The organism is Pedobacter roseus, from assembly GCF_014395225.1.
Lineage (GTDB): Bacteria > Bacteroidota > Bacteroidia > Sphingobacteriales > Sphingobacteriaceae > Pedobacter > Pedobacter roseus.
In genome coordinates this window covers 4,671,393-4,729,063 of the sequence record NZ_CP060723.1, presented here as the reverse complement: position 1 = coordinate 4,729,063, position 57,671 = coordinate 4,671,393, and the positions used below count along the sequence as shown (strand labels likewise).

General features: G+C 37.8%; 53 protein-coding genes and 1 pseudogene (2 of these 54 cut by a window edge). 39 read left to right on the top strand and 15 right to left on the bottom strand.

The features are described 5' to 3' along the window. Positions 1 to 202 carry the 5' portion of a transglycosylase domain-containing protein gene (locus tag H9L23_RS19365; RefSeq protein WP_187591881.1) on the bottom strand. 2,018 nt of this gene lie to the left of the window's left edge, so the window shows 202 of its 2,220 coding nt (coding positions 1–202); it begins with the start codon at positions 200 to 202; its stop codon lies off the left edge, out of view. Positions 203 to 307: 105 nt separating this feature from the next. Continuing rightward, entirely contained in the window at positions 308 to 3,073 is a 2,766-nt protein-coding gene (porW, locus tag H9L23_RS19360) for a type IX secretion system periplasmic lipoprotein PorW/SprE (RefSeq protein ID WP_187591880.1), read from the bottom strand. Positions 3,074 to 3,184: 111 nt separating this feature from the next. Here porW and H9L23_RS19355 point away from each other — a divergent pair, with 111 nt between their 5' ends. The 10 genes from H9L23_RS19355 (at position 3,185) to H9L23_RS19315 (ending at position 10,700) form a co-directional block, all read left to right on the top strand. Further along, on the top strand, positions 3,185 to 3,406 hold the full coding sequence (locus tag H9L23_RS19355) for an AtpZ/AtpI family protein (RefSeq protein WP_187591879.1): 222 nt from the start codon (positions 3,185 to 3,187) through the stop codon (positions 3,404 to 3,406). A gap of 210 nt (positions 3,407 to 3,616) precedes the next feature. Continuing rightward, positions 3,617 to 4,006: a hypothetical protein gene (locus H9L23_RS19350; protein ID WP_025144009.1), complete on the top strand. Its 390-nt coding sequence runs from the start codon at positions 3,617 to 3,619 to the stop codon at positions 4,004 to 4,006. A gap of 14 nt (positions 4,007 to 4,020) precedes the next feature. Beyond that, positions 4,021 to 4,308 (top strand): FoF1 ATP synthase subunit a, encoded by a 288-nt coding sequence (locus tag H9L23_RS26970; protein ID WP_317175262.1) that lies wholly within the window; start codon positions 4,021 to 4,023, stop codon positions 4,306 to 4,308. Further along, positions 4,293 to 5,189: a F0F1 ATP synthase subunit A gene (gene atpB, locus H9L23_RS19345; RefSeq protein WP_317175261.1), complete on the top strand. Its 897-nt coding sequence runs from the start codon at positions 4,293 to 4,295 to the stop codon at positions 5,187 to 5,189. Before H9L23_RS26970 ends, atpB begins: the two co-directional genes overlap by 16 nt. Before the next feature lie 42 nt (positions 5,190 to 5,231). Continuing rightward, positions 5,232 to 5,444 (top strand): ATP synthase F0 subunit C, encoded by a 213-nt coding sequence (gene atpE / locus H9L23_RS19340; protein WP_025144011.1) that lies wholly within the window; start codon positions 5,232 to 5,234, stop codon positions 5,442 to 5,444. An 88-nt stretch (positions 5,445 to 5,532) separates the two neighbouring features. Further along, positions 5,533 to 6,027, top strand: coding sequence for a F0F1 ATP synthase subunit B (locus H9L23_RS19335; RefSeq protein ID WP_025144012.1), 495 nt, complete (start codon positions 5,533 to 5,535; stop codon positions 6,025 to 6,027). Between the two features lie 118 nt (positions 6,028 to 6,145). Then, entirely contained in the window at positions 6,146 to 6,685 is a 540-nt protein-coding gene (gene atpH, locus H9L23_RS19330; protein ID WP_187591878.1) for an ATP synthase F1 subunit delta, read from the top strand. 143 nt (positions 6,686 to 6,828) lie between these two features. Continuing rightward, positions 6,829 to 8,403 (top strand): F0F1 ATP synthase subunit alpha, encoded by a 1,575-nt coding sequence (gene atpA, locus H9L23_RS19325; protein WP_025144014.1) that lies wholly within the window; start codon positions 6,829 to 6,831, stop codon positions 8,401 to 8,403. A 78-nt stretch (positions 8,404 to 8,481) separates the two neighbouring features. After that, positions 8,482 to 9,378, top strand: a complete 897-nt coding sequence (gene atpG, locus H9L23_RS19320; protein ID WP_167297189.1) for an ATP synthase F1 subunit gamma — start codon at positions 8,482 to 8,484, stop codon at positions 9,376 to 9,378. Positions 9,379 to 9,572: 194 nt separating this feature from the next. Continuing rightward, on the top strand, positions 9,573 to 10,700 hold the full coding sequence (locus H9L23_RS19315) for an ATP-binding protein (RefSeq protein WP_187591877.1): 1,128 nt from the start codon (positions 9,573 to 9,575) through the stop codon (positions 10,698 to 10,700). Positions 10,701 to 10,760: 60 nt separating this feature from the next. Here H9L23_RS19315 and H9L23_RS19310 read toward each other — a convergent pair whose 3' ends face one another. Beyond that, positions 10,761 to 11,393, bottom strand: coding sequence for a PKD domain-containing protein (locus H9L23_RS19310; RefSeq protein WP_187591876.1), 633 nt, complete (start codon positions 11,391 to 11,393; stop codon positions 10,761 to 10,763). Positions 11,394 to 11,597: 204 nt separating this feature from the next. Between H9L23_RS19310 and H9L23_RS19305 the strand changes: the two genes are divergently transcribed. From H9L23_RS19305 to H9L23_RS19290, 4 genes are all read left to right on the top strand, one after another. Continuing rightward, positions 11,598 to 12,359, top strand: coding sequence for a 5'-nucleotidase, lipoprotein e(P4) family (locus H9L23_RS19305; protein ID WP_187591875.1), 762 nt, complete (start codon positions 11,598 to 11,600; stop codon positions 12,357 to 12,359). A 57-nt stretch (positions 12,360 to 12,416) separates the two neighbouring features. Continuing rightward, positions 12,417 to 12,635: a hypothetical protein gene (locus H9L23_RS19300; RefSeq protein WP_025144017.1), complete on the top strand. Its 219-nt coding sequence runs from the start codon at positions 12,417 to 12,419 to the stop codon at positions 12,633 to 12,635. 653 nt (positions 12,636 to 13,288) lie between these two features. Continuing rightward, the gene (locus H9L23_RS19295) at positions 13,289 to 14,182 is read left to right on the top strand and encodes a DUF4349 domain-containing protein (protein ID WP_187591874.1); all 894 of its coding nucleotides are present in this window, start codon (positions 13,289 to 13,291) and stop codon (positions 14,180 to 14,182) included. A 60-nt stretch (positions 14,183 to 14,242) separates the two neighbouring features. Further along, positions 14,243 to 14,758, top strand: coding sequence for a hypothetical protein (locus H9L23_RS19290; RefSeq protein ID WP_187591873.1), 516 nt, complete (start codon positions 14,243 to 14,245; stop codon positions 14,756 to 14,758). A gap of 21 nt (positions 14,759 to 14,779) precedes the next feature. Here H9L23_RS19290 and ruvC read toward each other — a convergent pair whose 3' ends face one another. After that, complete coding sequence (ruvC, locus tag H9L23_RS19285; protein WP_187591872.1) at positions 14,780 to 15,367, bottom strand: crossover junction endodeoxyribonuclease RuvC; 588 nt, start codon at positions 15,365 to 15,367, stop codon at positions 14,780 to 14,782. A 40-nt stretch (positions 15,368 to 15,407) separates the two neighbouring features. Between ruvC and H9L23_RS19280 the strand changes: the two are divergent. From H9L23_RS19280 to H9L23_RS19270, 3 genes and pseudogenes are all read left to right on the top strand, one after another. Continuing rightward, positions 15,408 to 16,384 (top strand): annotated as a pseudogene (locus H9L23_RS19280) (lysylphosphatidylglycerol synthase domain-containing protein). Next, positions 16,362 to 17,498: a glycosyltransferase family 2 protein gene (locus tag H9L23_RS19275; RefSeq protein WP_187591871.1), complete on the top strand. Its 1,137-nt coding sequence runs from the start codon at positions 16,362 to 16,364 to the stop codon at positions 17,496 to 17,498. Before H9L23_RS19280 ends, H9L23_RS19275 begins: the two are co-directional and overlap by 23 nt. Then, on the top strand, positions 17,498 to 18,640 hold the full coding sequence (locus tag H9L23_RS19270; protein WP_187591870.1) for an ABC transporter permease: 1,143 nt from the start codon (positions 17,498 to 17,500) through the stop codon (positions 18,638 to 18,640). Before H9L23_RS19275 ends, H9L23_RS19270 begins: the two co-directional genes overlap by 1 nt. A 63-nt stretch (positions 18,641 to 18,703) precedes the next feature. Here H9L23_RS19270 and H9L23_RS19265 read toward each other — a convergent pair whose 3' ends face one another. The 7 genes from H9L23_RS19265 to pgi form a co-directional block, all read right to left on the bottom strand. Then, entirely contained in the window at positions 18,704 to 19,156 is a 453-nt protein-coding gene (locus H9L23_RS19265; RefSeq protein ID WP_187591869.1) for a QcrA and Rieske domain-containing protein, read from the bottom strand. Between the two features lie 36 nt (positions 19,157 to 19,192). Further along, on the bottom strand, positions 19,193 to 20,140 hold the full coding sequence (locus tag H9L23_RS19260) for a DUF5777 family beta-barrel protein (RefSeq protein WP_187591868.1): 948 nt from the start codon (positions 20,138 to 20,140) through the stop codon (positions 19,193 to 19,195). A gap of 6 nt (positions 20,141 to 20,146) precedes the next feature. Further along, positions 20,147 to 20,689, bottom strand: a complete 543-nt coding sequence (locus tag H9L23_RS19255; protein WP_187591867.1) for a YceI family protein — start codon at positions 20,687 to 20,689, stop codon at positions 20,147 to 20,149. Between the two features lie 52 nt (positions 20,690 to 20,741). Next, the gene (locus H9L23_RS19250) at positions 20,742 to 21,095 is read right to left on the bottom strand and encodes a cytochrome c family protein (RefSeq protein ID WP_187591866.1); all 354 of its coding nucleotides are present in this window, start codon (positions 21,093 to 21,095) and stop codon (positions 20,742 to 20,744) included. 377 nt (positions 21,096 to 21,472) lie between these two features. Beyond that, positions 21,473 to 23,551: an insulinase family protein gene (locus H9L23_RS19245; RefSeq protein WP_187591865.1), complete on the bottom strand. Its 2,079-nt coding sequence runs from the start codon at positions 23,549 to 23,551 to the stop codon at positions 21,473 to 21,475. Between the two features lie 32 nt (positions 23,552 to 23,583). After that, positions 23,584 to 24,897: a M16 family metallopeptidase gene (locus H9L23_RS19240; protein ID WP_187591864.1), complete on the bottom strand. Its 1,314-nt coding sequence runs from the start codon at positions 24,895 to 24,897 to the stop codon at positions 23,584 to 23,586. Between the two features lie 180 nt (positions 24,898 to 25,077). Further along, entirely contained in the window at positions 25,078 to 26,724 is a 1,647-nt protein-coding gene (gene pgi / locus H9L23_RS19235) for a glucose-6-phosphate isomerase (RefSeq protein ID WP_187591863.1), read from the bottom strand. A gap of 213 nt (positions 26,725 to 26,937) precedes the next feature. Between pgi and H9L23_RS19230 the strand changes: the two genes are divergently transcribed. The 9 genes from H9L23_RS19230 (at position 26,938) to H9L23_RS19190 (ending at position 35,395) form a co-directional block, all read left to right on the top strand. Further along, entirely contained in the window at positions 26,938 to 27,447 is a 510-nt protein-coding gene (locus H9L23_RS19230) for a hypothetical protein (protein WP_187591862.1), read from the top strand. A gap of 65 nt (positions 27,448 to 27,512) precedes the next feature. Then, positions 27,513 to 28,694: an NHL repeat-containing protein gene (locus tag H9L23_RS19225; RefSeq protein ID WP_187591861.1), complete on the top strand. Its 1,182-nt coding sequence runs from the start codon at positions 27,513 to 27,515 to the stop codon at positions 28,692 to 28,694. A 102-nt stretch (positions 28,695 to 28,796) separates the two neighbouring features. Beyond that, complete coding sequence (locus H9L23_RS19220) at positions 28,797 to 30,101, top strand: amidohydrolase (protein ID WP_187591860.1); 1,305 nt, start codon at positions 28,797 to 28,799, stop codon at positions 30,099 to 30,101. 132 nt (positions 30,102 to 30,233) lie between these two features. Further along, positions 30,234 to 31,308, top strand: a protein-coding gene (prfB, locus tag H9L23_RS19215; protein WP_115684151.1) for a peptide chain release factor 2 whose coding sequence is annotated in 2 segments (ribosomal slippage) — positions 30,234 to 30,293 and positions 30,295 to 31,308 — 1,074 coding nt in all. Because the reading frame shifts where the segments join, the coding sequence is not laid out codon by codon here. A 338-nt stretch (positions 31,309 to 31,646) separates the two neighbouring features. Next, positions 31,647 to 31,865 carry a hypothetical protein gene (locus H9L23_RS19210; RefSeq protein ID WP_187591859.1) on the top strand — a complete coding sequence of 73 codons (219 nt, stop codon included), beginning with the start codon at positions 31,647 to 31,649 and terminating at the stop codon, positions 31,863 to 31,865. 29 nt (positions 31,866 to 31,894) lie between these two features. Next, positions 31,895 to 32,776: an alpha/beta hydrolase gene (locus H9L23_RS19205; RefSeq protein WP_246474743.1), complete on the top strand. Its 882-nt coding sequence runs from the start codon at positions 31,895 to 31,897 to the stop codon at positions 32,774 to 32,776. A gap of 40 nt (positions 32,777 to 32,816) precedes the next feature. Next, the gene (locus H9L23_RS19200; RefSeq protein ID WP_187591857.1) at positions 32,817 to 33,653 is read left to right on the top strand and encodes a DUF4595 domain-containing protein; all 837 of its coding nucleotides are present in this window, start codon (positions 32,817 to 32,819) and stop codon (positions 33,651 to 33,653) included. A gap of 366 nt (positions 33,654 to 34,019) precedes the next feature. Continuing rightward, entirely contained in the window at positions 34,020 to 34,844 is an 825-nt protein-coding gene (locus tag H9L23_RS19195; RefSeq protein ID WP_187591856.1) for a LamG domain-containing protein, read from the top strand. Positions 34,845 to 34,912: 68 nt separating this feature from the next. Further along, the gene (locus H9L23_RS19190) at positions 34,913 to 35,395 is read left to right on the top strand and encodes a CAP domain-containing protein (protein WP_187591855.1); all 483 of its coding nucleotides are present in this window, start codon (positions 34,913 to 34,915) and stop codon (positions 35,393 to 35,395) included. On the opposite strand, the gene H9L23_RS19185 is transcribed toward H9L23_RS19190, so the two are convergent. Next, positions 35,390 to 36,511 (bottom strand): glycoside hydrolase family 18 protein, encoded by a 1,122-nt coding sequence (locus H9L23_RS19185; RefSeq protein WP_187591854.1) that lies wholly within the window; start codon positions 36,509 to 36,511, stop codon positions 35,390 to 35,392. The two genes, H9L23_RS19190 and H9L23_RS19185, sit on opposite strands and share 6 nt — an antisense overlap. A gap of 14 nt (positions 36,512 to 36,525) precedes the next feature. Then, positions 36,526 to 37,389: a transglutaminase-like domain-containing protein gene (locus H9L23_RS19180; protein ID WP_187591853.1), complete on the bottom strand. Its 864-nt coding sequence runs from the start codon at positions 37,387 to 37,389 to the stop codon at positions 36,526 to 36,528. A 44-nt stretch (positions 37,390 to 37,433) separates the two neighbouring features. Between H9L23_RS19180 and H9L23_RS19175 the strand changes: the two genes are divergently transcribed. After that, positions 37,434 to 38,216, top strand: coding sequence for an O-methyltransferase (locus H9L23_RS19175; protein WP_187591852.1), 783 nt, complete (start codon positions 37,434 to 37,436; stop codon positions 38,214 to 38,216). Between the two features lie 4 nt (positions 38,217 to 38,220). Then, positions 38,221 to 38,892 carry a DUF1345 domain-containing protein gene (locus H9L23_RS19170; RefSeq protein WP_187591851.1) on the top strand — a complete coding sequence of 224 codons (672 nt, stop codon included), beginning with the start codon at positions 38,221 to 38,223 and terminating at the stop codon, positions 38,890 to 38,892. 371 nt (positions 38,893 to 39,263) lie between these two features. Here H9L23_RS19170 and H9L23_RS19165 read toward each other — a convergent pair whose 3' ends face one another. After that, complete coding sequence (locus tag H9L23_RS19165) at positions 39,264 to 40,271, bottom strand: IS110 family RNA-guided transposase (protein WP_187591850.1); 1,008 nt, start codon at positions 40,269 to 40,271, stop codon at positions 39,264 to 39,266. Between the two features lie 441 nt (positions 40,272 to 40,712). On the opposite strand from H9L23_RS19165, the gene H9L23_RS19160 reads away from it, so the two are divergent. The 6 genes from H9L23_RS19160 (at position 40,713) to H9L23_RS19135 (ending at position 48,146) form a co-directional block, all read left to right on the top strand. Beyond that, a complete protein-coding gene (locus tag H9L23_RS19160) occupies positions 40,713 to 41,081 on the top strand; it encodes a BlaI/MecI/CopY family transcriptional regulator (RefSeq protein WP_029985772.1) in 369 nt (122 codons plus the stop codon). Next, entirely contained in the window at positions 41,078 to 42,637 is a 1,560-nt protein-coding gene (locus H9L23_RS19155) for an N-acetylmuramoyl-L-alanine amidase (RefSeq protein ID WP_187591849.1), read from the top strand. Before H9L23_RS19160 ends, H9L23_RS19155 begins: the two co-directional genes overlap by 4 nt. A 10-nt stretch (positions 42,638 to 42,647) precedes the next feature. Further along, positions 42,648 to 44,795: a M56 family metallopeptidase gene (locus tag H9L23_RS19150; RefSeq protein WP_187591848.1), complete on the top strand. Its 2,148-nt coding sequence runs from the start codon at positions 42,648 to 42,650 to the stop codon at positions 44,793 to 44,795. After that, positions 44,776 to 47,160 carry an outer membrane beta-barrel family protein gene (locus H9L23_RS19145; RefSeq protein WP_187591847.1) on the top strand — a complete coding sequence of 795 codons (2,385 nt, stop codon included), beginning with the start codon at positions 44,776 to 44,778 and terminating at the stop codon, positions 47,158 to 47,160. Before H9L23_RS19150 ends, H9L23_RS19145 begins: the two co-directional genes overlap by 20 nt. 218 nt (positions 47,161 to 47,378) lie before the next feature. Further along, on the top strand, positions 47,379 to 47,798 hold the full coding sequence (locus H9L23_RS19140; RefSeq protein WP_187591846.1) for a hypothetical protein: 420 nt from the start codon (positions 47,379 to 47,381) through the stop codon (positions 47,796 to 47,798). 24 nt (positions 47,799 to 47,822) lie between these two features. Then, entirely contained in the window at positions 47,823 to 48,146 is a 324-nt protein-coding gene (locus tag H9L23_RS19135; protein WP_187591845.1) for a YbbC/YhhH family protein, read from the top strand. A gap of 416 nt (positions 48,147 to 48,562) precedes the next feature. Here the strand turns inward: H9L23_RS19135 and H9L23_RS19130 are convergent, their stop codons facing one another. Further along, positions 48,563 to 49,693, bottom strand: a complete 1,131-nt coding sequence (locus tag H9L23_RS19130) for a BamA/TamA family outer membrane protein (protein WP_187591844.1) — start codon at positions 49,691 to 49,693, stop codon at positions 48,563 to 48,565. 844 nt (positions 49,694 to 50,537) lie between these two features. On the opposite strand from H9L23_RS19130, the gene H9L23_RS19125 reads away from it, so the two are divergent. The 5 genes from H9L23_RS19125 to H9L23_RS19105 form a co-directional block, all read left to right on the top strand. Then, a complete protein-coding gene (locus H9L23_RS19125; RefSeq protein ID WP_025144047.1) occupies positions 50,538 to 51,518 on the top strand; it encodes a deoxyhypusine synthase family protein in 981 nt (326 codons plus the stop codon). Between the two features lie 255 nt (positions 51,519 to 51,773). Next, on the top strand, positions 51,774 to 53,072 hold the full coding sequence (locus tag H9L23_RS19120; RefSeq protein ID WP_187591843.1) for a c-type cytochrome: 1,299 nt from the start codon (positions 51,774 to 51,776) through the stop codon (positions 53,070 to 53,072). Between the two features lie 48 nt (positions 53,073 to 53,120). Further along, positions 53,121 to 56,159 (top strand): TAT-variant-translocated molybdopterin oxidoreductase, encoded by a 3,039-nt coding sequence (locus H9L23_RS19115; RefSeq protein ID WP_187591842.1) that lies wholly within the window; start codon positions 53,121 to 53,123, stop codon positions 56,157 to 56,159. Positions 56,160 to 56,185: 26 nt separating this feature from the next. After that, positions 56,186 to 57,658, top strand: coding sequence for an NrfD/PsrC family molybdoenzyme membrane anchor subunit (nrfD, locus tag H9L23_RS19110; protein WP_187591841.1), 1,473 nt, complete (start codon positions 56,186 to 56,188; stop codon positions 57,656 to 57,658). A gap of 2 nt (positions 57,659 to 57,660) precedes the next feature. Next, a protein-coding gene (locus tag H9L23_RS19105) for a DUF3341 domain-containing protein (protein ID WP_187591840.1) crosses the window boundary here: on the top strand, positions 57,661 to 57,671 show its start. It continues 526 nt past the right edge of the window; only the first 11 of its 537 coding nucleotides appear in the window; it begins with the start codon at positions 57,661 to 57,663; the stop codon falls past the right edge of the window.

Sequence of the window (57,671 nt, the reverse complement as noted above, 5' to 3'; positions counted from 1 at the left end):
ACGGGCGACCATCCTCAGCAATAATTTCTGATGCCTGATTACTTTTTGGGTGTTCAATATCCCTGAAAGAAGGTAGCGCTCCAAAAAGGCCCAAACCGATCATCGAAATGAAAATGGCGAACAGGGCAATTCCCCCGATCAATAATTTCCAGATGATTAAACTATATCTTTTTGTTTCTTGTGCAGAAAGGGACTTATTCATTTTGTGTTGTTATTTTCCAAAATCACCAGAATGACGATTTTGGATGCAAATTTATTAATTTTTATAGAATCAATTTTTAGACTAAGGTCTTAATAGCTTCTATATTTATTTGTAATTGTCTTTTAAAAACTCCAGATATTCGTTAATACGCGATCTATCCGTTAGCTTTTCGAAGTTTTCTTTACTGATGATAAAACCTTTATACAAGTTAGCTGGCACCTTCATGATGTTCTTTAACTGGCCTGTAATGCTTGCTTCGTAAATTTTTGCATCTTCAAGATCGATAAAGCTGGTGATGTAAATCAGTTGATCGTTATCCAGTTCTACCAATTTATGTACCAAATCATTGTCAGGATAATTTCCCCTGTTAAACTGGCCTATGCCGAAACGCGATGAACTCAAGGTTAAAGTGGCATCGGCCACATCTATAACATAATAATATTCTTCTGATTTTGCCGCACTGAAAATACTTACAGGTTTTGTTGGATCAACTGGTTTAACCTCAACAGGTTTTGCTATCGGAGTAGGTTCAACCTTTTTTGCTACAGCATTTTCAACTACCAAAGGCTTCGTTGGAACAGCAACCGGTGTAGCCTGACTTACAAAGCGAGGCTCGTTAGCATCAAAATCAATAAGGGCGACCGGCCTTTGTTTAAATTCATCCAGATTAGCCTCAATGTATTTTAAATGATCACGTACTAATGGCGTAATAATTTTATCGTTTGGATAATTGGTTGTAATCAGGTTAAATTCGGTCAATAAAGCATCGACTTTTGCCGTACGGCCAACTGCTATTGCTTTTAAATAAGCATACTGCGGCGCCAGATCGTTATTTGGGAAAGCTGAATTATTATCATCAGCCTGCTTTACCACACCTGGATAATCTTTTTTGGCATAAGCATCAAAAGCCACATTGTAATTGTTGATGGCAATGTTTTCCATCTGTGTCTGCTTAGCCGAATAGGTTGGATCTAAAATATTCTTTGCAAAATTAGATTCCGGGAATTTTGTAAGCACCAATTGTTTGTACTGATCAGATTTTGCTTCATCTACCCCTTTATAGTTGAGGTAAAGACTATAATAAATGGCTACGAGGTGATTATTTTCTGGATATCTTTTAATCAGTTTCAGATATATTTTATTGGCCTCCGGCTTATCATTGAGTTCCTGTTGGTAAAAACTAGCGATTTCAAAATAGGCATCTATAATTTTTTGATCGGATGCAACCAATAGTACAGGTGTGGTAGGCAAGGCATCTAAAAACTGTTTTTCTAAAGAAGTCTGGTCGGTTGAAGTCTGGTTGGTTTGTCCATTGGCAGGCGTAATGTTATCCGTAGCTACCTTCCCTCCGGCTAAAACCTGGCTGGTTTCCTGTGCAGACGAACGTACACTTTGTCGCCAGTTATCTTCCAGCTGCCTGTTGCCCCAACGTTTTTTAAAGTCACCAAAGCCGTTGCTTATCGCTGCATTATTATTGAAATAAAATGTGCTTCCGGCGGTATTGGAAGGATTTAAACTCTTATTCGGAAAATCCGGATCGTTTAGAAACTGATTGTTAATTACAGCACCAGTATTTACCACCTCCACTTTTGGTGTTAAGTAAGCCTTTACCTTTGCCTCACGTTGGTCTGCAGGAAGTTTTGCAATGGCCTGTGCGGTATCTTCTTTGCTAATAATGGTATACCTATCTGTCAAATATTGAAGGTTATCAGCCTTTTTAACAATATTGTCGTAATCAGGAAAGTTTTTAGGTAAAATCATTACCGTACTATCGTAATACAGCTTTGCTTTGATGTAATTATTAAACTCTTTAAAGTTTAAATCTGCAATTCTTAGATAAGATAATGCTTTTTGCGTTTGGTTACGTGTACTTGTTGCTACCGATTTATGGTAATTTTCTTCAGCTTTAACAAAATTTCCTTCTTCGGAGAAAAGCTCTCCAACCTGATAATAAATCTGATCGATATAATCGAAGTTTTTATCGTCTTTTAACAAAGCCAGCAACTGGTCTTCTTTATTCAATTTTACCCCGCTAAGCAATGCTTTTAATTTAATCCGGTTTAAATTGGCATGGAAATACATTTCGAATGGGGCGTTGCTTTTTTCAACTTTAGTGAAATTGGCATAGGCATCCTGAATATTTTTTTCTTTTTCCTGTAACTGGGCCAATATAAAACGCCAGCGAATACGCAACTGTTTTTCTGCAGGCAACGCAATGGCCGATTCTAAAAATAAAATGGCTTCTTTATTGCGTTTCTGGTAAATACGCATCTGTGCTGCTGTGGCCAGGGGTTCGGCCAGGTCCTTTTTTAACTGATCTGAAGCGCGCAGCATGGTATCGATAATTTTATCGGCTAGCACCATATTATTCAGTTGCATCTGGCTGCGTGCTTTCCAGTTCATCGCCATAATGAACGTTTTCAGGGCACTATTATAGGTTTTTGCCGTATAATCGAAATATTCTGACGCGATAAAATAATTTCCTTTTAAATAGTTTGCCTTGCCCAAAAGCATGTAGGCATCATCAATATAGTTGCTGAAACTTTTATCGTTGATAATGGTTTGACCTTTGGTAATCACATCATCAAGCTGTTTGTTTGCAACGCCTGGTGTGAGTACCAGATTTACCTGTGGCTCGGGATCGAGGTAAACAGGCAGGGTTTTTTCGTAATTATCTGCATAACTTTGCAATAAGTTCTCATTGTACTCAGTGAGTAAAACATTTGAGTTATAGATATAGTTATACCTGGCCGTTAAGTTTTGAAACCTACGGTCTACTGCGGTATCTTTATTTGCAACACAGCCATAAATAAGGAGCGCGCTAAAAAGGAGGATGAAGGGATTTAAGTTTTTGTTTGCGTTTTTTTTCAATGATGTTAAATCTCTTTAAGTTGATATACAGTAAACAATATATATAGAAAAATATTTTATTTGGCAACAAATTTTAAATATCCCAAAGTTAATTTAATTATTGCATAAAAAATGGAAAATCCAAAAGAAGAAGATACAAAGAAAAAGGTAAATGCAGCCGCTAAATATTCTGCCATTGGTTTCCAAATGATCGCTACAATAGGCCTGCTTACTTTTATAGGTTACAAAATTGATGAGCACAGAAACAGCAAAAACAATTTGATCACGGCGGCTTTTGCCTTGGCAGGAGTGGGGATTGCGTTATATCAGGCCATTAGACAGGCAACTAAATAATTGCTAAATGGCTGTATTGTTAGATTGTTGAACGAGATGAGCCCAACAATGAAGCAATTTAACAATCCAGTAATAGAACAATTTACCTCAGTTAACCGATTAACCAGTTTAAACACTTCACCAATCTAACAATAATTCTTTTCTCACTACTTACTTGATACTAAAAACCTTATCTTTGCGAAAGTTTTTATCTGCTAAGAAATTATTCCATTGACTCTAGCCAAATTTACCAGTATCTATTTCATCTTTGTAGGCTTATTAATAGGCGTTGTTGCCGTTTTACCTTTATTATTTCCCGATAAACCGCTTTTTGTAAACAATTTTTGGTTGATGTTTGGCTTTTTGGCCGGTATCACTTACATCGCTTACATGTTGGTTGATATTGGTGTAAAACGCGATCCTGAAGTGGGTATTATGGCTATTATGGGATCAATTGCGGTGAAGATGATTTTTTGTATGGCTTTTGTGTTGATTTACAGTATAAAAGCGAAGGGAATTGGGCTTGTATTTCTGCTTAATTTTTTTTCTTTATATTTATTGTTTACGGTCTTTGAAGTTTCCTGTTTGTTACGTAACTTGCGCCACCAAAATTTAAAGTAAAAAACTGCCAATAAATGGATTGTAACCGAGTTTTTGTGTCTAAAGTTAAAAGGCTAACTATTGTTTTTACGCTTTTAATCGCGTTTTTATCTATCAAAATTGATACTTTCGCTCAAGTTGATAGCGCTGTTGTACCTGTTGATAGTGCTGTTCTAGAATCTGCTCACGCGGTTTCTGGCGAGCACGGAGCTGATGCTAAACATGGTGAAGAAAAATTCGAACCTACCAAAGTAATTATGGAGCACATTGCCGATTCGCATGTGTGGCACCTTTGGGGCATACATCATTGCCTCTTCCGGTAATTTTATATACGGCTAATGGTTTAGAGGTATTCTCTTCAGCTCATTTTCATCATGGAGAAGAAGATTATCAAGGTAAATACAATAAATACCGTTTGGTAACAGGTTTAAAACAAAGCATGTCGAAAGATATGTTTAATAAAAATATTAAAGTTGTTGGCGCAGACGGTCAGATTGATGAAAATGCATCTGATACAGTAATCGATTTATCTATTACTAAAAATATAGCAGCAATGTTTGTAGCTATATTTGTAATTGTAGTGGTGTTTGCTTCAGTGGCAAGAGCTTATAAAAAACGTGTAGGTAAAGCCCCAAAAGGTTTACAGTCATTCTTTGAGCCGATCATCATTTTCGTGAGAGATGATATCGCTAAACCAAACATCGGTCATAAATACGCTAAGTTTATGCCTTATTTGTTGACGACGTTTTTCTTTATCCTATTTAATAACTTATTAGGTTTAGTGCCAATTTTTCCAGGTGGTGCCAATGTAACCGGTAATATCGCCTTAACATTTGTAATGGCTTTAGGTACCATGATCATTGTTAACATTAACGGTAACAAATACTATTGGAAACACATCTTTTTACCTGATGTTCCATTTTGGTTATGGCCTTTAATGGTTGTAGTTGAGGTAATCGGTATCATCTCTAAGCCATTCGCTTTAATGGTGCGTTTGTTTGCAAACATTACAGCTGGTCACATTATCGTATTAAGTTTAATTTCCTTAATCTTTATTTTCGAAACATTGGCTATTGCTCCGGTTTCAGTTGCGTTCGTATTGTTTATGGATGTATTAGAATTACTGGTGGCGTTTTTACAGGCCTTTATTTTTACATTACTTACTGCCTTGTTTATTGGTATGGCAGTAGAAGAGCATCATTAACAGAAAACTATTTTTTACAAATTAATATAAATTAAATTAGTTATGGTAGGTTCAATCGCGGCAATTGGTGCCGGTTTAGCAGTAATCGGTGCAGGTATCGGTATCGGTCAAGTAGGTGGTAAAGCAATGGAAGGTATTGCTCGTCAACCAGAAGCTGCATCAAAAATTCAGACTGCAATGATTATCGCTGCTGCCCTTATTGAGGGTGCTGCTTTATTCGGTGTGGTAGTTGCATTATTAGGCTTAAACGGTTAATAATCACTGAAGAAATTAGGTTGGGTATTTAACGATTGGTTATTTACCCAGCCCTATTAAAAAGATTGTTTTTAAAAATTAGATAAAAATGGAATTAGTAACCCCAAGCATAGGATTGGTTTTTTGGACGTCGTTAGCATTCATCTGCTTATTGATCTTACTTAGAAAATTTGCATGGAAACCTATTTTAGGTGCAATTCACGAACGTGAGCAAAGCATTGATGAGGCCCTTAACAAAGCTGAATTAGCAAAGCAGGAAATGGCACGTTTAACCAGCCAAAATCAGGATTTGATGCAACAGGCGCGTGCTGAACGTGATGAGATTTTAAAGGAAGCTAAAACCTTGAAAGATGGTATCTTAAACGAAGCTAAAAAACAAGCTCAGGTTGAAGGTGCTAAATTGATCGAGAAAGCTAAAATCGAGATCGAAAACCAAAAGAAAGCAGCTTTAGCAGAAGTAAAAGACCAGGTTTCTTCATTATCATTGGAGATTGCAGAACGTGTTTTACGTACTCAGTTAGATGATAAAACCAAACAGGAAGCTTTAGTTGCTAACTTGTTAAAAGACGTTGAATTAAACTAGTTTGAGAAAATAGATAGGAGACATTAGATTTGAGACACTAGATATGAGATAGGAGATTAACTCTTAATACTCAATCTCACATCTCACATCTCACATCTTCCATCTCACACCTAAATATATGTCAGAAATTAAAGTTGCAAGCAGATACGCCAAATCATTAATAGACCTAGCCGTTGAAAACAACGACTTAGAAACTTCTTATAATGATATGGTTTTGTTTGAAAAAGTGGTTGATGAAACCCCTGAACTAGAAGCAATATTAAAAAACCCGATTGTACCTTTAGATAAAAAGACTGGTATTTTAAACGGTATTTTTGCTGATAAGGTAAGTAAACTAACCATCTCGTTTTTCAAGATTGTAGTTAGTAAAGGTCGTTCTTCGATTTTATTTGCCACAGCAAAACAATTTGTACAACAATATAACCTAATTAAAGGTATTGTTACTGCTGATGTAACTACTGCAAGTGCTTTAAGCCCTGCGGCTAAAGAGCAGATTGTAGCAATTGTGAAAAGAGAACTAAACGCCAACCAGGTTATTGTTAACGAGAAAATTAACGAGAAACTGATCGGTGGTTTTATATTAAAAGTTGGCGATAAACAATTTGATGCAAGTATTGCCAGCGGTTTAAGTAAACTTAAAAAAGAATTTGCGCAGTAAGCGCCAGGCGATAAGCGTATAGCGGTAAAACGCCAAACGCAAACCGCTGAACAAAAAAGTATTGCGATAAGCGTATGGCACGGAAAACGCCAAGCGCCATGCGCTAAGCACTAAACATTTATAAAAAGATATAAAGTAAAATTATGGTAGAGGTAAGACCAGACGAAGTATCGGCAATTATCAGACAGCAATTGGCGGGCTTCAAATCAGAAACCGAACTGGAAGAAGTTGGTACCGTGTTGCAAGTGGGCGACGGTATTGCCCGTGTTTACGGTTTAACTAAAGTTCAATCGGGAGAGTTAGTTGAATTTGCAAACGGCCTGCAAGGTATAGTATTAAACCTTGAAGAAGATAACGTTGGTGTGGTACTTTTGGGTGCTTCAGACGAGATCAAAGAAGGTGATACCATTAAACGTACCAAAAAAATTGCCTCTATTAAAGTTGGTGAAGGTATGCTTGGCCGCGTAGTTAACACTCTAGGTGAGCCTTTAGATGGTAAAGGTCCGATCTTGGGTGAAACTTACGAGATGCCTTTAGAGCGTAAAGCACCAGGTGTAATTTACCGTCAGCCGGTAAACGAGCCTTTACAAACAGGTATTAAAGCAATTGATGCAATGATTCCAATCGGTCGTGGTCAACGTGAGTTGGTTATTGGCGACCGTCAGATTGGTAAAACTGCCGTTTGTATCGATACCATTATCAATCAAAAAGAATTTTATGAAGCAGGCCAGCCTGTGTTCTGTATTTATGTAGCTATCGGTCAGAAAAACTCTACCGTTGCTAACATTGTACGTACACTAGAGGAAAATGGTGCTTTACCATATACAGTTGTTGTTGCTGCTTCGGCTGCAGATCCTGCTCCAATGCAGTTTTATGCTCCTTTTGCAGGTGCTGCAATTGGTGAATTTTTCCGTGATACAGGTAGACCAGCTTTAATTGTTTATGATGATTTATCTAAACAAGCAGTTGCATACCGTGAGGTATCTCTATTACTTCGTCGTCCACCGGGCCGTGAAGCTTATCCAGGTGACGTTTTCTACTTACACAGTCGTTTGTTAGAAAGAGCTGCAAAAATTAACGCTAACGATGATATTGCTAAAGCAATGAATGATTTACCTGAGTCGATTAAACATATCGTTAAAGGTGGTGGATCATTAACTGCACTTCCAATTATCGAAACACAAGCAGGTGACGTATCAGCGTATATCCCAACCAACGTAATTTCAATTACTGATGGTCAGATCTTCTTAGAGTCGAACTTGTTCAACTCAGGTATCCGTCCGGCAATTAACGTAGGTATTTCGGTATCACGTGTGGGTGGTAACGCGCAGATTAAATCGATGAAAAAAGTAGCGGGTACTTTAAAGTTAGATCAGGCTCAATACCGCGAGTTAGAGGCTTTCTCTAAATTCGGTTCTGACTTGGATGCTGCAACTAAATCGGTATTAGATAAAGGCGCACGTAACGTAGAAATGTTGAAACAAGCACAGTTCTCTCCATTTACTGTTGAGAAACAAGTTGCAATTGTTTACGCTGGTACTAAAAACTTAATGCGTAGCGTTCCGGTTAATAAAGTAAAAGAATTTGAAACTGAATTCTTAACCCAATTGGAATTACGTCATCCAGAAACTTTGGCGGCATTAAAAGCTGGTAAATTTGATGATACCATTACTGGTGTATTAGATACTGTAGCAAAAGAGATTTCAAGTAAATACTAGATAAAAGTATTATAGTATCAGGTATCAAGACTGAATCTCGTCTTGATACCTGATACTATAAGTACTAGATACTAAAATATGGCTAATTTAAAAGAAGTAAGAAACCGGATTGCGTCGGTACAATCAACACAGCAGATTACCAAAGCTATGAAAATGGTTTCGGCAGCAAAGTTGAAACGTGCTACCAATGCAATTATCGCTTTACGTCCTTATGCAACTAAACTGAAAGAGATTTTAGGTAATCTATCAGCAAGTTTAGAGGGATCGTCATCGCCTTTTATCCAAGAGCGTGAGCCCAATAAGGTTTTAATTGTTACTGTATCATCAAACCGTGGTTTGGCTGGTGCTTTTAACATGAACGTAATTAAAGCGGCCAACAATTTAATTGCTGAGAAATATAGCGAACAGTTGAAAAACGGTAACGTAAGCATTATTTCTATTGGTAAGAAAACTCAGGATTTTTATGAAAAACGTAAATACAATGTTATTGGCAACAATAACGAAGTATATTCTGCCTTAACTTTCGAAAATGTAACCAAAATTACAGATGCGATTATGGCAGGTTTTATTAAAGGTGAGTTTGATAAAGTAGAAGTGGTTTATAACCGCTTTAGGAACGCAGCAGTGCAGTTTATTACTACTGAGCAGTTGTTGCCCCTGCCTAAAGCAGAAGAAACACCAGCGGATTTAAAAACCGATAAGAAAACAACAAACGTTGATTATATTTTAGAGCCTTCTCAAGAAGAAATTGTAGAACAATTAATTCCTAAATCAATTAAAATCCAATTGTACAAAGCAGTGTTAGATTCTCATGCTTCTGAGCACGGTGCACGTATGACTTCAATGGATAAAGCAACTGAAAATGCTGGTGAGTTATTGAAAGCTTTAAAACTTTCATACAACCAGGCACGTCAGGCAGCAATTACAACTGAGTTAACTGAGATTGTAAGTGGTGCAGCAGCATTGAACGGATAAGCTAAGTCTAAAGTATTTAGTTAAAAGTCAAAATTATTCTAAGCCCGTTTCTTAATTGAAATGGGTTTTTTTATTGCTGTTCTTTTTATTAATCCAAAATTATTATGTTTTTTATGGATTGTAATCCAAAATTATTATGTTTTTTATGGATTGTAATCCAGAATTATTATACTTTTGTGTAATTAATATTTATTATGGTTGTTCGGAAACAGTTGGATTATGCTTTTGAAAGGCTTTTTAAAGGAAAAGCTTTTATCATCTTCGGCCCAAGACAAACCGGTAAAACCACGTTTGTAGAACAGTTGTTGGCAAAAGTTAATAAAAAGACCTTATACCTCAATGGAGATGATGCAGATGTACGGGAAACTTTGGCAAAGCCTAATGCCGCACAAATTACACAAATGCTCTCTGGCTACGAAGTTCTGTTTATTGATGAGGCCCAACGCATAAATGATGTAGGATTACTGATTAAAATTATTGTAGATCGATTTAAAAACGTTCAGGTGATTGCGACAGGTTCGTCAGCTTTTGAGCTTTCAGGAAAAATAAATGAACCATTAACCGGCCGGAAGTACGAAATGATGCTTTTGCCTTTCTCTTATGCCGAATTGGTGAACAATACTGACTTTATTACCGAAGAAAGATCATTGGAACAACGTTTAATTTATGGTTCTTATCCCGAAATCATTAATGATCCTCAAAATGCAGAAGAACATTTAAAATTACTTGCAGATAGTTATCTGTACAAGGATCTGTTCACTTTAGAAGATGTTAAAAAGCCATTATTATTCGAAAAAATTGTGAAGGCTTTGGCGCTACAGATTGGTAGCGAAGTTAACTTTTCTGAATTGGCACAATTGGTAAAAGCAGATCAGAAAACGGTTGATAAATACATCAGCCTGCTCGAAAAATCTTTTGTAGTGTTTAGCTTACCTGCTTTTTCGGGCAACGTTCGCAATGAGATCAAAAAAAACAAAAAGATTTATTTCTATGATACAGGTATTGTAAATGCCATTACCCGGAATTTTAATTCCCTCGCCAATCGTAATGATGTGGGCGCACTTTTCGAAAATTATATGATTGCAGAGCGGATGAAATATTTACATCAGCACCAGATAGAGGCAGATTGCTTTTTTTGGCGTACTACACAACAGCAGGAAATAGATTATATTGAAAAAACTAAGCAACGGTTTTTGGCCGTGGAGTTTAAATGGAACGAAAGAGGCAAAAATAAAATCCCCACAACTTTTACGCAGGCTTATCCAGATGCAGAAACATTAATTTTATCAAAAGGAGAGAGAGGAAGCTTTTTGAATACCTGATTTTAAGTATAAAAAAAGCCCGTTTCTGTTAAGGAACGGGCTTCATGTTTTTGTTGATTTTTATAAATTTCTCAATGTCGAACTAATCCCAAGTTCGCCATGTGCGCCAAGTTGAATTTTAGTATCATTATCTACTTTGAGGATGTTGTGCATAGAATCTTTTTGCCAAAACATTTCATCAAAACGAAAAGCTTTTCCTTTCGCAATGCCACTAATGTTCGTAAGCTGCAATAAATTTCCTGTAGCTTGTAATTTAACATAAATGGTATCAGAGAGTGCGTTTGGCTTTAATACTGATCTAACTGTATTAACTGGTAAGTTTACATAAGAATTTAGATCCAGATCAAAGGTGCTGTTATTTTTAATCTGGTAACTGATATCTCCGGGAAGTATTCTTACTTTGACCTTGCTAGTTTTGTTGTAAACGGTTAATGTTACTTCAAAAATACCAGAGGTTTTGTACTGATGTTCAGTTTTACTTCCTTTTGTTTCAATAGTTCCATCACCATAATTCCAGACATAATTACTGCCAGCACTGGCATCTTGTGCATTAAGCTCAATTGATTGGGTTAAATACAATGATTTTTTATTTATACTAAAATCAGTTGTAGTAATTTCCGGATTAGGTTGTTTTTTGCAGGCTGCAAGAAAAAATAGGGCAATAGCTACCCCTAGTAAGCTTTTAGATTTCATATTAAATTGGTTTTATTTGTGTGTGCCCAAAAGTAACTATTTTTTATAACTAAAGTCTTAATTTGTAGAAATTAATCCTGATTATCGATACTAATCTGTAAGTATTGTATTACGAAAATATGTTTTGTTCCATTTTTTCTATTGAAATTTTTATTGTCTGCTTAATTATGAGCTTTTAATATCTTTGCAGTGTAATATCAAATTATGAAAAAATACATCCTCATTTTATTGCTTGCCCCATTTTTTGTTAAGGCCCAAAACCCTGCAAGAGATTATACCAATGCCGTGCTTTGGCAGCAAACTTCTGGCGAATATAGGGCCTTATGTTTCCAGGCTTATAACTTTGCCCGCTTATCGCTAAAAGAGGCATTATGGGCCGATACAAGCAAAAAAACAAACTGCGTAATTGTTGATATTGATGAAACTGTTTTGGATAATTCTGCTTTCCAGGGACATGAAATTAAAAAAGGCCAAAGTTATGTGCCAGCTGATTGGACAGAATGGACCAGTTTGGCTCAGGCCGATACTGTTCCTGGCGCTCTTGCATTTTTAAAATTTGCCGCCTCAAAAAACATTGAAACTTTTTATGTAAGCAATCGCGATGAAAAAGATTATGCAGCTACATTAAAAAACCTGCAGCATTTTGGGTTCCCTTACGCAGATGATGCACATCTGATTGTTTCAAAAGGAACATCCAATAAGGAGCCGCGTAGACAAAAAATAACTGAAACACACAATATTTTAATGCTTTTCGGTGATAATTTGAGCGATTTCAGTAACATTTTCTACCGTGAACAGAAAAACACCTTTGAGCAGGTAAATACAAATCAGGCCTTATTTGGTACAAAGTTTATTGTATTGCCAAACCCCATGTACGGCGACTGGGAAAAGCCTTTGTATCAGGGTGAAAAGCTGAGTGATAAAGACAAAGCGAAACAAAGATTAGAACGATTAAAAAGTTACTAAGTTTTATAATTATTCAGCAATAAGTATTACTTTTGCAGCATCATAAACATAAATATTATGGAGAACAACGAATTAAAGCACAATACAGAAAGTATGAAAGCGGCTAACCAGCCAGGAATTTATAAATTAATAATTTTTGGTGTAGTGGTTTGCATGGTGGGTACTTATTTGCGTTTCGCTCACGATTCTTGGCAAATGTCTTTAGTTTCATGGATTATCTTATTTATCGGTGCGATTATCGCTATTAAAGGTGTTTTCAAAATATTAGACGCATAAGCAAATTTGCTATCAAGATATAAAGCCGGTTATGTTTATTCATAACCGGCTTTTTTTGTTAATAAGCATAAACCTGATAGGTTTAAATAGAATTAGTGCAACTGCAAGGTTCAAAATAGGAAGAAAGGCCCAAGTAATCTAAACCTGACAGGAGCGGGCACCGAACGCAGAGAGGTAAAGCGGATGGCAGGACTATCAGAACCGATACACAAAGGAACCTGCTTTTCAAAAAAAAACAGCTGCGAATCTCAACTTACGTGTACTCAGGTGACTTAGGTGGTCAATAATTTTTAGAAATGAGCAGTTCTGTTTTAATGGTGGAGAGCAGTCCTGCTATCGCTTCAAGTTCTCGCTCGTGCCTCGCTGTGGGCTTTTCGTTTTATCAGGTTTATTTAACAAAGCCAGTAGTTCTTGGGAGTGAAAAATAACGCGTCCAAACCTCGCAGGTATTTAAAAAACCTGCGAGGTTTATAATAATTTAGAGACCCCTCAAAAACCCCTTCTCATTACTCCAAACTCAACATCGGGTTACCTAAATATAATTTTTGTATTAAGGGTAAAATACAGCGTTATAAACTAACCAGAACGCTACACTTCTAATGGCCATTTGAAGCAAATATTTAAAATGATTATTTATTTAGAACCACACAATCATGAAAAGGAATATTATTGCTATAGCCATCGTTTTAACAATTTTTGGCTGCCAGAACGGAAACAAAAAATATGCAAGTGCCGATTCTGTTGAGTCGAATGAGTTAAGTAAGGAAATATCAGATAGCACACTCACAGAAAAAATCATCAAAACTGCCGATATGCGGTTTAGGGTAAAAGATGTTCAGCAAACAAAAGAGCAGCTTAGCAAAACCATTAAAGCAGAAGGGGGAACTGTTGCAGAGTTCTCCATCGAAAGCACCATCCAGGAAACTGATAAAGTCAAACAATCAACCGATTCGTTAAAAGAAATTACTTCGTACCGCACCCAGGGCTATCTGATAGCGAAAGTACCATCAGATAAACTGGATGAATTTACCAATACCATCGCAAAAATGGCAGTTTTTGTCGATAATCAATCGATGAAGATGGACGATCAAAGCATCTCTTATTTAGCCAATAAATTAAAAGCGCAAAACCGCATTGATGCCATTGAAAAAATCAATAAAGTAGCTACGAAAAAAAGCGCTAATGTAGAATCATCACTTTACATTAAAGATGATTATGTGGATAAACGAATCGAGAACATGCAGATCGATAACCGCGTAAAATTTAGCACCATTACCCTTAATTTTTATCAGGACAATACCGTTAAAACCATGGTAGTTGCTAATGATAACCTGTACGATTACCGTCCGGCATTTATTAACAGATTATGGTTGGGTATTGTAAACGGCTGGACGATTTTTAAAGAAATCATTATTGCTGTTTCTAACATCTGGATGTTAATATTGGTGGGTGTTGTGGTGTTTTTTGTAATAAAACATTTTATCAGGAAAGATAAAATTGCGAGGGAATTAGCAACTAAAAGTCTGATTGAAAATAATCAGGTATAAATTTCTGCTTCATGGTTCGTGTCCGCACGAACCATTTTAAATCAAATAGATTATTACTCAATGCAACCTTATTCAATTATTAATGACTCATCAACTATTGCGTTGGGTAAGTCTCCTCATAAAAAAGATATTAAAATATGCTTTTATATTCTTGTAATCTTCATTTTGATTATATCCTCGTGCGTTTACGACCCTGGCCGACCTGAGATTGAAATATGTAATAAAACAGATCGAAATCTTATTGTAGAGTTATATTTTGATAAGGACAATTATAAAGAGTGGTGGTCGGAGCATGATTTTAAAGTTTTTCTAACAGATAGTTATGCTCGTGCAGGTAGTAAGCAACGCAAAGAATTAATTTCTACCGATACTGTAAACCTTGTACAACGTTATTCGCTTTTGCCCTATTCGTTTCTTAGTATCGATGATGGTTGGGGTGATAAAGATGAAACCGTTCTTTTTAATAAGATAAAAGTAATTAAAGGTCAGGACACAATATTTTACAGCAACATTGACGAAATTAAAAAGTCATCTGTTAGGATAAGTAGGAACCTCAGTAGACTGGAGATAAATTGATAATATATTAGTTAACCTCAATTATTTCTTCGCTTTAACCGCTATACCTTTAACCTTGGTTTTATTATCACTTACAAAAGATTCCCAACCTGAATAGGTTTTAGATTTGCCTCCGGTCGTAATTTTTTGAAAAGAATGACAAACTGCAACGGCCAAACCATCGGTAGCATCTAAAAATTCGGGAGTTTCTTTAAAATTTAACAAACGTTGCAACATGGCAGCCACTTGCTCTTTAGTAGCATTACCGCTGCCTGTAATCGATTGTTTGATCTTTCGCGGTGAATATTCGGTTACTGATATGTTTCTTGATAGCGCGGCTGCAATGGCGATACCCTGGGCACGGCCAAGTTTTAACAATACCTGAATGTTTTTTCCATAAAATGGTGCTTCGATTGCCAAAACATCGGGTTTATATTGATCGATGAGTACGACCGTTTTTTCAAATATCCGCTGAAGCTTAAGAAAAGGATCATCCAAATGGGTCATTTTTACCACCCCTAAACTGATCAGTTCCGTTTTATTTCCCTTCTCTAAAATTACGCCATAACCCATCACCGCAGTGCCGGGATCGATGCCCATAATTACCCGTTCCTTTTTTTCGTTCAACATTACAGCAATATTAAGCATATTTGCAAAAAAAAAGATAAACTTGACAGGCAAGCACAAAAAAATATTATCACTTTTCATTAAAGCTGCAATTGTAGTATTTGCCTTTTGGTTTATTTACCATAAACTCGTTGCCAACAGAAACCTCCGCGATTTTAGTACCCTGTTAAAAGATATCCCCAGGCAGAAATTATTACTGTAATTGGCATCGTCGTACTCTTGATGTTGGTGAACTGGTTTTTAGAGGCTGGCAAATGGAAATATTTGATGAGCCAGATCGAGCCCATCAGCTTTTACCGTGCCATCGAATCGGTTTTTTGTGGCTTAACGCTCGCTATTTTTACACCCAACAGGCTTGGAGAGTATGGAGGCAGGGTATTTTTCCTTTCGCCTAAAAGAAGGATAGTTGGCATAGTAGCCATGAGTGTCGGTAGTATTGGGCAATTGGTGCTAACCAACGTTTTTGGAGCCATTGCAGCCTGTTTTTTTGTGTATCGCTTTATCCCGATCGACCGGGTACTGTTTATAGCTTTAGTATTTTTCGCAGTAATTTTTTGTCTGTTTTTTCTGATTTTCTACTTCAACATCCGGTGGCTGAACGGGATTTTGTTATCCTTTAAATTCACCCGGAAGTATAAAAAGTTTTATGGCATTTTAGCCAGATACAGAAAAAGGGAACTTTTTAAAATCATTACTTATTGTTTCGCACGGTACCTGGTTTTCAGTTCACAATATTTTATTCTGTTTGTATGGCTGGTACCCGGTTTGCATTATGCAGATATTGTGATGATGACCTGTTTGCTCTTTTTGGTGCAATCGGCATTGCCTTCATTGGATCTTTTCGATGTAGGGATCAGGAGCGTTACCGCTGTTGAATTATTCAAACATGTAACCGACCAACATGTGGCTGTTATTGCATGTACTGCCAGTATTTGGCTTATAAATATCATAATTCCTGCTATCTTAGGCACTTATTTCGTTTTTAAACTCAATTTTTTTGGAAATTCTAAATCTAATTAGTCTATTATCTGCTGCTTTAACCTTAATCTATGGCGTTCTGGTCCTCAATTTTATCAGAGGATGGCATAGATTGGTTTATTTTACTTCACAAAAATCAGATCCACACACCAGAGTTTCTATTATTGTTGCTGCACGGGATGAAGAGGCCAATATCAATAAAACGATTGACGATCTGATTGCTCAACAATACCCTGAAGCTTTAACGGAGATCATTATTATTGATGATCATTCTACCGACCGTACGGCTGAGATTGTGCTCAGTTATGCAGACCGGAATGTTAAACTGATCAAGCTGAATGAAGATCGGGCATTAAATTCTTATAAGAAAAAGGCTATACAAACCGCTATTGGAACCTGTACTGGCGACCTGATCATCACCACTGATGCCGATTGCAGGATGGGACCTGACTGGTTAGCTACTATTGTAAATTTGTATGAAGAGAAAAACTATAAAATGATTTCTTCTCCGGTAGCTTATTTTCAGGAAAAAAGTTTTTTTGAACGTTTGCAATCTTTAGAGTTTCTGTACCTGATCGGTTTGGGTGCTTCTACCATTGGGAATAAACAACCATCAACCTGTAACGGTGCAAACCTGGCTTATGAAAAGGCCACTTTTTATGAAGTTGGCGGTTTTCAGGGTATTGATGATCTGGCATCGGGCGATGATGAGTTATTATTGCATAAAATTGCGGCAAAATACCCTGATAAAATAGGATTTTTAAAGAATAGGGAGGCCATTGTATATACCCATGCGAAAGAGACCCTGAGTTCATTTATTCAGCAGCGCAAGCGTTGGGCCTCGAAGAGTACCCGTTATAAAAATAAGGCCATTATTGTTTTGGGTGTACTCATCTGGATTTTCAATCTCAGCATATTGTCAAACTTTATTACCGGACTGTTTATCCCAGGCTTTTTAACTGTTATGTTTTATCAATTGTTGGTTAAAATGCTTTTAGAAACCTTATTTTTATGGGATGTAACCGGCTTTGCCAAAAGACGTAGTTTACTTATTTTAATCCCTGTTTTAAATGTGCTGCATATCATCTATATCGTTTACATCGGCATTGCCGGAAACAGTGGAAAATACAATTGGAAAGGCAGAATGGTTAGATAATGGATAATAGCCCATCGAAAAAAGTATGGTTAAAGTTTAAGCGGAATAAACTCGCATTCGGCGGGCTGATTTTTATCCTGGTGTTAATGTTGATGGGTGTTTTGGGGTATTTAATTATGCCCGATCATTCGCCCAATGCTAATGTTCAAACACTTCAGTTAAACAAAAAGAAACCTGGCAGCACCTTTACATTTTTGATTATCAGCCGGAATCCAAAAGTAGAAAAAGTTAATTTTTTCGAAAGAATGTTAAATGGGCAAACACCAACTTTTAAAAGTATACCGATTAGTTCTTACAAGATAAAAGATAAAGATGTTTTTGTACAGGAATATATTGGCGAGGATGAAAAAGCCAAAGAAACCAGGTATGAACTGAAAGATTTATGTCCAAGTTGTGTTTTACCATCAAAAATAGGGACACCACAAGCGCTCTTCGAAAAATATAACATCTATAAACGTACCTATATTTTGGGAACCGATATTTACGGGCGTGATTTATTAAGCCGTTTAATTTTGGGTATCCGCGTATCACTGTCGGTAGGTTTAATGGCTGTACTCATTTCTCTTTTTATTGGAGTGAGTTTAGGCGCCATTGCGGGTTATTTTGGCGGCAGGGTAGATGCCGCCATCAGCTGGTTTATGAACGTGGTTTGGTCGTTGCCATCACTTTTACTGGTTATTGCCATCTCATTTGCATTAGGGAAAGGTTTCTGGCAAATATTTATCGCAGTTGGCCTATCAACCTGGGTAGATGTAGCCAGATTGGTACGCGGACAGGTGATGGCATTAAAAGAGGTAGAATTTGTTGAGGCAGCAAGGGCCTTAGGTTTTAGCACCAGCCGAACCATTATTAAACATATACTTCCAAATATTGCCGGGCCTATTTTAGTGGTTGCTTCTTCTAATTTTGCCTCAGCCATATTACTGGAAACAGGACTAAGCTTTTTGGGTTTTGGCGCTCAACCTCCAATGCCAAGCTGGGGCAGCATGATCAAGGAACATTATGGGTATATCATTATGGATGCCGCTTACCTCGCTATATTGCCCGGATTGGCCATTATGCTTACCGTTTACGCTTTTAATGTGCTTGCCATTGGCTTACGTGATGCCTTTGATGTAAAGGGCCAGAATGTAACGGTCTAAAAATTTTTCTATAAAAAAAAGCAGTACCCGTTACGATACTGCTTTAACCCTTAAAAACAAAAATTAAGCCGTTGCGGTCAACGTATTTCCTGAAACGGTAAGTGGATAAACCTTTAGTGCACTTGTAGTACCACCATCATTTGGTTGTGCCAAAATACTTCCCGAAGTGGTATATCTCGAGCTATGTAAAGCACATTGAATGTAATTACTTGCCTGGATAAAACTCAAAGCACCACCCTGATGAGGGCAGATGGCCTGCGTAGCCGCAAATGAAGTGACTGTATTGCCCGCCGCGGTTCGTATAAATAAAATCCCGTTTACCACAGCAGATGAACCAATGGCCAGTAGCTGCGTGCTTAAATCTACACTTGCTGTGGTACCGGAAGGAGCACCACCTCCAGTTGGATTACCGGGTTCTGGTGAATCACTTTTTTTACCACAGGCCGAAAAACAGGCTCCTGTACATACCAGGGCTACGCCCAGGCCCAAAGATTTGATAAATTCATTACGTTCCATAATTGTTTTGTTGGTTTATTACTGGTTGATTTTGAACTACTTTGCTTTTTTCTTATCGAAAGAAAACCTCCTGGCAATACTAAATCCCCAACGGTATTGTCCTTTAAGCCATGAAGTATTGGTATCGGTAATAAACTGCGATTCCTGTATTGCGGTTGCGTTGGTAAAGTTCAGGTGAAAAATATGACCGCCTGTTTCAAATTCCAGTCCGGCACCAAGCGTTTTGTAATATTGCGTTCCCAATGTGCTTTCCAGATAAGCTTCTTTATTTTTATCCCTGAAAGGAATGGTATAATCGGCCACAAAAGCCATGCGTTTGGTAATTTTGATACGACCACCAACCGATATGGCAAGCATATCGTTCTGATCGCCAAAAACAGTAAAATTTCGGTGTACATAAGATGGCATCAGTAATACCGAAAAGTTTGAATTGAATTTGCGGGCAATAACAGCCTGCACCACATAAGTTAAACGGTCTTGAAAATCGCTGTAGGCATTTGCTGCAGTTGGATCGGTTGAGGCTTTTACGGCAGAAACGGTTGTACTTCCGAATAAAGTTACAGCTACTGGTATTTTATCATCGGAAGTCTGTTCCAGCAAGCGGTATTTTAAATTCCCTTCATAAAGCTGCGTAACTACTCCGGCTCCTTTTGCCCTGGCCAAACCTACCGAAAGTTTATCACTGATACCATATTCGAACCCGATGCGGATATCTGTCGATTGGTCCAATCCGAAAAAGTTTTTAATCCCGCCGCTATTTCCGGCAATATCGCCAAAACGGTGATCTACTCTGAAATCGAATTCATTTTTATAAATGGTTTCATTGGTTTGGATATTGATCAGTTTAGTTGCCTTAAAAGTAGCCTGAACATTCTTTTTTTCGATAGGCATTTCTAAAGCTTTTTCAAGCGAGTCCTGAGCAAAAGCTAAAGAAGGCAGGCAGATGACAGCTAAGTATAAAAGAGATTTTAGATGATATTTCATAAGAATTTATTTTTTAGGTTGATAAATAGCTGTCATTTTTACCTGTACGGTTTCCGCGATCTGTTTAAAAACGATGGTTGGAATTTTGATATCATGATCTGCCAGTTTTACATTAAAAGTCGAACTTGCTTTCGCGTCATCACCGGTAATAACCAGCGATCCTTTTGCAGTATATTCTTTGGTTACTCCGTGGATCTGAAGATTTCCTTTTACCGTGATGGGGTAGGTGCCTGGTTTGGAAAAATCAATCTGTTCTACAATTTTCCCTTTAAAATCAGAGGTGGGGAATTTATCACTTTCGATATAATTTTCATTAAAGTGCTCCTGCATCAGCTTTTTCTTAAACTGAAAAGAAGTATTATTGATTTTGAAAATAATATCATTGGTTTTGGTATTAATGGCCGAAGCACCTGTTTTGCTCTGCGCATCGATATCTTCTATCGGTGTGGTAGAAAAAAATGAAGAATTAACGCTTTTGCTTACCCATATCTGTGCCTTTATGCCCGTGCATAAAAAGAGGGCTGTTAATGTGAAAAATAATTTTTGCATCTGTAATGTATTTAAGTTCTTAATAAAACCGTGCGTTAATTTTTTTTGGAGATTATTCTGGCATGCCCTTATCAAACCAAGCTTGCAAGAGTTCTCTTTCGCTAACGGTTAGGGTACCTCCTTTGGGCATTGTTTTGGTAACCAGTACGCTATTGGCTACACGGGCATCACTTTTAATGGAAGCAATGCCATTAAATAACCAGATTGTTTTAAGTGCCCCATTTGGCCCATGGCAGTTGGCACATTTGGTTTGAAACAGCGCACCAGCGAAATTAGCGTAGGTTACATTTGCGGTGGTTACAGCAGTTGGTCCGGCAGGTTTTATTTCTTCGGCCTGTTTTTTAGAGCAGGCAAAGGATAATGTGACAAATACAGCCAGTAAAATAATTGAAACTTGGTTTTTCATAAATAATGTTAATAGATTGGGGTAGACATTTAATTGATTTTTAAGTTTTATGTGGGATTTTGGAGGAAATAGTTGAATTTTGTGTTGAATGGGTCTTTTTTTTAGCGGATATATAGAACATGATCAGAAAAGCGGTAAATAAAATTACGATAACACGGTTTTTGGCTGTCATGTCTGGTTTTTTTAAAGATTTATGATTGTTTATTTAGAAAGCATCGTAATTGTTTTGTTTTATTGATTGTTAAGCTGAATTTTTATAAAAATTTTAGTCAATACGTAAGCTTTTTTAAATGGGTTGCCTCAGAAAGAAAAAAAATAAAAAAAGCCGTCCCGATTTTTACATCGGAACGGCTTTCTTATTAAATTATCTTTAAATTCTAATTAAAATCTTCAGCTTTTAGCGGTGGATTAACTTTAATGTCTTTAATTACGATCGAAAACTCCTGCGAGCCCTGAGGGGTGGAAACAGATTGTGTTAAAGTAAAAGGAAACAATACATCACCAACTTTTTTGTAATTCGAATATTCTGTTGATTGGCTCATTTCAACAGTACCTTTTGTACTGGTACTTTCCTCTTTTAAAAGTAGGCCTGATTTTGTATCATAATATTCGGTTTTCTTTTTACCAGAAGGAGAAGTTATATTCAGCTTAAATGCATCTGCTGTTCCTACTTTAGCTGTTCCTGCCGATTCAATTTTAGTTCCATCAGTGGCGTAGTATAATTGAGTGCCATAACCTTTATCATCTTTCTTTTCAGCCAGGTCATCGCCGGTTAATTCGGCTTTTTGGCCCATCTGTATCGAGTAACCAGTTTTACCATTATAAACCTGTTTTACTAAAGTTTGGCCCATCGCAATCATTTCCATGCTGCTTAAATTTGGGGCCATGTTTTTAATGTTAACAGCCAGTTTTTGTCCCTGTACTTCCATCTCGCCGGTTTGCTGTAAAGAAGTTATTTTTTTAATAGCTTCTTCTCCACCAATAGCTTTAATGTAGTTACTGATAATCTGTGCTGGGCTTGCTGTAGCTGCCGAAGTTGCTTCTGCTGCTTTAACCGGATTGGCATAATTATCAAAAATCTGTGTTTTAAATCCAGCTTTGGTTAAACCACCTGCAAATGCATCACTTTTACCTACAATAACAACTCGGGTATTATCATGGTTGTAATACTTTTTAGCTACCCTTAAAATATCATCGGTTGTTACTGCATTTACCTTTTGCAAATAGGTGCGATAAAAATCTTTTGGCAAATTGTTGATTAAGATATTGCTGGCAAAACCTGCAGTACGTGCCGGGTTTTCTAAGCCTAATGCAAACGATCCATTGAAAAGGTTTTTGGCATTCTGTAGTTCATCAGCAGTAACTTTTGTTGTGCGGATGTTGTTAATCTCTCTTAAAAATTCTACCACTGCACTGTCAACTTTCTCATTTCTAACGGCAGCATTAGCCGAAAATTTAGACTGGAAACGGCCGGAACCTGTGCTGGAATAGGCGCCATAAGTAAATCCATGTTTCTCACGAAGATTATCAAACAATCTCGATTCAGAACCGCCACCTAAAATCTGGTTCGCTAATAAAACCGGGAAATAATCAGGGCTGCTCATTGGCAGGTCGATTAGATTTATCACTGTAATTTCTGATTGAACGGCATTGCTTACATTGATAACATCAACCTCTGTTTTAGCTGGATTGGCAACTTTAGCCAATACTGGTAGAGTTAATGCGGTTCCTTTCCAATCGCCAAACGCCTTCTCTGCCAAAGCTTTTGCTGCTTCTGGTTTTATATCGCCTACAAAGGTTAAATAGCCTCTTGATGGGGTTATGTATTTTTGATAAGCGGCTTTAACATCGGCCAAAGTAATGGCATTGAGTGAAGCTTCGGTTTCAAATTCTCCCATCGGATGGTTTTTGCCATAGGCCAAAGCATTTACCACACGTGCAGAAATGGCTTTAGCGCTTTTTTCGCTTGATTTTAAACCTGTAATGGTCTGTGATTTTAGCTTCTCAAAAGATTCTGCCGGGAAAGCGGGCTTACGGATACTTTCGGCCATTAAAGCAAATGCTTGTGGAAAGTAACGGGTTAAAGCTGATACCGAACCACCGCTTGCGCCTGCATTTACATCGGCCCCCAACTGATCTACAGCTTCATCAAACTGCGCTTTTGTTTTAGTGACGGTTCCTTCGTTAAGCATACCGCCCATTAAACCTATCACACCTGCTTTGGCACCTTCGGTAATCGGACCTGCATCAATGCTGTAACTGGCAGATATTTTTGGCAATTTGTGGTTTTCTACCACCAAAACGGTGATGCCATTGGCTAATTTATAAATAACTGGATCGCCGATGGTAATTACGGGTGCCGGCCCTGGTTTTGGTTTATGGCTTCGATCTATGGTTTGTGCTGAAATACCTTGAGCAAATAAGGAAATTACAGCTATAATGAATAATTTTTTCATGTTTTTAATAATTAAAATGAAAGGCGGTTAGCTTATTTCTTAGGTAAGTAATACAATACAACTCTTTGGTTTTTGTTCAGGTATTTTTTGGCAACATCTCTGATCTCCTCACGGGTGATGGATCTGATTACCTCTAATTCCTTATTAATATCGTTTGTATCCTTATCATGGAAAGTATAACCATCAGCCAGGTTTTCTGCAACGCCAAGCATTTTGCTATTTGCACTCACATAGTTGTTTTCGAACTTGTTCTGCAGTTTCTTATAATCGCTTTCGCTAATGAGATCAGTTTGAAGACGTAAAACTTCTTCATCAATATCTTTTAACAGATCGTTAAGCGGGGTGTTTTTATTAGGTAGGGCAAGTGTGATGTAGGCGCCATAGTCTTCTAACGAATAATTAAAAGCGGCAACTTGTAATGCGGTTTTTTTCTGGTCAACCATTTTAGTGCTCAACCTTGAGCTTCCACCTTCTGATAGAATAGAACTGATCATACCTAAAACCTTGCTTTCTCTGCTTTTCATGCCAGGCACGCGATATGCAGCGAAGATGGCTGGGATTTGAATATTGGCATCATAAGCCGTATCAATAATTTCTTTTGTAATTTCAGGTAATTTGAAATCCTTACGTACAATGGGCGCGCCTTTAGGCACTTCAGCAAAGTATGATTTTACTAAAGCTTTAGTCTTTTCTATATCTACATCGCCGGCAATGGTTAATACCGCATTATTAGGTACATAATATTTTTTAAAGAAAGCAATAAACTCACTCAATTTTGCGGCATCTAAATGTTCCATAGAGCCAATTGGTTGCCAGCGGTAAGGATGCCCATCAAATAAATGTGAAAATATTTTTTCAGTAAATTTGCCATAAGGTGAATTATCAATACGTAAACGTTTCTCTTCCTTTACTACTTCGTTCTGTGTTTTGACGCCTACTTCATTAATTACCGGATGTAACATTCTTTCACTTTCCAGCCATAAACCCAGTTCTAATTGGTTAGATGGAAAAACTTCATAGTAAAAAGTACGGTCTTGAGAGGTATTGGCATTGTTCTGGCCGCCATTACTGCTCACTAATTTCATAAATTCACCTTTTTTGATATTATCCGAACCTTCGAATAATAAGTGTTCGAAAAAGTGGGCAAAGCCTGTGCGTTGGGTTTCTTCATCTTTTGAACCAACATGATACATCACTGAAACGGCAACAACGGGAGCAGTTTTGTCTTGATGTAAAATAACATGCAGGCCATTGTCGAGGTCAAATTCGGTAAACTGTACTTTTTGTGCAGATGCACTTAAGCACAGGCCCGAAATAGCCAAAGCAAAAAGAATTCTTTTTTTCATAAATTTTTTGTTTTTAATGATGCGAAATGATCAAAGGCAGAAGCGAGCGATTATTTCTTAAATAAGTTAATTCGGATTTCTCCATTAAGTATGGATCGAAAATAAGGAAGCCCTAAAATATGGATTAAAGCAAAAAAAGCGAGTATTAAACCCGCTTTTTTTTAGAATATTTTAAAATTTTTATCTCCAGGCCTTATACTGGTTAATTAAGCCATTTGTGGAACTATCATGACTTGATACATTTTCACTTCCCGCTAACTCCGGAAGGATCTTTTTGGCCAATTGCTTGCCTAATTCTACGCCCCATTGGTCGAAACTGAAAATATTCCAGATTACACCCTGAACAAATATTTTGTGTTCATAAATGGCCACCAAACTGCCCAAAGTATAAGGGGTTACTTTTTTTAATAAAATAGAGTTTGTTGGACGGTTACCTTCGAAAACTTTAAATGGTGCGATTTTTTCAATTTCAGCATCCGATTTGCCTTCTTTCTTTAATTCGGCTTTAACTTCTTCCTCAGTTTTACCGTTCATTAAAGCTTCTGTTTGTGCAAAAAAGTTGGATAATAAAATTGGATGGTGATCGCCCAATGGATTCAAACTCTGTGCAGGTGCAATAAAATCAGCAGGAATAATCCTGGTACCCTGGTGGATTAATTGATAAAAAGCGTGTTGACCGTTTGTGCCAGGTTCACCCCAGATAATCGGTCCGGTTTCATAATCAACCTCATTACCGTTTCTATCTACATGTTTACCATTACTTTCCATATCACCTTGTTGGAAATAGGCAGCAAAACGGTGCATGTACTGGTCGTAAGGTAAAATAACCTGTGTTTCTGCATTATAAAAATTGATGTACCAAACGCCCAATAAACCTAAAATTACTGGTAGATTGTTTTCAAATTCAGCAGTTTTAAAGTGGTTATCTGTAGCATGGGCACCGGCCAGTAATTGTTTAAAGTTGTCGAAACCTATGCTTAACGAAATGGATAAACCGATTGCGCTCCATAACGAATAACGGCCACCAACCCAGTCCCAAAACTCGAACATATTTTCGGTATCAATACCAAAGGCCGAAACGTCTTTTGCATTGGTAGATAATGCCGCAAAGTGTTTTGCAATATCGTTTTCTTTACCTCCTTTTTCTAAAAACCAGGTACGTGCAGAGTGTGCATTGGTCATGGTTTCCTGCGTGGTAAAAGTTTTCGATGCCACTAAGAATAAGGTGGTTTCTGCATTTAGATCTGCTAATGTTTCTGCAATGTGTGTGCCATCAATATTAGAAACAAAATGGATATTTAAGTGGTTTTTATAATGCTTTAATGCCTCGGTCACCATAACTGGTCCTAAATCAGAACCACCGATACCAATATTTACAATATCGGTAATGGCTTTGCCGGTATAACCTTTCCATTCGCCGCTGATAATACTGTTGCTAAATTTTTCCATTTTAGCCAATACCGCATTAACTTCGGGCATTACATCTTTACCATCAACTAAAATCGGGGTATTGCTTAAATTACGCAGCGCAATATGGAGTACCGAACGATCTTCCGTTTCGTTGATTTTATCACCGTTGTACATCGATTTTATGGCTTCGTCCAATTTACACTCTCGTGCCAGTTGAATTAACAACGCCAATGTTTCATCGCTGATGCGGTTTTTACTGTAATCCAATAAAATATCTTCAAAAAAAACAGAAAACTTATTGAAACGATCTGCATCTTCAGCAAAAAGATCTTTAATGCTTTTTTGATTAATATCTATGAAATGATCGGCTAAATATTTGTAGGCCTCAGTTTCTGTAAAATTTACTTTAGGTAACATAATCTTTGTTTTTTTGTAAAAGTAATAAAGCAAAAATTTAAAATGGTCTTTTTAATGTTCAAAATCATTAAGAAGATATTAAATTTTATTTATCGGTATAAAATGCAATAAGATGTAGCGAACTTAGAGTTTTTAATCTCGATTAAACCGCTTACCTTTAAAATAACATCCCTGTTAGTTCATTAATTATTTTAATCTTTTAATTCTACACTTATGTTAGAAAATTTAAATGAAATGGTGCGTGAAAACGTACAGGAAAGTGTTGTTAACAATGCCGCTATTCCAAACGAGCATAATGAAGCGGTAATTCAGGCTGCTTCGGGATCTATTTTCGATAGCCTGAAAGATCAGGTATCATCAGGTAATATTGGCGCCTTGACTGATATTTTTAATGGAAATAAAGCAGAAGGTACTCAGGTTGCCGAACAGGCCTCCGGAAGTTTTATAGATAAATTAAGTGGATTGGGGATTAATGCCGATACTGCAAAATCTTTGGCATCGAGCATCATCCCTGGCTTAATTGCGAAGTTTACCCAAAAAACGAATGATCCTAATGACAGTTCTTTTAATATTAAAGATGTTTTAGGGAGTTTAGGTGGTGGTGATGGTAAGTTTGATGTGAGTGATGTAATTGGCATGTTTAACGGTGGCGGACAGGCACAACAGCCCGGACAAAAAAGTGAAGGTGGAATTGTTGATAAGTTGAAAGGCATGTTTGGGTAGCACCGATAAAAGATAATTATTTAACATGTGCTGTTAAATAATTATCTTCGTCAAAATTTTAAAATATGTTTAGATCGCTCTCACTATTAGCAGCCTGTTGCCTGTTTTTTTCCTGTTTTCTTTTTTCTTCTTGCGAAAAAGAGGGGTTGACCAAAATAGATACCCTAAGAATTATCGATACGCTTGATGTTGATCGACCAATAAATCTAAAAGCAACAAAAGGTATTTATGGATCACGTATAACTGTATCCTGGACACCCATGCCTTTGGCCCAAAAGTATCAATTATATAAATTTGATAATGTGGCTCAAAAATATGTTTTGTTAAAAGAATTGGCTGATACAACTTTTGATGATTCTGCGATTAGTAAATCCTTGACAAAAAATTTTTATAAGGTTAGAACCTACAATAGTCCGAAATCGTTTAGTAGGTTTAGTGATGCTGATTTTGGATATACTTCAGGGTTAAATTACTATCGTGCACTATCTTTTGGCTCGGAGGGGAATGGAATTGGTCAGTTTAGCTTTGCATATCATGTTGAAACAGATAAAACAGGAAATATTTATGTAAGTGACGAGGGATTAAACCGTGTTCAGAAATTTGATATAAATGGAAATTATAAGGAATTATTTTATACTGGCTCGGGAGCCAGAGCAACTGGTTTTTTTAATAATGGAAATTATATAGCAACCCGCACGCAGAGTAGTAGTTACGTCCAAATATTTGATGCCAATAAGCAGTTGATTAGAGAATGGGGCGTTTATGGAACAGGGGATAACGGATTTGGAAACATTGAAGAGCTGACTATTGATGATGAGCAGAATATCTGGATTGTGGATAGCCTAAATGATCGGGTTAAGAAATACGATTCAAATGGGAAGTTACTTTTTACATTTGGTACTGAGGGTAGAGCAAGTGGTCAATTCTATACACCATTAGGCATTTGTTATTTTAAAGGAAACATTTATGTTAGTGATGCGGGCAGGATGCAGGTTTTTGATAAACAAGGCAAATATTTAAAAACATGGAAGGTGTCAGATAACTACTGGGCCATTAAGGCTAAAGGTGATTACTTATATATTGCAGCCGGCGGCTATATTATTAAAACTGATGAAAATGGCGATGTTAGAGAAAAAATAGGACTTGGTCAGTTAGATTTTGCTAGAGGAGTGGCAATTGGTGCTAATGATGAGGTTATTGCCTGTGATATTTATGTAAGAAAGATCGTTATCTATAAAAAAGGTTAATGTTCTAATAGCCATCCCTTGGGATGGCTATTATCGTTTTATACAATTCCATCTCTCCATAAAATTGTTTAGATTAGGGCACCTAAACTAAACAACTACATCATGAAAAAAATATACCTGATTGGTTTTTCCCTGCTTGGATTAAATGCTTTTGCTCAAAAATCGGATTTGAGACCTTTGGTTTCAAAAAAAGCTGATGCCATTGAACAAAAAGTAATTACCTGGAGGCGCGATTTTCACGAGCATCCTGAATTGGGAAATACGGAAGTAAGAACAGCGGGTATTATTGCAAAACACCTCGGGTCACTAGGAATAAAAGTAACTACAGGTGTGGCCAAAACGGGTGTAGTAGGAATTCTAAAAGGTGGTAAACCTGGGCCGGTGGTGGCCCTGCGTGCCGATATGGATGGGCTCCCAGTTACCGAAAGAGTAGATGTGCCCTTTGCATCAAAAGTGAAAACGCAATATAACGGACAAGAAGTTGGTGTAATGCACGCCTGCGGACATGATAGCCATGTGGCCATCTTAATGGGCGTAGCCGAGGTACTGGCTTCAATGCAAAAAGATATTCAGGGAACAGTTAAATTCATATTTCAACCCGCAGAAGAAGGTGTTCCGGCAGGAGATGAAGGCGGTGCCGCTTTAATGATTAAAGAAGGTGTATTAGAAAATCCTAAAGTAGATGTAATTTTTGGACTGCATATCAACTCTCAAACAGAGGTTGGTGAGGTAACTTACCGTCCGGGTGGAACCATGGCAGCAGTAAACGATATGAAAATTACGGTTACCGGCCGACAAGCACATGGCGCTTACCCATGGAGCAGTATCGATCCGGTGGTGATTTCTGCACAAATCATCAATAACCTGCAAACCATTGTAAGTCGAAACTTAAACGTAACTGAAAATCCTGGTGTGGTTACCATAGGTGCTATTAATGGCGGGGTACGATCGAACATTATCCCTGAAAAGGTAGAGATGTTGGGTACGGTACGTAATTTCAGTAAAGAAGATGAAGCCATGTTTATCGAGCGCATTAAAACCATCGTAACCAAAACAGCTGAAGCTGGCGGCGCAACGGCTGAAGTTAAAATTCCATACAGCAATCACTACCCTGTTACCTTTAATAACATCGCACTAACCGAAAAAATGCTGCCAAGTATGCAATCCACAGCAGGTAAGGAACATGTTAAGGTAAAACCGCCCGTTACCGGGGCAGAAGATTTCTCTTTCTTTCAGGAAAAAGTACCGGGTTTATTTGTGTTTTTAGGAGGAATGCCAAAAGGTAAGGATCCATTAAAAGCGCCATCGCACCATACGCCAGATTTTTACCTCGATGAAAGCGGCTTTGTGTTAGGTGTTAAGTTATTATCCAATCTAACGCTGGATTATATGTCGATGAAGAAATAAAGGTGGTTCATTAGTCATTGTGCCTGATTGATTAAAGAAATAAAATTTATTAGCAAACAGTAAAGAATCAGTTTTAACCGAAATCGCTTTGCGCCATGCGCTATGCTCAAAGCGATTTTATATATTTGCTCCATGACCAAAGAACAAATTCAGGATTTAAGGGACAGAGTAACGTCGCTGAGGAGGTATCTTTGACGTTGATGAGCTACTTTACGCCATTCGCGAAGAAGAAAAATTAACAATGGCGCCCGATTTCTGGGACGATCCAAAAAAAGCAGAAAAAATTCTTGCCGAAATCAGTTCAAAGAAAAAATGGACTGATGGGTTTAACCAAACCAATAACGCAGTTGAAGATACTGCCGTGATGTTTGAGTTTTTTCAATCAGGAGATGCTTCGGAAGCAGAATTGAAAGATCAGTTCGAGATCGGCAAAACTGCTGTGGAAGAGCTGGAACTCAAAAATATGTTGCGGAATAAGGAAGACCAGCTTTCTGCTGTACTACAGATTACCGCAGGTGCTGGTGGAACGGAAAGCTGCGATTGGGCTTACATGCTCATGCGGATGTATATGATGTGGGGCGAGAAAAACGGATATAAAATCACCGAGCAAGACAGTCAGGAAGGAGAGGTTGCAGGTATAAAATCGGTTACGCTCCAGTTTGATGGCGATTTTTCTTACGGTTACCTTAAAGGTGAAAATGGTGTGCACCGTTTGGTGCGTATTTCTCCATTTGATTCGAACGCCCGCAGGCATACCTCTTTTGCTTCGGTGTACGTTTATCCATTGGTTGATGATACGATAGAAATTGATATTAATCCTGCGGATATAGAATTTGAAACTTTTAGGGCCGGCGGAGCTGGTGGACAAAATGTAAACAAGGTAGAAACTGCCGTGCGTTTATACCACAAGCCATCGGGTATCATCATTAAAAACCAGGAGTCGAGATCACAGTTGCAGAATAAAGAGAATGCCATCCGTTTATTAAAATCGCAGTTATATGAAATTGAGGAACGCAAGCGCAATGAAGCAACTGCACTGATAGAAGGATCAAAAAAGAAAATTGAGTGGGGTTCGCAGATCAGAAGTTATGTGCTTGATGACAGGCGCGTGAAAGATCACCGCACCAATTATCAAACGTCGAATCCTGATGCGGTTTTAAATGGTGATATCAATGATTTTTTAAAGGCTTATTTAATGGAGTTTTAGTAGATGTATGCCTTTCAGATATAAGCAAAAGAATAGATATGAATATCATCATCGAAGACTTTAATGTAAAAAAAAGCTTATTGGAGTCAAACCAGATAATCTGGAAGACGTTTAGCAATAGACTTAAAATTGTTTCATTGGTCTCCTTCTTGTTAGGAATTGTTATGTACGGCTATTTGCACTACATTGTAAAGAATGAAGAGATAGATTTAAGCATGTTAATTTTCTGTTGGATTGTTGCTTTAAGTACTTTTATTAGGATGTTAAGATCAAAACGTAGTTTTTGGACTAAGTTTGAAAATACTACGAATCTGGCATTTCCTTCAAACACGCGTAAGTTGATAATCACTGATGAAGGCATTGAAGGTATTACCGATAATTATCGATCTTTCGCAAAATGGAATATCCTTACATCGTTTAAAGTTTATGATCAATACATTAGTATAACAAATGTGATGATGCATTCGCAGTTTTTTATTCCGATCCACTTAATGGCCAATGAGGAATATAATTCACTATTATATTATCTTAGAACCACCAAAAAAGAAAGCAAATAAATATGAAGGCTATTTTAATCCTAGCATTGATGTCATTTCTAGTTACAGCGAAAGCACAAGAGGTAATTCCAGTTTATTCAGGAAACATTCCCGGGGCCAAACCAACTCCTGCTGATTATGTAGAAAATACCGAAGTCCGTTCAAATGGAACTTTAAGTATTACCAAAGTATCAATACCTACATTAACTGTTTTTGAAGCACCTAAAAACATTGCCACCGGTACAGCAGTAATTATCTGTCCGGGTGGTGGCTATGGTGCCCTCGCTTTTAGTCACGAAGGAACCGATGTGGCCAAAAGATTTAATGCCATTGGCGTAACTGCTTTTGTGTTAAAGTACCGTTTACCCAGCGATGCCATTATGGTAGATAAAACCTATGGTCCTTTACAGGATGCACAGCAGGCCATTTATCTGATTAGAAAAAATGCTAAAAAGTACGGCATCAAAGCCAATAAAATCGGGATTATGGGTTTCTCTGCAGGCGGTCATTTTGCATCAACCCTAATCGCACATTACAACGACTTAAAAATTGATGATCCTGAAAAAATAAATTTAAAGCCAAATTTCGGAGCATTAATTTATCCCGTTATCAGTTTCGAAGAATCGGTACATACAGGTACGATGAAAAATTTATTGGGACCAAATCCTCCTGAGAACCTTAAACACTATTTTTCTGCCAATAAAAATGTAAACAAAAAAACACCTCCAACTTTTTTTGTACACGCAAAAGATGATAAAACTGTTCCTTACGAAAATAGTGTTTTGATGAACGAAGCATTAAAAAAACACGGTGTTGATACCGATATTTATCTTTTTGAAAAAGGTGGTCATGGTTTTGGCTTAATTAATAAAACATCAGATGTAGATTGGTTTAACTTGCTGGCTGACTGGATGAAAAAAGAGAAATTTTAATATCTTTGCTGATATTTTAACCTCTTAACCAGAAATCTCAATGCAAAAAACAATCAAATATGCCATGGTAGCCTTTGTTGCCATCATCACAATAGCGGGTTGTAAAAAAGAAATTAATTATAACGAACAGCTGCTTGCCAAAGGCAACGGTTGTAAGCTCACCACCCTAAAGGCTGATTTAAATTTTTTGGGCAGTTATACGATCACTTTTGCTTACGACGCTTTGGGACGGATATCGAAAGCAACTACGGGACCTGAAACAAATACTTATACCTATTCTGCCAGCAAAATTACCGCAGTTGATGAGAGTGGTTATATGGCCGAAATTGTTCTCGAAAATGGAAGGGCAGTATCGAGTGGAAGCAAGGGTATAACTATGGTTAGCGGTGTTTTTTACGATTATACACGAAAATATACCTATAACAATGATGGTTATCTGGTTCAGGTAAAGAATTATTTAAATAGCGATTTGAGTACCACTGATAATTTAACTTACTCAAATGGGAATTTGGTAAAAGCTGTATCAGTTAGTGGAGATCTACGTTTCACTGAAACTACTACTTATTCTTATTCGAACGATATTGCCGTTAATACCTACGAAATCTCCGATCCACTTTCATATCATGTTGATTATTTCCCTGGAGGATATTTCGGCAAACAATCTAAAAATGTACTCATTAAAAGTGTATCTAAAACCGTTGATCAGGATGGTAAGCCATTTAGTGACGATGTAATTACTTTCACTTCACAATATGATGCAAAGGGTAATGCCAGTTCACTAAACTTTTCAAATATTTCTACTTTTTACCCTTCTAGCGGGCCTTCTACAACTGAAACTTATAATGCAAAATACAATTTAAGCTATACTTGTAATTAATGGTTTAAAAATATTGGAAAGCCTGATCATGGTTCTTGATCAGGCTTTTGTTTTTAAACGCTTTTTTGTCGTATTCTTATAACTGGTTGACTAAAACGCTCATTTTACCACTCCTTTTTTACGATTTAGCCCCTCATTTTTTAGCAACTTGTCGTCTATATTTGCTTACAGTGATGTCGTTTCGAAACCGATTACTACGCGCCTGATCTAACCAAATTTATAAAAACATATCAACCTGAGTTTATTTTATATGCCATTTTAAAAGGTAACTAATGGTGAATTACGGGTTTTTATGTGTACTTTTTATTGGGTGATCAATTGCTAAATGCTTTACAATTAACCAAATATTTACCTAATTCAAAAAACATGAGAAATGAAAAAATGTGGTGTATGCTATTTGCATGCGCATTTTTATCCCTTTTATCTTGTAAAAAGGATAAAGAAACAGTTCAATCAGAAAATGGTCAGGTTAAAGCCTGGGAAACATTGATTGATGGTAACTCTTTAGCCAGTTATACTGCTTTCGAGGCACAATGGAATTATAATTATCCCTGGGGTACCGATCATAATGGTTCTGCACGTATGGTGGGAAGTACCACCAACCATAGCCAGATTTCGTTGAGTGGCGGGGTATTAACCATTAAAGCTACTCGTTTAGCTTCCTCGCCTGGAAACAGTACGGCCAATGGCTTTACAAACCTGGCAATATGGTACAATTCTGGGGCCTGTTATGCCAAACAGCAGGTGTTGATTAATGATCAGTTTCCCAGTTATACCATTTCGGGCGATTTTGCTGTACCAACCACTAAAGGAACCTGGCCTGCTTTCTGGATCACCGGCGTTAATTCATGGCCACCTGAAAGTGATATTATGGAGTTTAAAGGCAGTAATACCAATTGGCAGAATACCTACGATGGCGGCTGGGAAAATAAACTTACAACAGTTTCTACTGCGGGCTCGTACCATAATTATAAATGCTGGTACAATAAAGTAAGTGCAACCGACGTAGATTGCCATTATTATATCGATAACGTTTGGGTAGCTAAACATACTATGAGCAATTCGGTAAATAAACCGATGTGGCTCATCATTAACATGCAAATGGAAGGTGATAGCGGCTCTCCAGGCCCGTCTGGTAATACTTTTTACACTGGTAAAAATGTTTACATGGGTAGAGAAAGAGCCTTTTAATTGATAGCATCAACATGCATATTGGAGGTAACTTTACAGTTGCCTCCTTTTATAGGATAAAATAAAATATGAAAAAATACCTTGGCTTGTTTGCTGCCATGTTGCTCGTTATTTTACTGGTGCATTGCAAAAAGGATGAAAGGGCTTTGCCTTATCGGGATATTGATTTAGTGATTGATAAAATTAACGCGTTAAGGCAGAACGGATGTAATTGTGGTACTATTTACATGCCACCGGTACCCAATTTAGCACCAAATAAGCAATTACAGGATGCAGCACTTGCCCATGCTCAAGATATGGCGAAGCGGAACTATTTTGATCATCTATCTCCAGAAGGCGGTACGCCAGAGGAACGCGCTTTAAATGCAGCTTATACAGGCGATTTTAGAGCAGAAAATCTGGCTAAAGGATACAGTCATGCTGATCAGGTAATTGTTGCCTGGAAAAAAAGTGTAAGCCATTGCCTGGCAATGATGGATGCTAAAAGTAAACAAGCGGGTGTAGGTATGACTCAAAATTACTGGGTAGTAACCTTTGGAAGCCCCTTATAATTTTTTTATGGTTTTATCAATCACATCCAGCAAGCCATCTGTATAGGCATCATCAGTAAGTTCCCAGAACATGATGCCATTTAGTTTTTGATCAATCACATATTTTGTTTTTAATGATATTGATTTCGGATCATCAAACGTGGCGAGGTATTTTGTTTGAGGATTATAATAGTAAGGCGCCTGGGCCTTTTCATCCCAATAATAGTTGTAACCGTTTTCGCTCGAAAACTGTTTTTTAAAGTTTTTATAAGAAACCCCGCTGATGAATTTTGTAGGTTGATATAAACCCTGGTTGGCATCGGTGCTGTTTTCAAAAATACGGGCATAAAAAGCTGCTCCCAAAGCTATTTTTTGTGCCGGAACGCCTGATTTTATTAAAGCTTTTACACCAAAATCGCCCGATAAATCTTGTTCGGCAGTAGCATATAACGGTGAATGGTGACCACTTTTAACCGCATAACCACTCACCAGGTCGTAACTCATTAAATTCACCCTGTTTACCAAAGGCATTACCTTGTCCCATTCAAAACAAGAATCGATACAGTTTTTCGTCCCGCCGGCCGCAAAACTGATTTCCGCCTTTTTACCCAGTTTTCTTCGCAGTTCTTTAACCAGTAAGGTAAAATTGTGCTTATCATCAACCGTGTACTGGTGCCCGGGATAGCCCATTACCGCAGGATATTCCCAATCGAGATCTATGCCATCGGCACGGAAAAAATCAAGAATTTCTTTAGTGGTTTTGGCAAAAGTTTTCCGTCCGTCAGCCCTGCTGAATACTTCAGAACAAGGCGCGCAGCCACTCCAGCCACCCAGTGCAATCATCACTTTCAAATCAGGATTACGCTTTTTTAATTCTACCATTTTGGTAATCAAAGCCGAATCCTTCGCCGATCTGATATTTAAACTATCACCCTTTAAATGACCGAAACTATAAATCAAATGACTCAATTTTTCGATGGGAAAGCTGTCAATCACCGAATTTTGTCCTGTGTAATACGCAATAACATTCGGTTTTACGGTTTTTTGAGCTTTTGATTGGATACTCAAAAATGATAACGAAGTAATCACTGTAATGCAAAACAGTACAGTAGGGGTGGTAAGCTTTCTTTTATGCATGGGATCTAGGTAAACTATTTTTCGGCAATAATATCCTGTAATTCGTTCAATTCGGCAACTTTATCGGTAGCCCCCGCATTTTCGTAAGCAGAAATCAGGTTTCTGATTACACGGCGGATAATATCGGTATTGCTGCAGGGCCTGTAATATTCTGGTAAGGCTTCTAAATTAAGCTGGCGTAAAAACTGATCCACATCATGTTTACCGAAAATATTGCCACGGTTAAAAGCATTGATATAGAAAAGCACTCCATATTCATTCCCTTCCTGTTTACTATCGTCTATATAGCCTAAAATGAAATGCTGCGGTAAATTAATTCCGTAAACCGGAAGATCCAGTTTTTGAGCTAAAGTAGAATAAATGATGGCCAGCGTAATCTGGTTCCCTTTTTTACTTTCCAGTACCTGGTTTAAATAAGAATTTTGCGGATCATGGTGGTTTTTGGTATTCCCTCCAAAGCCATATTGCTGATATAACACATGGTTGATCAGTTTCACTTTTTCAACTGAGCTCATTTCATATTGCAGGCCCAGCCAGATATCACGTTTAATTTCTTCGATCTGGTTAATTACTTTTTGTTCATCCAGATCAGGATATTGATAGCGGTTAATAATCAGGGCACCTTGCAATAAATCAAAAGCACCACTTAAATACCATAAATTTAAATCTTCTTTAACTGTTTTAAACTGGATCTGGTGTACAATGTTCTCAATACGCTCCTGTAACAGCGCATCAAAAGATTGTTCCCAGGCATTTTCTAAAAAATGGACAACCTGACCGCCATATTCAAGCAGTTTTTTTTCTACATGCTGAAATACTTCCTCATCAGGATCATCCAGCAATTTTACTAAAGCACTTATCTCTGCGTTATTTTCCATAAAACATACATACGTTTGCGGCGTTTAATTACTTTTGCAATATTATGCTATTTCAATTTATAACAGATTACCTTAAACACCGTTTAACAGCAAAAAGCAGGCATGGAACGCATTCACCATTCGTGTACAAGCTAGCTGATGAGGTAATTTACGATTTTACCGACAAATCTGAATACAAAAATATAGAAGAACAGCGAAAAAAACTTTTTAATGACGATTCGATAATTACCGTTACCGATCTCGGAGCGGGGTCTCACCTGAATAAAAACCGTACAAAAAAGGTTAGTCAGATTGCGAAAAATGCATTGAAAAGTCCACGGCTGGCTAAACTAATTTACCGTTTGGCTAAAAATACCCAACCTAAAAGTGCAATAGAGCTGGGTACCTGTTTGGGGATTACCACGGCTTATCTGGCCAAAACAGATCCTGAAACTGAAATTATTACCATTGAAGGCTGTCCGCAAACCGCTGAAGTAGCAAAAAAGAATTTTGAGGATTTAAACCTTGTCAATATCGAACTTCATGTGGGCAATTTCGACCTGATTTTACCAGATATTATTGCCAAACAACCCAGTTTGGATTTCGTTTATATTGATGGAAATCACCGTAAAGATGCGACCCTGAATTATTTTAAATGGTGCCTGCCAAAAGTTAATGAAAATTCGCTGCTTATTTTTGACGATATTTATTGGAGCGAAGGCATGAAAGAAGCCTGGACGGAAATTAAAAACCATCCTGATGTTACCGTAACGGTTGATTTGTTCTGGATCGGATTGGTTTATTTTAAAAAAGGACAGGTAAAAGAACACTTTAAGCTTAAATTTTAAGAATATGAATGTTGAACCGAAATTAGAAGGTATCCAAAAAAGATCGGCATTATTTATTTTGCTGATCAGTCTATTTTCGGGAATTGTAGTTTACCTGGTTTCGTTTTTTATCAAAATGAGTGTACTGGCGCATATCATGTTAGGCTGGGATGTGTTTTGTTTAATCCTGATCAGCCTCCACTGGTACATGTTTTTTCATACTTCTGCAGCCGAAACGCACCTAAAGGCCAGGATGCAGGATGAAACCCGGGGTGAGATTTTTGCCATCGTGGTGGTTTCAACCTTTGCCGGTTTGTTGGCTGTAGTTTTATTGCTCATTAACAAAGATATCGAGCCGCTTGATTTAGTAGTAGCAATTGCCGGCATGTTTTTATCCTGGTTTTTGGTGCATACCACCTTTAGCATGCGTTATGCGCACCTTTATTATGGCGACGATAAGGATGGTAACACAGAAAAAAAAGGCTCAGGACTAGAGTTTCCCGGCGATGATGAACCTGATTTTATTGATTTTGCTTATTTTTCTTTTGTACTGGGCATGACTTTTCAGGTTTCTGATGTAGAAATTTCCGACCGGAAATTGCGTAGACTATCGCTGTTGCACAGTTTAATTGCATTTATCTTTAATACGGTAATCGTGGCCTTAACCATCAATGCCATTGCAGGTTTAAGCAACTAGATTCATCGTCATCTCGACCTAAGTGCAACGGAGTGGAGAGACCTATATGTCGTAATTAAAAAAATCGAAGTTTATGTTTGACCACCTAAGTCACCTTAGGGCATTTAAGCGATAACGTAGCCTGTCATGCTGAGGTACGAAGCATCTGTAACAAAATAAGCATCACATTCAATAGTTTTAGAAAATTAACGGTTCTGCTCTTTTGGCGGTCTTCAGTCCCGCTTTCCGTTTAAAGTCCTCGCTGCGCTGCGGGCTTTCACTACAATCGGGTTTATTAACAACAGTTAAGCTCCTTTGGCGCCATGCATGAACAGACCTTTCCTTATAAACCTGTATTCTATGGTTAATCCAAGCAATTTCTTATTTTTTTTTTATGCTACCAATTGATAGTCTTTTACATATGGCCTGTCATTCGCTACAGCCGAGAATGCCCTACTGACAAGCTTATTTCTAAGTACATTCAAGATTGATGAATGATGTTTCCCTTCTTTTATTTTTCTATCATAATATCTCTTAAATTCATTGTCTTTTTTAATGGTGTTCAATGCGCACATTGTCAATAAGGTTTTGATCCGTTTATTGGCCAGGTGACTGACCTTGGGTTTTGTGTTAAGGGTTGTTCCCGATTTTTTACCAAAAGGGGCCAGGCCGCAGTAACAAGCAAACTTTCTTGGGTTATCAAATAGGGAAAACCCTTGGGTAAGAACCACAATGAACATTGCGGTCTGTGGTCCGATACAATATACTGAGTTGACGAGTCTATATTGTTTTTCCAATAAGGCATCCTCCTTTACATAACACAAAAGTTTTTCCTCTAACAAACTTATCTTATTATCATATTCCTTGATTAATGCCTTTCTGATTTGCAGGGTGAACTCAGCAGATTCCCTGTCAAATTCCTCAAGCTCTCCACAAACATTCTTCAGTGCGGTCTGTTGCTTTACCAGCTGTCTCCTGCATGATAATAGGTATTTGATCTTGCTTATCGTCTTGCTGGGCATACTAAATAAAAAGGCTTTCCGCCTATGGATAAAACCATATTCTGCTATAGCTGCAGCATCTGCCTTGTCTGACTTACCTCTTTTGAGCCCCAGGGACCGCTTTAATCTGAGCGCATTCTCAACCCAGAGGTTTCCACCCTGATCACTAAAAAAAGTACACGCAGGAAGTGCATAGATTCCAGTATCTTCTGCGCAAAAGAACATATCTGATATGGACAGTTTGGTAAGATGATGGATCCAGGTAATCATCTCTGTATAGCCAGCATCACTGTTGGCAAAAGTGCCATGGAAACATTCATCGGGATCCTCAGCAAGAAAAAAGACTACATCTGTTTTCAGTTTTGAAATGTCGATGCCTGCAAATAATTTGTAATTCATAAATTTGGTTATCTTAAGTTGAGATTAAACCTTCATGTTGAATAAAACTAAATCCCTTAATGGTCCTGCCAGACTAAAATTCTATATGGTTCTTGTTCAACAAACGGCAGTGCTCTAATACAGGTTTTAGATCTTTAATCTAGACAGAGTAATAGTGCAGCACTGCCGTTAAGGTTTTATATATTCAAAGTTCATATATTTTTAAGTACTCACAAACCTAAGGGACAGTAGCGGGCATCCCGTCCCGATTTTACATCGGGATCACGGGATAAAGCGAATGGCAGGGCTTCAATTGCCAAGAACCACTGTACTTTCATTTCCTGAAAATAAAATAATAAATTATTTATCTAATAATCAGTTATTTAGTGTTTTAAACTGATTTTTCAGTAATGTAACTTATTTTATAGTTGTAAAACTGAAAAATAAGTTATAGATTTGAGTATGGAAGAATTAACCAAAGCAGAAGAGCGTATTATGCAGGTTTTATGGAAACTGCAAAAAGCATTTGTAAAAGATATTATTGATGAGCTGGAAGAAGAGCCTAAGCCTCCTTATAATACCATTTCATCAATTGTTAGGCTTTTGGAGAAGAAAGGTTATGTTAATTACAAAGCTTATGGAAAAACTTATGAATACTTTCCGGCTATAAGTAAAGATGAGTATGCCAAAACCACTTTCTCCAAACTGTTCTCCGGTTATTTTGATAATTCCCCAAGCAGTCTTTTATCCTTTATGGTAAAAGAAGAAAAGCTGAGTGAAAAGGATATAGAAGAAATTAAAAAGATCATCAACCAAAACTCAAAGCCATGATTTTAATTTATTTGTTAAAGGTTTCGGCCTGCACAATCTTATTCTTTACAGCTTATCGCTTATTATTGGCCGGGCTTACATTTTTTAACCTCAACCGGGCTTATTTATTATTAATGCTGCTGGTAAGTTTTGGTATTCCGGCCATTACTATTGAAAACAGGCATGAAGTGGTGGTTTCCAGCGACCAAATTCCTTCAAAAATCGCCTATAATAATGATGGTTTTATGGAGCGGGATAATGAAGGTGGAGTAAGCACAGTTAATAAAAGTATACACTGGGATCAGCTCCTGATATATGGTTATTGTGCTATCCTGACTATCCTTGTTTTTAGGATGCTGTTTATGATGGTGCGTATCCAGCTCCAATTGCGTAAACATGAGATAGATAAAGATGGCGATGTTATTTTAGTCGATGAGCAATCGGCCATAAAAAACTGCTCTTTTTTTAACCAGATTATTGTCGATTCTTCCTTACAATTAAGTGAAAAGGACCTGATTATAAAACACGAATCAGTCCATGTACAGCAATTACACGCTTTCGATAAACTCCTGGCAAACTTAGCAACCGCTATCCTTTGGTTTAATCCCATCATTTATTTCTGGCGTAATGCAATTGATCATAATCATGAATTTTTGGCCGATCGCGGAACAACCCAATCTGCAGATAAAGAAGTATATGCTTCACTGCTGTTAAACCTGGCGATGCCTGCTAAAAATTTAGTGGTGAATAGTTTTAGTAAACTCCCCTTAAAAAACAGGATTAAAATGTTATACAAAGAACCAAATGTAAAGGTGCAAAAGCTGGCCTATCTGGCCATTCTTCCCGTTTTAATGATTTGTTGTATGGCATTTATAAACAGGGAAGAGGTTATTGTAGCAAAAACAGCAAACGGAAATCAAACCGCTGCAGATGCGCCCAAAAGACCAAATGTTTATGCAATGAACTATTTAACCAGTAATATTAAAGTTAACCCGAATGCTAACCCTGCTTTTAACGAAGTAGAGCCGGTGCTCGTTATTGATGCCGGTCATGGCGGTAAAGATGAAGCTATAGCTGCCCTGGATGGACAAAAAGAAAAAGACCTTAATTTGAGAGCGGTGAAAATACTGAAGAAGGAAGCCGCAAAAAGAGGCATTAAGGTTATCTTAACAAGAAATGCTGACCAGTATATTTCACTTCGCGATCGATTGCCAAAACAGGAAGCTACTGCATTTATTTCTATTCACCATAACGCAGCACTTGCAAATACTGCTGCTCCTTTCAGCGGAATTGAGGTTTACGTTTCTAAACTGAATGGAAATATTAAATCTGCCGAAGATCTGGGCGCCGGTATTTTAGGCAAGTTGAAACAATTGAATGGTTTAGCAGTAAAAGATTCCTTAAAAGATGCAAACCTGCTGTTGCTAAGAGAATCGAAAGTGCCGGCGGTTTTAATTGAAATGGGGAATATCTCGGAAGCGAAAACGCTGGACTACATCAATCAGGAAAAAAATATTCGTAGGATCAGTAACCTGATTTTAGATGGCTTTGTACAGTTCTCAAAACGTGGATGCTAATTAATCAATTATGGAAGCATTAACCTACCTGCTTAAAGTTACCGCCTGCACGGTATTGTTTTTTGGTTTTTATCTGTTGTTTTTGAGAAAACTGACTTTCTTTAAAATCAACCGCTTTTACCTGCTGGGTACCCTGTTGCTGAGTTTTATCATTCCGCTTTTACAATTTGAAATTAAGCGCGAAATGGTGGTTACAGACACCCAAGTTTCGGCCAATGTACCCGAAATAAAACCAGTTAATCCTGCTCCGGTACAGCTTATTCAGCCTGTAATGCTGGAGTATGATCAGCAGGCAAAACCTGAAATCAACTGGTCAGAGATGATTAATGGGGCTTATGTTGGTATTGCTTCACTTTTATTCCTGATCTGTTTGTGGCGGTTGTTCAATTTGCTAAAATATACGGGTAGATACACAAAAAATAGCAATGGTTTAAAGCTCATTTCCAAATCGGCTGGTTTTACCAATTGCTCCTTTTTTAATTATGTTTTTATCGATGAGCGTAATGTAAGTAAGGCTGATCTGGCTGTTTTGCTTAAACACGAAGAAGTGCATGCCAGGCAATTCCACTCTGTAGATAAAATAATGTTAATGGTTTTTAAATCAATTTTATGGTTTAATCCTGTTATTTACTTGTACGATAAGGCTTTAGAGCAGGTGCACGAATATGAGGCCGACGAGATGACTTCAAACGGTTTTGGAAATGAGGTTTATGTCAATCTGTTATTAAAACTGGCCATTAGCAAAAGTGATATGCCCCTGATCCACAATTTTGTAAAAAGCCCCATTAAAGACCGCATTAAAATGTTGTTCCATTCAAAATCTAAAAACATGAAAAAATTAATGTATTTATTGGCATTGCCGGTTGTGGTAGGATTGTTTTGGTTATTTGCTGTACAGGTAGTATATGCACAAAATATAAAGGAGGAAAACAAACCTTCGAAAGATTTTTATGAAGGAACTTTAAAAGGAAAAGTAATCAAAATAGAAAGAGGAGTTATTGGAGGGTATACTTTCGACCTGTTGGCTGACGGAAAGATTTATCCTGTTGAGGCAACCAGGTTTAAAGATAAAATTAAGATCGGTGATGAATTAGTGGCCTACATAACTGGAAAAGCTGTGAGTTTTAAAAAGATGGATAAAAGTGGTAAGGTGATAGCGCAGACTGATAAACCAATCTATTTTCCGGCAAAAATTACAACTTCGGACGGAACCTTGATTTATGAGGAAAAAATAGAAAACCATGCCTTTTTATACGAAGCGAATAAGGCTCGCTTTGCTACCTCAAAAATTAAAACAATAGAAAAGTCTGATAATGGCAAGATTGAAAAAATCGTATTAAATGATGGCTTTTTTACCATCAACCTTAACCTTAAAGCTCAAAATATAAAGGATCGTAACTTTAAAGCAGGCGACCAGGTATTGGTTAAATTTATTGGTGAAAAATTGGTGGCCAAAAATACTTATGCTACTGATAAAATGATCGTATTGTATTCTGAGCCTAAAAAATACCTGATCAAAAATGAAGCACTTTACAATCGTTTTTATTTTAATGATGGGAAACAGAAAGTTACTGCAGTAAAAAATGAACCTGTTATAGTTACTGAAGTCACTAAGCCTAAAATCATTTCGTATACTAAACTGAAGGGTGATGTAAAGAATATTGTTTCTTACATGGAAAATGCTGTTATTGAAATAAAAGGTGATTTATTAAAGGCTCGCAAAGTTGAATGGGATAGAAGTACTAGCACCATTACAGCTAGAGGAGCATCTTTTGAGCATAATGGGGAAATAAATATCAGTGATAAAATGATATTTGATTTGGTTAAAAACTCACGCATCACCTTTGAACCCGGGCAAACACAATTTTATGTACCTGACGATGCAGTAAAAAATATTCATTATCAGGCAGATACTATATTGTTAAGTAAAGACAAGTCTATTATTACAATGCTTGGAAACGCGAGTATCTGGAGTGATTTTCATGGTAAATACACTGGTTCAAAAATCATTTACAATTCTGTAGAAAATACGGCAAAAATAATTAATGCTAATGTATATGCTAAAGAAATAAGAAGAGGATTTAGAGCCGATAGCATAAAAATTGATCTTAAAGCAGGGAAAAGCTTGCAATATGGGTATGAAGCTTATAAATTATAAAAACTTCAATGTTTTATTATTAAGCCTTATTTGTACAACTGTCCATGCCCAATTCAAGCTCTCAGGAAAGGTAATCGATCAAGAAAATAAAATTATACCTTTTGTTACCGTTAAAATTTCTGGCACTCAAAATCTGGTCGATTACACCCAAACCGATAGTTTAGGAACTTACCAATTCAAATTACCATCAGGGAAATATTCGGCTGTTTTTTCTGCAATCAATTTTGAAAGCGTAAATCGGTTAGTTACAATAACAGGTAATACTGTAATCAATGTTCAACTCCAAAGAACTCCTTCTATTCTTGCCGATGTTCAGGTGAGTGCTGAAAAAGCATTGATAGAAAAAAAAATCGACAGGACTGTTTTTAATGTAGAGAACAGCATTTCAGCAATCGGAACTGATGCCTTGGAGCTGCTTTCAAAAGTCCCTGGTGTACGGGTGTTGAACGATAAAGTTTCATTGGTGGGCAAAGGCGAGGTTAATGTGATGATCAATGATAAATTGGTGCCTTTATCGGCAGATGAACTCTCGAATTATCTAAAGTCAATTTTATCAGATAACATTGCAAAAATTGAAGTCATTACCAATCCGCCGGCCAAATATGATGCACAGGGAAATAATGGGCTGATCAATATTGTGCTTAAGAAAGTTAACGATGAAGGTTTCAAAGGGTCGGTAAATTCAGCTGCAACCAAAGCAAGTTATTTTACCGCATCTGCTGGCGGGAATTTAAGTTACCGGAAAAACAAAATTACACTTTCTTCAAACTTTAATATCAGGAAAGGCTCAATTGTTCCGTATGAGCAAAGCGATGTATTTTATCCCGCACAAACCTGGAATATTGTAAATAAAGATCGGAATTTTAGAACAGTACCCAGCGGACAGATCGGAATGGATTACCAGGCTTCCAAAAAAACGTTGTTGGGTTTATCTTATAACGGCGGACTGACCAGTTTCCATTCGGAAGAAAATATAAAAACAAGAGTTTATAATGGTAGCAATGGTTTAGATTCGGTATTGAATTCTGATGCGAATGCTAAAATCAAATCTCATTACCGTTCGGCGAATATTTATTTAAAACAAGCTTTAGATTCGACAGGAAAGCAACTCACCATTAATGGCGATTGGTTTACCTATAGGGATGATAAAAACAGATTTTTTAATAATACAAGTTATTTTGAAAACGGAACGGTAATTCCGAATTCCTTTGCCGAATACCTATCGACGAGTAAACAAAATATTGATTTTTTTATCTTAAAAGCAGATGTAGATTTGCCTTATAAAACCTTTAAGTTATCTTTTGGCACAAAACTGAGTTTTATCAAAAACCAGAGCGATCTTGCTTTTTACAAAGTGCTTAATCATCATTATGAAATTGATCCGGGGCAAAACAATCAGTTTAATTACCATGAAAATACCCAGGCACTCTATCTTAATTTCAATAAAACGATCAAAAAATGGGATTTTCAGGCCGGATTAAGGGGGGAATACACGCAGATTGAAGGAATATCGGTTAATGAACGTAATAAGGATGATTATTTGCGACTTTTTCCTACACTTTACGTGATTTACAGGGCAAATGATAAAAATACTTTTTCGGTCAACTATGGCCGCCGTATTAACCGGACACCTTACCGTAAATTAAACCCTATTCGCTGGTATAGTAATCAGTATGCCTATGCAGAAGGTAATCCTTTTTTGCAACCTTCTTATAATGATAATATCGAATTTTCCCATACCTATAATATATTTACCACTTCGCTATCTTTCAGCAAAACGACAAATGGTTATAATGATGTTAATTTTATTGATCCGGAGACAAATATCCAGGCCTCCAAACCGGTTAATTTTATAACTGGCTATCACTATCAATTGAGTAATGCCATTACTTTTAATGCGCTGAAGGGTTGGGAAAGTATTAATCAGCTTGATGTTTTTTACAATGCATCCAATTCAGGTATTGCCCAAACGCTTGGTAGCTTAAATGGATTTGGGGCTTACTTTTCTACACTCAATCAGTTTGTTTTCAACCAATCGAAAACTATTTTAGGCGAAGTAAGCCTGTGGTACCAGTTCCCAACTGTTGATGGACTGAACCAGAATAAAAGTCAGTATAACCTCGACTTAGGGATTAAAACTTTATTACTCAGTAAAAAAATACAATTGGCCATTACGGCAAGTGATATTTTAAAAACAAACCAATATCGATATAGCAGTCTCGTTAATAACATCAGGCAGGAATACAATAATTATTACGATAGCCGCCAGCTGCGGATCACCTTCCGTTATAATTTCGGTAATGAAAAAATTAGACAGCAGGATAGGAAGTTAGGGAATGAAGAGGAGCGGAAGAGGAACAATTGATTATGGAAGATGTAATATGGATGATGGAAAATGGAAGAAAGAGGATTTTTTTTGCTGAGTTTTTCTGCATTAATATTGCTATAAAGATTCCTTCGACTTCGCTCAGGATGGCAAATCTTATAGGAATGTTGATTGGTGAAACATTTTCTCTTTTTAAATTTTAAATAAAAGGCGATGGTTTTTTATAAACTTAGCATGAGATAAAAGATTAAAACTATATGGAATGCTTTAAGATAATGATAACAGTGCATGGTGAAAATGTAATTTGGTACCTTTCAACAGAAACCGAAGTGGAATCTGATCATAAAGCTTTTCAGTATTTATCTAGTGAAATAAATATCCAGGAATGGAAAGAGCAATATTTAAATCTTTACAAAAAGTGGTTGCACAACGAAGATGACCGTATTTATCAAATTGCCAATCCTGTTAACATGCAAATGATTAATGCACTAATAGCTGTAAATCTGAAATTCAAGGATTTTAAACTGTACTACTGGTTTGATATTGATCGGGATAAACATCCGGATTATATTTGGGAAAAATGCCCATTGTCTAATTCTGATTTAGACCATTTATCCGGAGATTTTCATGAAAATAATAAGAAATTTTCTTTAATGTTTCCACTGGTATTTCCTTAAAGTTGTAAATTAAACTATAAAATAATGCATCTTATTTGTCGACTAATATTAATTATACTATCTATAGTTCTACTCACAAATTGCAGTCCCAAAGCAGACCATAACAATTGGGAGCCTGGTCAAGGCTATGTGCCAGATAGCGCAACTGCGGTTCAACTTGCACAAATATTTTTTATCAGGATTTACGGAGAAAAAGTACTTAAAAAGAAACCTTTCATCGCAACTTTAAAAAATGGAAAAATTTGGGTGGTTGATGGTACCTTAGAAAACGGCATGGATGGTGGTGTCCCACACATTGAAATACAGAAATCTGATGGCAAAGTTTTGGAACTCTATCACGGAAAATGATATATAGTTTAAGGATTAAAAATCCTTCGCACTAAATCGGTACTATAAATTCCATTAGTGGTTGCATCGTTTCCGCTGCGGGAATACTTAGACTACGATCAGGATGATAAATCTGGCAGCCGTGATTTAGCGAAAGATTCTCCGCGCTTTCTGCGTTTCCGTGGCAATAATATTATCTGTTTTAATCCGTGTGTATCTGTGGTTAATCCTTCGACTACGCTCAGCATGACAAAACTGTCGGAATAATGATTAGCGATGAATTCTCTGTGTATTCTGTGCCTCCGTGGCCATAATATATCTGTGTTAATCCGTGTGTATCTGTGGTTATCCTTCGACTACGCTCAGCATGACAAAAGTGTTGGATGATAGAAAGAAGATCCCCATCATCCCTTTTCCATCATCAATCTTATATGTTTCTAAAACGCTTCCGCTAAGCTGATGTAAAATCCTGCCTGGCGTTTTTCATTTGGCAATTTTTCGCCTATACCATAATCTAAACGTACACTCAAACCTTTAGCCGGGTCGAAAAAGTAACGGCCGCCAACACCAAAGTTTGGTTTTAATCCATCGCCATTAAACTGGCCGTTAGCAAATACTTTACCCGTACCAGCGAAAGCCACGATACCAAAACGGTTCATAAAGCGGTAGCGGATTTCGGCCTGTGCGGCAATTAGGTTCTCGTCGCGGTAACGGCCGCTGTAATAACCACGCATCATCTGATCGTTTCCTAACTGTTGCAATAAATAAAATGGCGTGCTTTTGCTTTGAATGGTATAAAATATTCCCTGCACACCCAAAACCACTTTCGGTGCCAGACTAAAGAAACCACGGAGGTCTAATTTAATCTGCGAGCCATTAAAACTGTCTCCACCAAAAAAATCAGGGGCATACTGATAGGTGGCACGGCCAAAAAAGCCTTTAGTTGGGTAGTTGTTGCTGTTTCGGGTATCGTAACTTTGCGATGCACCTACCCAGGCTACTGAACCACCGTCTTTATCCAAAATTTGTGGATTGGTACTGTAAATTCCTCCAACTTCCTTATCGATAAAGCGGTAATTCTCAAAACCAAGCGAAATACCAGTATAAGCTTTAGGCAAAGTATTCATTTCTGCATCAAAAAGTGTTTTAAAAACCCTCTGGTCTAATTTATCCTCGTCGATCTTTTTTGCATCATTGCCGATACCATAAAAATTGAAGGGCTGGTTTTTGAAACGGATATCACCGATAAAATGATATTTGTTTCCTTTCGTCCACATATCACCCTTTAACATAAAATTGGCTGTCTTTTTAGTAGAATAGGTGGTGTTCAAAGCGAAATTGGAACTGCGGTTCAGCGTATCCTTCCGGTCGATATAAAATGAATAAATGGCACCAACACCAAATTCAAATCCTGTTTCCTGGCTATAGCCAAAAGCGGGCAGGGGCAAAAAACTGGCTTTACGGGTGGTATCTTTTTCGTTGGACAGCATCTTCCTGATCAGTTTCATCTGTGCGAATGAACTACCTGAAAAGAGCGCAAGTAAAATAATTAGATAATATTTTTTCATTTCTGCAAAGAAAAGGAAATTTAGTTATAGTTCATTTGTTCAATAGTCATTAGTTGATTAGTCATGCGTGATTGCTAACTGCCAATTACCAACTGTTTTGTTGGTTAATTGTTTAAATCGGTTAACTGGCTCCAAGCTCCAAAAGCTCAACCTGGCCGTCATTAGTGGCTGTAAACTGACAATTGCAAACTGTCAACTGTATAAATTTTTGGAAAGCAGGGACAGTAGCATTTGGGTTTGAACAGTCCCGCCCCCGCTTCTGCTCCAATTGAAAATTGGTAGCATCTCGCTATGGTCGGGTTTAGGTGGCCTGGCCTCCCGAACTATCTAGGGTTGCAAAAAGCCGCATTAACCGCGTGGTATGGCTACGGGTTGGGGCAAACTTTAATAGTAGCAAATACTATCCACCTAAACCGGATTGACGCAAAAAGCCCGCATGGCGAGGTACGAGCCGCGGACTTGTAGCAGAAAGCCGGATTGATGTTAAAAAGAGCGATGGCATTGCTTTCCAAAAAAAAAAGATCCTTCGGCTACGCTACCATAGACAGAATCCATTAGCCCGGTCGTCATTCTCGCGCAGGCGGGAATCTTAAAGCGCTTGCATTACGATTCCCAATCGAGTTGGGAATGACGATCTCTCAGAGCCTATCATTTTGCCAAAAAGCTCTGTCTTTTATATTGATTTTATGAAATAATTATCCCTCAGGATGACAACCGCGGGAGAGTAGGCTAATGGACTTCGTACTAATTTAACGCCAAACGCCAGCCCCTGAACGCTAAACGCTTTTACGCTTTCACCTTTCGGCCTAAATACCTATTTTTGCGGCAAACAATACAAAACGAAATGAGCAATACAAGAGGACCAATATCTCAGTTTATGGAGCGTAATTACCTCCATTTTAATGCTGCGGCAATGATGGATGCGGCTAAAGGATACGAAACGCATTTAGATGAGGGTGGTAAAATGATGATCACGCTTGCCGGTGCAATGAGTACTGCAGAATTGGGTATTTCACTTGCAGAGATGATCCGCCAGGATAAAGTGTCTATTATTTCTTGTACAGGTGCCAACCTTGAAGAGGATATTATGAACCTGGTTGCACACTCACATTATAAACGCGTTCCTAATTACCGCGATTTAAGTCCGCAGGATGAGTGGGATCTTTTAGAAAACCATTACAACCGCGTTACCGATACCTGTATCCCCGAAGAAGAGGCTTTCCGCCGTTTGCAAAAGCACATCCAAAAAATCTGGATGGATGCCGAAGCTGCTGGCGAACGTTATTTTCCACATGAGTTTATGTATAAAATGCTTTTGAGTGGTGATTTGGAGCAATACTATGAAATTGACCCTAAAAACTCGTGGATGCTTGCTGCGGCAGAAAAGAATTTGCCAATTGTAGTACCTGGATGGGAAGATTCTACCATGGGTAACATCTTCGCTTCTTATGTAATGAAAAAAGAACTTACCGCAACTACGGTAAAAGGCGGTATTGAATATATGGGCTGGCTGGCCGATTGGTATATTGCAAACAGTGGTGGCAAAGGAATCGGTTTCTTCCAGATTGGTGGTGGTATTGCCGGCGATTTCCCGATCTGCGTAGTGCCAATGTTATATCAGGATATGGAAATGGAGAACATTCCTTTCTGGAGTTACTTCTGCCAGATCTCAGATTCGACCACTTCTTATGGTTCATATTCTGGTGCCGTGCCGAACGAAAAAATTACCTGGGGGAAGCTTGATATCAATACACCAAAGTTTATTGTAGAAAGTGATGCGACAATTGTTGCGCCGTTAATGTTTGCCTGGATATTAAAACAATAATGATAACATTTTAATAAACCAAATTGGTTTCTGGTATGCCCATTTGAGATAAAGTATCAAAAATGGGCATTTTTATGCCTTGAATGGCTTGAAACGACATTTGTTTAGAATGATTATAAATTGTATTTCCAGTCACTATTATGTCATGGGATTTATTAATAAGTTATACTTTTGTTCAAAGTTTGATGGGGCTATCTGGGCTCAGGCATCAATTTCACAACAAAAAGTAAATTAAATAAGTATAAAGTGTTCATTATGAGAGATATCTCGATGATTTTAAAAAGCGTTTGGAAGTCGTTATTCGTATTTTCAGCAATTTCCGTAATAGCGGTTTCTACCGTAAATGCGCAGGATGCTAAAGAAGGAAGAACGCTTTTCAAAGCAAAATGTTCTTCGTGCCATGCGTTAGATCACAAAGTTATTGGTCCGGCATTAGAAGGAGTAAGCGATCGTCACCCTGAAGCGTTCCTGTTAAAATGGATCCCGAACAACGCGGCAATGATTGCTGCCGGAGATCCTGCTGCTGTTAAATTATTTAACGATAACGGTAAAGTAGCAATGACTACCTTCCCTGAGTTAGATGAGGCGAAAGTAAAAGATATCTTAGCATACATTAAAGAAGGTGAGCCAAAAGCTGCTGTAGATCCAAATGCACCAAAAGCTGGCGTTGAAGATAACGGTACTTCAGGTTTATCACTTGCAGGTATCGTAGCTATCGTAGTTTTAGCTGTAGTTATCCTGGTTATCTTGGGTCGTGCTTCTAAATTATTAGAGCGTTTGATCTTACAGAAACAAGGCATCGAGATCGAAGAAGATGTGCCATTAAAAGTTGGTGTGCGCAAAATGTTCAAAAACAAGAAGTTCGTGATGTTCTTTATCTTGTGTTTGATCATCTGTTTAGGTTCTTTCGGTTGGATGGGCATGTGGAATACTGGTGTTCATACCGGTTACCAACCAGTTCAGCCAATTAAATTCTCACATGAGTTGCACGCTGGTATCAATCAGATCGATTGTCAGTATTGCCACAACGGAGCGTTTAAATCTAAAAATGCAACTATCCCTTCATTAAACGTTTGTATGAACTGTCACAAAGCTGTTCAGGCAAGAGATAAATATGATGGTGAGATTTCTCCGGAGATCAAAAAAATCTATAGTGCTTTAGGTTACGATCCTGAAACGCAGAAATACGACGAAAGTAAATCAAAACCAATGGAGTGGGTACGTGTACACAATCTACCTGATTTTGCTTACTTCAACCACTCTCAGCACGTAGTTGTTGCTGAAGATGCAATCCGTAAAGCAAAAGGATTACAACCAAACGAGCCTGTGTGTTTCGCTTGTCACGGTCCGGTTAATACCATGGAAGAAATTTATCAATATTCTCCATTAACCATGAAATGGTGTATTAACTGCCATAAAGAAACAGATATTTCTGGTCAGAAAAACAATGCTTTCTACGCTAAGGTTATCGAAGCGCACGAGAAAATTAAAAAAGGCGAGAAAATCACACCAGCATTATTGGGTGGTTTAGAGTGTGGTAAATGCCACTATTAATAGATTAGAGTTTAGTAAGAACGTTCGATAAACAGTAATATAGCTTAAATGGAAAGCAATAAAAAATACTGGAAAGGCTTAGAGGAGTATAACAATACACCCGATTTTGTTAAGAATAACAAAAACGAATTCGCCGAGCCACTTCCAATAGAAGATGTTTTAAATGAAGCAGGGTTAAGTACCGTTACCCCACGCCGCGACTTTTTAAAGGCGTTAGGTTTTGGTTTAGGTGCGGTTACATTAGCTGCCTGCCAAAGTACACCGTTAAAAAAATCAATTCCTTATCTGGTAAAACCTGAAGAAGTAACTCCGGGTATTCCTAACTTCTATACTTCTAGCTTTAATGGCCAGAGTATTTTGGTTAAAACGAGAGAAGGCCGTCCGATTAAAATTGAACCAAATCCAAATGCGGGTCAGTTTAACTGCGGTACCGATGCAAGAGCGCAGGCTTCTGTATTAGATTTATACGATGTATCTAAACTAAAAGCACCTGCAACCGTAAAAGGTGGACAGGTTGAAGAAACAACCTGGGCAAAAATCGACAGCTATGTAAAAGGCGAGTTGGCAAAAGCACAGGCTGGTGGAAAGAAAATCCGTATTGTAGCATCAACGGTAAACAGCCCATCAACTAATGCAGTAATTGCACAGTTTGTGACTAAATATCCTGCTGCTAAATTGGTACAGTATGATGCGGTTTCTTATACCGGTATTATCCAGGCCAATCAAAACAGTTTCGGTAAAGCTGTTTTACCAAAATATAACTTTGATAAGGCTGACTTAATTGTAAGTTTCGGTGCCGATTTCTTAGGCACATGGATCAGTGGCGAGGAGTTTACTTCTCAATACACTGCTAACCGTAACTACAAATCGTTAGAAAATAAAAAAATGAGCCGCCACATTCAGTTCGAAAGTGGAATGAGCTTAACTGGTACCAATGCAGATACCCGTGTTCCGGTTAAATTATCGGAAGAAGGTCCTGCCTTAATTGCTTTATATAATGCCATTACTGGTGCTGCTTTACCAGGCGGAACGTTGGGTAACAACACCACTGCTGATAAAGTAATTAAACTGGCAGCAAAAGAATTATTGCAAAATAAAGGTAAAGGCCTTGTAGTTTGCGGTTCGAACGATGTTTCTACACAAATTTTAGTAAATGCCATTAACGCCGCTATCGGAAGTTATGGTACTACTATCGATTTAGATAATGTTTGCCACCTATATGCTGGTAACGATGCCGAATTTAACGGTTTAGTTGCTGAAATGAGCCGTGGCGAAGTTGGTGCTGTTTTATTTTTAAACAGTAACCCTGCTTACGATGCAGCGAATACAAAAGCATTTACTGATGCATTGGCTAAGGTTCCTGCGAAAATTTCATTCTCAGACCGTGCTGATGAAACTGCTACACTTTGTGATGCCATCGCTATTAACCATAACTATTTAGAATCATGGGGTGATGCAAACGCTTACGAAGGATATTACTCTATCGTACAGCCAACCATTAACCCTGTTTTCAATAGCCGTCAGGCAGAAGAAAGTTTATTAACCTGGGCTGATGCTCCGGTTAAAGATTACTATCAGTTTGTACGCAGCAACTGGGAAGCTAAAGTATTACCAGCTGCTGGATTGAAGTGGGACGAGGTATTAGAGAAAGGTGTTATTACTGTAGCAGCTAAACCTGCTGGTACTTATAGCTTTACCTTATCATTAGGTGCTGTTGCAACTTCAATTGCAAACAGCAGTAAAGCTTTTAAAGGTGGCGATCAGATTGAGTTACAGGTTTACGAAAACGTACCGATGCGTGATGGTAAAAATGCCAATAACGCATTCTTACAAGAATTACCTGATCCGGTATCTAAAGTAACCTGGGATAACTTTGTTGCCCTTGCACCTAAAACTGCAGAGAAATTAAAAGTTAAAGAATTTGATGTTGTATCTGTTAAAGGTAGCAACGGATATTCAGTAGATCTTCCGGTGTTAATCCAGCCAGGACAGGCACAAGGAACTGCATCTATAGCTGTAGGTTATGGCCGTACCAAAGTTGGTAAAGCAGGTAACGATGTAGGTAAAAATGCCTTCCCTTTTGTTTCTTTTGTAAACGGAACCATGCAATATGCTACAAACGTAACCATTACCCCAACAGGCGGTTACTATGAGCTTGCACAAACACAAACTCACCACTCTTTCGAGGGCCGTGCAGTGATTAAAGAAGCTACTTTCGCAGCATACTTAAAAAATCCTGGAGCTGGTAACGAAAAAGGCGAGCATAAAGATTACGATCTTTGGGATCAATACGAAAAACCAGGTAACAACTGGGTAATGGCAATCGATTTGAATGCTTGTACAGGTTGTGGTTCTTGTATTGTTGCCTGTAACGTAGAAAACAACATTCCGGTTGTAGGCCGTGATGAGGTTCGCCGTCGTCGCGAGATGCACTGGATCCGTATCGACCGTTATTATAGCTACGAAACACCAACTGGTGATGTAACCAAAGAGAAAGAAATTGCTAAGTTAGAAGATTTAGACCATGTTTCTGTTGTTCACCAACCAATGTTGTGCCAACACTGTGATCACGCACCTTGCGAAACAGTTTGTCCGGTATTGGCTACGGTACACTCATCAGATGGTTTAAACCACATGGCTTATAACCGTTGCGTAGGCACACGTTATTGTGCAAACAACTGTCCGTACAAAGTACGTCGTTTCAACTGGTTCAATTACTGGAACGATTCTCGTTTCGATAACTATTTAAATAACGAGTTTACCCAATTAGTTTTAAACCCTGATGTAACTACACGTTCACGTGGTGTTATGGAGAAATGCTCAATGTGTATCCAACGTATACAAGGTGGCAAATTACAGGCTAAAATGGAAAAACGTCCATTAAAAGATGGCGATATTAAAATGGCTTGTCAAGAAGCTTGTTCAGCAAATGCAATCATATTTGGTGATTCAAACGATCCTAATTCAGAGGTTTCAAAAGCATTACGTTCTGAGCGTATCTACTACGTATTAGAAGAAATCAACGTGAAACCAGGTATCGGATATATGACTAAGATTAGAAATACAGATACAAAAGTACAAGCGTAAGCTTTAGCATAAAGAAAATACAAATTATGTCAGGACATAACGAATCAATACTTAGAGAACCATTAATTACCGGCGATAATATCACGTATGCTAAAATTACGGATGATATTTTGATGCCGGTAGAAAATAAGCCAAACAAAGCTTGGTGGATTGGTTTCACCTTTGCTTCATTAGGTGCTTTACTTTGGGTGGTTGCAGTAAGCTACACCTTTTGGAACGGTATCGGAGCATGGGGCTTAAATAAAACAGTAGGTTGGGCTTGGGATATCACCGGTTTCGTATGGTGGGTAGGTATCGGTCACGCTGGAACACTAATTTCAGCAGTACTATTACTCTTCCGTCAGAACTGGCGTAACTCCATCAACCGTTCGGCAGAGGCGATGACGATTTTCGCCGTAATCTGTGCCGCAACTTACGTAGTATCACACATGGGCCGTCCATGGTTGGCTTATTGGGTATTACCTTTGCCAAACCAGTTCGGATCCCTTTGGGTAAACTTTAACTCACCATTGGTGTGGGATATGTTTGCAATCTCTACATACTTCTCTGTATCATTATTATTCTGGTACACAGGTTTATTGCCAGATATTGCTACCATCCGCGACCGTGCAGTGGGCACACGTAGAAAAATCTATTCTATCTTCTCTTTCGGATGGAGTGGAAGTGTTAAAACATGGCAACGTTTCGAAGCGGTGTCGTTAATCTTAGCCGGTATCTCTACACCACTTGTACTTTCGGTACACACAATTGTATCAATGGACTTTGCAACATCGGTAATCCCTGGATGGCACACCACCATCTTCCCTCCATATTTCGTGGCGGGTGCGATTTTCTCGGGCTTTGCGATGGTATTAACCTTATTATTGGTTGCACGTAAAGTATTGGGTTTAGAGAACTACATCACCATGTTCCACATCGAGTCGATGAACAAAATCATCATTTTAACCGGATCAATCGTAGGTGTAGCTTATTTAACTGAGTTTTTCATCGCCTGGTATTCAGGTTCTGAATATGAGCAGTACGCCTTCATCAACAGATCTACAGGTCCATACTGGTGGGCATACTGGATGATGATGACCTGTAACGTAATCTCTCCACAGTTATTATGGTTTAAGAAAATCCGTTTAAGCATCCGTGCTACCTGGATCCTTTCTATCGTAGTAAACATTGGTATGTGGTTTGAGCGTTTCGTAATTATCGTTACTTCATTACACCGCGATTATATTCCTTCAAGCTGGGCAATGTTCTATCCAACCTGGGTTGATATCAGTGTATTCGTAGGTTCAATTGGTCTGTTCTTTACTTTATTCTTATTATTCTTAAGGGTATTGCCATCAATCGCTATCGCAGAGGTTAAATTATTATTGAAATCTGCAAGTGAGCAAGCTAAAATGAAACAGATTAAAGAAGGGCATGAGAATAAAGAATATGTAGCTGAGTACATAGAGTCTTTAGAAAAATTTGATAGTGTTAAACAAGAAGATTACGCAAAAATATAACAATGAGTGATAT

Excerpts from the sequence above, each read along its gene's own strand:
- H9L23_RS19355 (WP_187591879.1), top strand. The coding sequence starts at position 3,185 with ATGGAAAATCCAAAAGAAGAAGATACAAAGAAAAAGGTAAATGCAGCC.
- H9L23_RS26970 (WP_317175262.1), top strand. The coding sequence starts at position 4,021 with ATGGATTGTAACCGAGTTTTTGTGTCTAAAGTTAAAAGGCTAACTATT.
- atpE (WP_025144011.1), top strand. The coding sequence starts at position 5,232 with ATGGTAGGTTCAATCGCGGCAATTGGTGCCGGTTTAGCAGTAATCGGT.
- H9L23_RS19335 (WP_025144012.1), top strand. The coding sequence starts at position 5,533 with ATGGAATTAGTAACCCCAAGCATAGGATTGGTTTTTTGGACGTCGTTA.
- atpH (WP_187591878.1), top strand. The coding sequence starts at position 6,146 with ATGTCAGAAATTAAAGTTGCAAGCAGATACGCCAAATCATTAATAGAC.
- atpA (WP_025144014.1), top strand. The coding sequence starts at position 6,829 with ATGGTAGAGGTAAGACCAGACGAAGTATCGGCAATTATCAGACAGCAA.
- atpG (WP_167297189.1), top strand. The coding sequence starts at position 8,482 with ATGGCTAATTTAAAAGAAGTAAGAAACCGGATTGCGTCGGTACAATCA.
- H9L23_RS19315 (WP_187591877.1), top strand. The coding sequence starts at position 9,573 with ATGGTTGTTCGGAAACAGTTGGATTATGCTTTTGAAAGGCTTTTTAAA.
- H9L23_RS19310 (WP_187591876.1), bottom strand. The coding sequence starts at position 11,393 with ATGAAATCTAAAAGCTTACTAGGGGTAGCTATTGCCCTATTTTTTCTT.
- H9L23_RS19305 (WP_187591875.1), top strand. The coding sequence starts at position 11,598 with ATGAAAAAATACATCCTCATTTTATTGCTTGCCCCATTTTTTGTTAAG.
- H9L23_RS19300 (WP_025144017.1), top strand. The coding sequence starts at position 12,417 with ATGGAGAACAACGAATTAAAGCACAATACAGAAAGTATGAAAGCGGCT.
- H9L23_RS19295 (WP_187591874.1), top strand. The coding sequence starts at position 13,289 with ATGAAAAGGAATATTATTGCTATAGCCATCGTTTTAACAATTTTTGGC.
- H9L23_RS19290 (WP_187591873.1), top strand. The coding sequence starts at position 14,243 with ATGCAACCTTATTCAATTATTAATGACTCATCAACTATTGCGTTGGGT.
- ruvC (WP_187591872.1), bottom strand. The coding sequence starts at position 15,367 with ATGTTGAACGAAAAAAAGGAACGGGTAATTATGGGCATCGATCCCGGC.
- H9L23_RS19270 (WP_187591870.1), top strand. The coding sequence starts at position 17,498 with ATGGATAATAGCCCATCGAAAAAAGTATGGTTAAAGTTTAAGCGGAAT.
- H9L23_RS19265 (WP_187591869.1), bottom strand. The coding sequence starts at position 19,156 with ATGGAACGTAATGAATTTATCAAATCTTTGGGCCTGGGCGTAGCCCTG.
- H9L23_RS19260 (WP_187591868.1), bottom strand. The coding sequence starts at position 20,140 with ATGAAATATCATCTAAAATCTCTTTTATACTTAGCTGTCATCTGCCTG.
- H9L23_RS19255 (WP_187591867.1), bottom strand. The coding sequence starts at position 20,689 with ATGCAAAAATTATTTTTCACATTAACAGCCCTCTTTTTATGCACGGGC.
- H9L23_RS19250 (WP_187591866.1), bottom strand. The coding sequence starts at position 21,095 with ATGAAAAACCAAGTTTCAATTATTTTACTGGCTGTATTTGTCACATTA.
- H9L23_RS19245 (WP_187591865.1), bottom strand. The coding sequence starts at position 23,551 with ATGAAAAAATTATTCATTATAGCTGTAATTTCCTTATTTGCTCAAGGT.
- H9L23_RS19240 (WP_187591864.1), bottom strand. The coding sequence starts at position 24,897 with ATGAAAAAAAGAATTCTTTTTGCTTTGGCTATTTCGGGCCTGTGCTTA.
- pgi (WP_187591863.1), bottom strand. The coding sequence starts at position 26,724 with ATGTTACCTAAAGTAAATTTTACAGAAACTGAGGCCTACAAATATTTA.
- H9L23_RS19230 (WP_187591862.1), top strand. The coding sequence starts at position 26,938 with ATGTTAGAAAATTTAAATGAAATGGTGCGTGAAAACGTACAGGAAAGT.
- H9L23_RS19225 (WP_187591861.1), top strand. The coding sequence starts at position 27,513 with ATGTTTAGATCGCTCTCACTATTAGCAGCCTGTTGCCTGTTTTTTTCC.
- H9L23_RS19220 (WP_187591860.1), top strand. The coding sequence starts at position 28,797 with ATGAAAAAAATATACCTGATTGGTTTTTCCCTGCTTGGATTAAATGCT.
- H9L23_RS19205 (WP_246474743.1), top strand. The coding sequence starts at position 31,895 with ATGTCATTTCTAGTTACAGCGAAAGCACAAGAGGTAATTCCAGTTTAT.
- H9L23_RS19200 (WP_187591857.1), top strand. The coding sequence starts at position 32,817 with ATGCAAAAAACAATCAAATATGCCATGGTAGCCTTTGTTGCCATCATC.
- H9L23_RS19195 (WP_187591856.1), top strand. The coding sequence starts at position 34,020 with ATGAGAAATGAAAAAATGTGGTGTATGCTATTTGCATGCGCATTTTTA.
- H9L23_RS19190 (WP_187591855.1), top strand. The coding sequence starts at position 34,913 with ATGAAAAAATACCTTGGCTTGTTTGCTGCCATGTTGCTCGTTATTTTA.
- H9L23_RS19185 (WP_187591854.1), bottom strand. The coding sequence starts at position 36,511 with ATGCATAAAAGAAAGCTTACCACCCCTACTGTACTGTTTTGCATTACA.
- H9L23_RS19180 (WP_187591853.1), bottom strand. The coding sequence starts at position 37,389 with ATGGAAAATAACGCAGAGATAAGTGCTTTAGTAAAATTGCTGGATGAT.
- H9L23_RS19175 (WP_187591852.1), top strand. The coding sequence starts at position 37,434 with ATGCTATTTCAATTTATAACAGATTACCTTAAACACCGTTTAACAGCA.
- H9L23_RS19170 (WP_187591851.1), top strand. The coding sequence starts at position 38,221 with ATGAATGTTGAACCGAAATTAGAAGGTATCCAAAAAAGATCGGCATTA.
- H9L23_RS19165 (WP_187591850.1), bottom strand. The coding sequence starts at position 40,271 with ATGAATTACAAATTATTTGCAGGCATCGACATTTCAAAACTGAAAACA.
- H9L23_RS19160 (WP_029985772.1), top strand. The coding sequence starts at position 40,713 with ATGGAAGAATTAACCAAAGCAGAAGAGCGTATTATGCAGGTTTTATGG.
- H9L23_RS19155 (WP_187591849.1), top strand. The coding sequence starts at position 41,078 with ATGATTTTAATTTATTTGTTAAAGGTTTCGGCCTGCACAATCTTATTC.
- H9L23_RS19150 (WP_187591848.1), top strand. The coding sequence starts at position 42,648 with ATGGAAGCATTAACCTACCTGCTTAAAGTTACCGCCTGCACGGTATTG.
- H9L23_RS19145 (WP_187591847.1), top strand. The coding sequence starts at position 44,776 with ATGAAGCTTATAAATTATAAAAACTTCAATGTTTTATTATTAAGCCTT.
- H9L23_RS19140 (WP_187591846.1), top strand. The coding sequence starts at position 47,379 with ATGGAATGCTTTAAGATAATGATAACAGTGCATGGTGAAAATGTAATT.
- H9L23_RS19135 (WP_187591845.1), top strand. The coding sequence starts at position 47,823 with ATGCATCTTATTTGTCGACTAATATTAATTATACTATCTATAGTTCTA.
- H9L23_RS19130 (WP_187591844.1), bottom strand. The coding sequence starts at position 49,693 with ATGAAAAAATATTATCTAATTATTTTACTTGCGCTCTTTTCAGGTAGT.
- H9L23_RS19125 (WP_025144047.1), top strand. The coding sequence starts at position 50,538 with ATGAGCAATACAAGAGGACCAATATCTCAGTTTATGGAGCGTAATTAC.
- H9L23_RS19120 (WP_187591843.1), top strand. The coding sequence starts at position 51,774 with ATGAGAGATATCTCGATGATTTTAAAAAGCGTTTGGAAGTCGTTATTC.
- H9L23_RS19115 (WP_187591842.1), top strand. The coding sequence starts at position 53,121 with ATGGAAAGCAATAAAAAATACTGGAAAGGCTTAGAGGAGTATAACAAT.
- nrfD (WP_187591841.1), top strand. The coding sequence starts at position 56,186 with ATGTCAGGACATAACGAATCAATACTTAGAGAACCATTAATTACCGGC.